The following is a 52761-nucleotide window of genomic DNA, read 5'->3' as shown; positions in this document are numbered from 1 at the left end:
GTGGCGGCGGATGTGGCGGGTGCGGCGGCGGCTGAACCGGGACAGTCGCCAAGCCGCGCCGGGCGGTTTATGGATGGGCAATCAACAACATCTCGCCCGGATCTCCCCCATGTCCAACTATGCCGACCGCCTTTCCGCCCTTCGCGAACAGCTGAAGCGCGACCGTCTCGACGGCTTCGTCGTACCGCTGACCGACGAGCATATGAGCGAATATGTCGGCGCCTATGCGCAGCGGCTCGCCTGGCTGACCGGATTCCAGGGATCGGCGGGCAGCGCGGTCGTCCTGCCCGAACAGGCAGCGATCTTCACTGACGGGCGCTACACGCTGCAAGTACGGCAGCAAGTCGATGGCGATCACTGGCAATTCGTCTCGGTCCCCGCGACCAGCGTCGCGGGCTGGCTCGGCGAGCATGCCGCGCAGGGCGGGCGGATCGGTTACGATCCCTGGCTGCACACCCGCGCCTGGGTCGAAGACGCGAGGAAGGCCCTCGCCGCGCGCGGTGCCGAGCTGGTTGCGGTCGACACCAACCCGATCGACGCTGTGTGGCCCGATCGCCCCGCACCGTCCGACGCACGCCTCGTGGTGCAGAATGACGCGCAAGCGGGAGCCTCATCCGCCGCGAAGCGCGCGGAGATCGCCGACTGGCTGGCCGAGCGCAAGGCCGACGCCGTCGTGTTGACCGCGCTCGATTCGATCGCCTGGACACTCAACATCCGCGGACAGGATGTCGCGCATACACCGGTCGCGCTGGCCTATGCGATCGTCGATAGCGACGGCACCGCTGACCTGTTCGTTGCCCCGGACAAGATCGACGACGCGGTCCTCCAGCATCTCGGCAACGCGATCCGCGTCAAGGATCGCTCGGCGTTCGCGGCGGCGCTCGGCAGCTATGCCGGCAAGCGCATCGCCGCCGACCCCGAGCGCGCGGTCGCGGCGATCTTCGACCGGCTCGAACAGGGCGGCGGTAAGGTGCTGGCGCTGCGCGATCCGGTGGTGCTGGCCAAGGCGACCAAGAACCCGGTCGAGATCGCCGGCCACCGTGCTGCCTCCGCCCGCGACGGCGCGGCGCTGGCGCGTTTCCTGCGCTGGGTGGAAACGGAAGCGCCCAAGGGCGGGCAGACCGAACTAAGCTGCGTCGCCAAGCTGCAGGAATTCCGCGAAGCGACAGGGGTGCTCAAGGACACCTCGTTCGACACCATCTCGGCCACCGGCGGGCACGGCGCGAGCCCGCATTATCATTCGACCCCCGAATCGAACGCGGCGCTTGAGCCCGGCCAGCTCTATCTGGTCGATTCGGGCGGGCAATATGCCGACGGCACCACCGATGTGACACGCGTGCTGCCGATCGGCCAATTGAACCCGGAATCGGGCGAGGAAATGCGCGACCGCTTCACCCGCGTGTTGAAAGGCCATATCGGCCTCGCCACCGCGATCTTCCCGCGTGGCACCAATGGCGGGCAGCTCGACGGCTTTGCGCGGCGCCCGCTTTGGGAAGCGGGGCTCGATTACGCTCACGGCACCGGCCACGGCGTCGGCGCCTATCTCTCGGTACATGAAGGCCCGCAGCGCATCGCCCAGCCCAATTATCCCGGCGGCGGCCCGAGCGAGCCGCTGCGTGCCGGCATGATCATTTCGAACGAGCCCGGCTATTACAAGGCGGGCGAGTACGGCATCCGCATCGAGAATCTGATCCTGGTCGAGGAACGCGAGATTGCCGGCGGCGATGCGGCCATGCTCGGGTTCGAGACATTGACCTTCTGCCCGATCGAACGGTCGCTGATCGTGCCCGAGATGCTCACCTCGGCCGAGCGCGGCTGGCTCAACGCCTATCATGCCAGGGTGCTGGAAATCCTAGGGCCGCAGATGAGCGGTGACGAACTGGAATGGCTCGAGGAGAAATGCGCGCCGATCGGCTAGGTGGGCCGTCTCGGCTACCCCGTGTCGCAACGATACCGACCGCGCCTTGCCCGAAGAAAAACCAACGCTGTTAGGTTGGATTTTCGATGGGAATCCTTCTCTTTTTCTCAATGACCTGCCTCCCATGACCGCTGTTATGCATAACAGCGGTCGGAGCGCCGCAACCCTTTCAACATGAGAAAGAGCGCGGGGAAAAAACCGCAAGGCATTCCGTCCGGCGCCATCCTGTCATGAACCGCCAGCGCCTTGAATCGGCGCCCGGTCCCGGTCAGGCGTCGGGCTCGCGCTTTTCCTCGCGCGGCGGCGGCGTGTCCGCACGCCGCGCCTGTGCCTTGCGCCGCTTCAGATTCTCGCGCAGCGCCGCCGCCAACCGCGCGGCCTTTTCGTCCTTATCGCTCATAGCGACACCTTCGCCTTGACAATCCAGCCGCCCTCGTCTCTTAGGCGCGCTCCGATCGCAAGACCGGAATGCTGCCGTAGCTCAGTGGTAGAGCGCATCCTTGGTAAGGCTGAGGTCGTGAGTTCAATCCTCACCGGCAGCACCATTTTTTGAATAACTTAGCCAAATTGGCCTTCGGGCACTTCACCGGCGAGGTACCGGCACGGGACGCCGCGCGCCTTTGGCTGCGCTGATCGACACGATTTAGTCATGGGCCGGCCAAGGCAAAGCCGTGACCATCAGTCTGTGGACTGTCAGTCACTCCCACGCGATTCGTGACCGATGAATGAAGCAGACGCCGCAATCCTGATTGCTTTTGGCAAGCGCCTGCGCATGGTTCGCGTTCGACTCCAAATATCGCAGGAGGCCCTGGCCGAACTCGCCGATTTGGATCGCACGTACATTAGCCTCTTGGAACGCGGGAAACGCAACCCAAGCTTGGTTTGCGTTGCAAGCCTTGCCGGTGCGTTGAGTGTAACAGTTTCCGAACTGTGTGATTTTGCCGGGAGCGAAATTGCATGAATGCGCTGACAATCGACGGATTCCGCCGAAACTTCTTCAACCTAACCGAAAACTGGTCGTGGGAGGTTCAGGGTTTTCTCGACTCGAATTCGTTCGTTCATCCAATAGATTCCGATACGAAGGTTATTTCGACTATTTTCGAACGGATGGCTGCCCCGGCGTTGCGAAGCATAGCCAGGGAATTTGGCTATCACGTGGAGTTGGCGAACCAAACAACGTATCCAGATTTTACGATGACCAATATCATCACCGGACATCGTATCGCTCTCGACATTAAAACCACCTACACGCGAGCGCGGATGATTTTTACTTTGGGAGGTTATAACTCGTTTCTTCGAAATGATACGAAGAACATTCTCCATGCCTATAGTAGCTATACCGATCATTGGGTTCTGGGGTTTGTATATAAACAACTCGGCCACCACACCGAATATGACCTTGAAAACTTGCCGAAGGCCGGCGAAATTACCTGCCCTTATAAAGTTGAGGCTGTATTTATAAGAGAAAAGCACGAACTCTGTGGGTTGAAAGCTGGAAGCGGGAATACGAAAAATATTGGAAGCTTCGTGGGGTCTAAACCAAGCGACTTCCAACATGGCATGGGGCCATTCGCTGGCTTCGCCAAGCCAAAAGAAGCATGCGATTTCTATTGGGCAAATTACGAAGCGTTTTCCCTAGCCATAGGCACTGCCGAGCGACTGGTCGCCCATCCCGACTTTCAACGCTTTATGTAAGCCGCGAAGGTGTGCCGATTATTAAATCTTCGGTAGCATCGAAATTCTTCGACAGAGCGTATTTGTAATCGACCGCAGTGTGTTCGTTTATTATATACCCTGCCTGGCCCAGAACTGCTTTCAGATCGGCAATCGAGGGACGCCCATCGCCACGGTAGCTAATTGCAATTCGAGCCGTCGGCCATCGACGAAGAATGTCGCTAATCTCGGCAAGACCACCGTCAGGTGTCCGCCAGCGCGACGGCTTCAACGCAATGGGCTTATGTGGATACTTGTCATTCCCTTGCGAAAATAGCGCATAGTCAACCAAACCGTCCAGAAAGTGGTAAAACGTCGAGTAATCTACCGGTACATTGGCCTTATTCAAATAGGGAGGATCAAGATATATCAAATCTGGTTCTACCGGCAACTCACCAATATCGTTCGAATTTATGCAATAGGCTACTCCGGCCGGACCTCTGAACTGGCATTTCTGAAGTCTTTTAGCGAGCTTTAGCATATGCGTAGCGAAAGGAGTCTCCCATGTCTTGGCATTTCCGAAACTCCGAGGAACATCTTTCGTACGCATTTCAAGGTTAGCGCGATGAAACAAGTTATATGGACGCTTCATCAGCATCGACTGACCCATCAGATATATTAATAGATCAGCTTGTTCGGGCGGAAATTTCGAAAGATTGGCACAGAACAGATCTACTTGTTCATTTTCTTCGTCAGGAAAATATATACCGGCAAATCTATTGCCAACTACATTCTGTACATCATTATTTGACTCGAAGCACCCTTCGATAAGCGAATTCATATCAAGGCCACCCAACCAATCATTGGTGGCATTAAGGAGAATCTTAGCAGTTGTCCAATTATAGAGCATGTAATCGTTAGCAGTTACACGCTTCCCCATGTACCTAAACATCAGAGAAACGCTGCTGGTTCCACTATAAAGATCAAGGACACTGTGAAAATCGTAGGATTTACATGCTTCATATAAGAACGGCAGCAATTTACGCTTGGAGCCTTGGTAGCGCGTCGAAGGAAATTCGGCGAACGCTTCTTCAGGTGATTGCGAGAAATTGGGAAGATCGAATGCGCGTTGAACCATTTCACATTTCTAACGGAGACGTGACTGGTGGTCAACATCACCCCCTCCCGACGATGCGTCTGCGCAGAGGCATCTTGCCGACCTGACGAGCAAGGCTGTGGCGCCGAAATAGCCATGGCCGCGGGGACAAGCGCGCGCGTTCCTTCCCCTGATCGTCCGACGTCAAAGGATGTCCGGCCCGGCTTTCATTGCCCCGGCGCGTTCCAGATGCCACCCTGACCCGCGACGACCGAAGAGGCAGGGGGCGAGCATGAACGACGCGCGAGAGGCGAGCGACATTCGGGCGGTACAGGACCCACTCGATCGTTTCGTACTGTATCGCTGGTGGCGCCGCGCGGTTGTCGGCAGCGTCGACCATGCGCAGGTGATGGAACGAATCATCGCGGAGAGTGGCTGGTCGCCGCGCTATGGCTTCATGACGATCATGTCCGCCGGCATCGCGGTCCTGGGTTTGCTGCTATCGTCACCGGCGGTGGTGATTGGCGCCATGCTGATCTCGCCGCTGATGAGCCCGATCCTTGGCCTGGGGTTCAGCCTCGCATTGTTCGATTTCGGCGAGATGCGCCGCGCCGTCATCGCGCTGGCCATCGGATCCTGTGCCGCGGTCGCCTTTACCGCGCTAATCGTCGCCTTGTCGCCGCTCCAGGCACCGACCAGCGAGATCATCGCGCGCACCCGCCCGAACCTGTTCGATCTCGCCGTCGCCTTGTTCGCGGCACTGGCCGGGACCTTTGCGATCATCCGCGGGCGCGGCGAGACGATCGTCGGCGTGGCGATCGCGACGGCGCTGATGCCGCCGCTCGCGGTGGTCGGCTATGGGCTCGCGACCGGGAATCTGCCCGTGCTTGGCGGCGCTTTCGCACTGTTCGTCACCAATTTCGTGACCATCGCTTTGTCCGCAACCGTGATGGCGCGCTATTATGGCTTCGGCCACCACCTCTCCAGCCAACAAAGCTGGACCCAGACGATCCTTCTCGCGCTGGTCTTCATCGTCATGGCGATCCCGCTCGGCTTTTCGCTCAGGCAGATCGCAACCGAAGCCGTCACCGTAACGCAAGTGCGCTCCCACCTCTCCGACCGCTTCGGCGCGGACGCGCGCGTGACTCAACTCGATGTCAGTTTCGATACGGCTCCGATCACCGTGCGATCGGTCATCATCACGCCGCGAGCGAACATGCAGCAATCGGCGGCGCTGCAGAAGGAACTCGAACAGCGGCTCGGCCAGCCGATCCGTCTGCGACTCGATCAGGTGTTGCTCGAACCCGGTGCCGGCCCGCTCGATGCACAGCGCGAGGAATTGCGTCAGGCAGGCGAAGCGGCGGCGGCGGAGACCGCGCAGGCCTCCGCGATGACGCGGATGCTGGGGCTCGCGGCGGGCATTGCGCCCGAGACCGTGACGGTCGATCGCGATCATCGTCGAGCGCGCGCGATCGCCGCACCATTGCCCGGCGCGACGATCGCAACCTATCGCGCGCTCGAACAGCGATCGGCGCTGCAGGCCGAAGGATGGGACATCGCCATCACACCGCCGCAAGCGCCGCTGCCGCTGATCGGCTTTTCTGGCGACGCCGATACGCTCGATGCTGCCGCGCGCGAAGCGGTGCTGACCTCGGCCTGGGCGGCGCGGCGCTGGAACATCCGCGCGTTGCGCGTGCCCGGCCTGGCCAAGGAGGAACCGGAGACGCCAGGCCTGTCGCAGCGGCGCGGCCAAGCGGTCGCGGCAATGCTGCGCAGTCAGGGCATCGAGCCGGTTCCCGCACCTGCCGACGGCCCCTCGTTTCGTTTGTCGGCCGCGCCGATTGAACCCGCGCCATGATCGCGCTTCCACCACATCTCGCTGTGGGATAACCGGCGCCCATCATGTCTCGCTCGCTCCACTTCCCGATCGCACGCGCTGTCTTCCCCCGACGCGCAATCCCGGCAACCGCAATAAGGCAGCGATGACGGTGGCACGTCATATCGTCATAACCCTCGACGTGATGATGGCCCGGCGCAAGGTTACCGGGAAGGATCTCGCCGCCCATATCGGCATCACCGAAGCCAATCTGTCATTGCTCAAGCAGGGCAGGGTGAAGGGGGTTCGTTTCGAAACCCTGGTTCGGATTTGCGACTATCTCGACTGCGCACCAGGCGACATCCTATCGATCGAAGAGGCGACTTGTCCGCCAGATATTATTGTTTGACAGAAATAATCCATTATCTTAATTGATCACCATCCTGAAGAAAGGGTGGTTTCCGATGTTTCCGGCATTGACGCTTGCCCGTTCCGCACAGTTGCTCGACCGGCTGACCATCTTGCTTTGTGCGCTGCTGATCGGCGGTGGTGTGGCGGTCTATTTCCACCCGCTGCTCTCGCCCTTGGCGAGCGCACCGGGCATCGACCCCGTACCGAGCGAATTGCTGACCGGCTGGGCGCGTTGGGCCAATTGCGGCCTGTACGCGATGACCGCCTCATTGCTCATCTTCGCCTTGCTGCGGCTGCGACGGACCTTTCGCGCGGCGATGGCCGGCGACTGCTTCTCCGAAGCGGCGGTGCGCGGCTTTCGCGGTTTCGCCTGGGCAATGCTATGGCTGGTCCCGGTTCGTATCGTCCAGCAGGCGCTGCACGGCCTGTTGCTGACCTCGATCGCCGGCGATCGCCCGAGCTCGCTGCATGTCACGATCGGCGCCGAACAGGTGACGATGGCCGTTTCGGCTCTCCTCGTGTTGTTCGTCGCGCAGATATTCGTCGCCGGCCGGGCACTGGACGACGATGCGCGGAGCATCCTCTGATGGCGATCGTGCTGACGCTCGATGTGATGCTGGCGCGGCGCAAGATGACGCTGAAGGGGCTGTCGATGGCAATCGGCCTTAGCGAGCAGAACCTGTCGATGATCAAGACCGGCAAGGTGAAGGGCGTGCGGTTCGACACACTCGACCGGCTGTGTGTCGCGCTCGGCTGCCGGCCTGGCGACCTGATCGACCATGTACCGGACGATCCCTCAGGCTGATCGCCGGTCTTCGTTCTTCTCTCCTAAAAGGCTGACTGAGATGACCAGCTCCTGGACGAGGCGCGTATGCGCCCTCGCAGCGATCCCGCTTGCCTGCGCGTTTCCTGCCACAGCGCAGGAGAACATTCTGGCTCGGTCCGCCGAAGGCGGTTTCGACGACATTCTCGTCACGGCGAAGCAGGGCGATGGCGATACGACCCGCATGGCAGCGGATTCCGCGGCGCTGCTGCATGTCGCGGGTACGGTGAGCGATCCGGTCCAGGCCCTTTTGACGCTGCCGGGCATCAGTTTCGGGGGCAGCGATCTGGATCGGCCGGTGGTGCGCGGCGCCGGACCGGGCGACAATCTGTTCCTGGTCGACGGAATCCCGCTGCCCGACCTGTTTCACGATCTGGGCGATTCGATCGTCATGCCCGCCGCGCTGCGAAGCTTCGACCTGTCGAGTGCCGCCTTCCCCCTGCGCTTCGGTGGTGCGACCGGGGGCGTGATCGACATCGCATTGCGCGATCCCGCACTGGATGGCGCGCATGCCCAGATCGAGGCAAGCCAGATCAAGGTGGCGGGATTCATCGAAGCGCCGCTGACCGACCGCCTCTCGGTTTACGCCGGCGGCCGCTACAATCTGGCGCATCTGTTCGTCGGGTCGTTTGGGCCAGGCACGCGGCTGGTCGAATATCGTATGCCACGCAGCGCCGACTATGTCGGCCGTGCTCGCTGGAGCGGCAGCGGCTTCGACCTGACCGCCTCGACACTCGGCAGCCGCGACGAGCGACGCGAGACCCAACGCCCGGAGCTCGGCATCGCGCCACGCTATGGCCAGATCGAACGCCGGCGGTTCGACGCGCAAGCGCTTCGCCTGAACGTGCCGCTCGGGCCGAGCGGGACATGGACAACGGTTGCCTCACATGTCGCTGCGTCCGATCGCACGACCTATGCCGCGGGCGACCGGATCGCATTCGCGACAGACACGCTGTCGCTGCGCAGCGACCTCACCTTGCCCCTGGGCGCGGTGACGCTCGATACCGGAATCAACCTGCGACGCGATCGATTGACGGTATCCGTAACGGGTGCGGTACCGCTGTGCGATTATCTCGACACACGCTGCATCGTCGCGGTCTCGGGCAGCAATGCACCACATCGCCGCAGATTCGATTCGATCGAGGGATTCGCCGGCATCACCTTGCCGCTATCACGCTCCCTTACCGCGGAGATCGGCGGTCGGCTCGTACACGACGCAGCGCTGGATGCGACAATGGTCGAACCCCGTGCCTCACTGGAATGGCGGCCGGCCGAAAGCATCGCGCTGTTCGTCCGTGGGCGACGGGTGCACGGCCGGCCCGATCCCGCACGGCTTGCCTTCGACCTCGCCGCTGTTCGGGACATGCGGCTGCCCGCGTCGTGGCAGGCAGCGGGCGGAATCCGCGCACGGGTTGGCGGGTGGAACGCGCAAGTAGAGGCATGGTGGAAGGATTTCCGGCTCGACGACCTGATCGGTACCCCGATCGAAAGCAGGGTCGCCGGCACGGCACGCGGGATCGACTTGCTGATCAGCGCGCCCAACGGCGGCCAGTTCGACGGCTGGCTGTCGTTAAGCCATGCCATCAACCGCCGCCGTCTGCTGCCAACGGACACGCCGATCAATTATCGCTATGCGATCCCGTGGAGCGGCACGCTGGCCGCGACATGGCGACCGTTGCCGACCTGGTCGATCGGCGGCAAGGTCCGCGTACAAAGCGGTGTTCCCTATACCCCTTTGCTCTCGATCGGACGCGACGCCAGCGGCGTGCCGGTCGCGGTCTACGGACCGCCTTTTTCCGCCGAAGCGCCAGTATATGCCCGAATCGACGTGCGGATCGAAAAGACGATCCGGCTGGGCAGCGCGCAGGGTCGGCTGTTCGTCGATGCACTCAACATTTTCGACCGCACCAATGTCGGGTCGCGCAGCTTTCCGTTACGCAACGCTTATCTCGACGAGAGCGGAGCACTGGCGGTGGCCGCGAATGAGGATAGCGGCGTACCGCGCTTTGTGGCGCTCGGCTTTTCGATCGATTGGTGACCCAGATGGGAAAGGGATATGCCTCCATGTACCGTAGTGCCATTGCCTTGCTCTCACTGTTGGCGACCGCTGCGGGCGCCGCCGACTACAAGCCGGTGCGTTGCATGGTGCGCCAGGCTTATGCCGGTCGCCCCCTTCACGCCGCCATTGACGTCGCGCGACCGGCGGCGGTGCCCGAAACCGCGCTGGACCCGGCAATAACCGCACGCCTCGACACCGTGCTCGCGATGATCCGGGACAAGACCCAGCCGGGTGCGATGACCGCTGCGGTCGGCATCACGGGCAAGGGGCTATGGACCAGCGACGGCACCGCCGCCGGTCCGAAGCTGTTCTGGGCCAGTGCCGGCAAATCCTTCACTGCGGTCGTCGTCCTGCAGCTGGTGCAGGAACACAAGCTGTCGCTCGATGATCCCATATCGCGCTGGATCGAGAATGTGCCCAATGGCGACGTCGTGACGGTACGCGACCTGCTGGCGCATACGGCCGGCCTGTTCAGCGCGAACGAGGATCTGACGGCACGCGCCGACCCGCGTTATCGGGGTCCTGCCGAGACGCTGGCGATCGCGCGACGGCATGGCGCGATGTTCTGCCCGGGCGCGAACTGGCGCTATTCCAACACCGGCTATGATTTGCTGGGCGAGATCGTGCGGATCGTCGATGGCCGCTCGATCGACCAGGCAATCGCTGCCAGGATTATCGTGCCGCTGGGGTTGAAGACGCTGCGGGCGCTACCGCCGGGCGGTGGTGCGAGCGGCGTGGCGCCGCTTGTTTCCGCCCAGGAAAAGCCGATTGATCCGAGCTGGGCCGGCGCCGCGGGTCCGATCGTGGGCAGCGCTGGCGACATGGTGCGCTTCTGGGCCGCGCTGCTTGACGGGCGCCTGATCGCACGATCGCAAGTGACGGCGATGACCAAAACACTCTATCCCATGTTCGATCCCGGCACATATTACGGCCTGGGCGCGATGGTGTTCGACCTGCCCGACGGGGCCAGACGGATCCTGTGGATCGGCCATGCCGGCGGCACGCCCGGGGCCAGTGCCCTGATCGTCTATGCTCCGGCCGATCATGCGTTCGCAGCGGTAGCGCTGACCGGCGACGGGTCGGCCGTCCCGGCGGTCAACGCATTGTTGAAGGCTCTTTGAGCCCGTTCGGGCAGCGACCGGTCGCGAGCGCTTGCCGAAAACTCGAAAATAAAACCTAATTGTAATACAATTGAAGACTAATCGTCACGGCACTGAACAATAAGGTGCCTAACAGCCGCCTCGACCTGGCCACGCAAAGCGGCCGGGCTGGAGGGTTTTCATGAAATTCACGACCGGGAGCGCGATCATCGCGCTGCAATTCGCCTGTGCGCCTGCTTTTGCCCAGACCCATGCCGAAACCGCATCCTTGCCCGCGGCCGATACGGCGAGCGACGCGTCGACTCCAGGCAGCGAACCCGAGAACGAGATCATCGTAACAGGCACGCGCGACCGCTCGCGGACGCAGTTCGACACGCTGGCCCCGGTCGATGTGCTGTCGGCCGACGCGGTGCGGTCGAGCATTTCGGGCGACCTGTCCGACACGATGGCGCAGCTGCTGCCTTCCTTCAATGTACAGCGCTTGCCCGCCGCCGATGGCCAGGCGTTCGTGCGTCCCGCGTCGCTGCGCGGCCTTTCGGCGGATCAGACGCTCGTGCTGATCAACGGCAAGCGCTACCATCGATCCGCCCTGCTGGGCACGCGCGGCGCGCAGGCGCCCGATCTGGCCGGCATCCCGTCGCTCGCGATCAAGCGGATCGAAGTGCTGCGCGACGGTGCGTCGGCGCAATATGGATCGGATGCGATCGCCGGGGTGGTCAACATCATCCTCGACGACACCGCCGGCATGGAGGCCTTTGGCCAGTTCTCGCAATATGATCGCGGCGACGGGAAGGAATATCAGGTTGGCGCACGCGGCGGTATCGCTCTGGGCGACCGCGGCATGCTCGTCGTCACCGGCGAATATGACCATAGCGAAGCGACCTCGCGCACGCGGCAACGACCCGACGCCATCCTGTTCCAGAACGCCAACCCAACGCTCGCGGTGCCCAACCCCGTGCAGCGTTGGGGCCAACCCGACGAAGAGCGTATCCGCGGTGCGCTCGACGCTCATTACGACTTGTCGGATGCGGCGACACTTTATGCCTTCGGCACCGTACAGCAGGGCGAAGGCGTGACCGATTTCAACTGGCGTAACCCGGCCGGCACGGGCAGCGTGTTCAATTCCAGCACCGCTTTTCCCGGTTTTTCCTTCCTTAAACTCTATCCGGTCGGCTTCACGCCGCGCTTCGGCACGACATTCAGCGATTATCAGGCGAATGGCGGGGTGCGCGGGGCGATCGGTGATCGCTTCACTTATGACATCAGCGCGGCAGCCGGCCGCAGCCGGATCGAATACACGCTGAACGAAAGCCTGAATGCATCGCTCGGCCCACTCAGCCCGACCAGCTTCTATCTTGGCCGGCTGGAGCAGCGCGAGTTCAACCTGAACGCCGATTTCGTCTATCGCCTGCCGGTCGGCACGACCGATCCGGTCAATATCGCGTTCGGCGCGGAACGCCGGGTCGAAACTTACCAAGTCTCTGCCGGCGATCCCGCTTCCTATGCGGTCGGCCCGGGAGCCGCGACCGGCCTTGCCCCCAATTCGAACGGCTTTCCGGGTTTCAGCCCGGCAGTGGCCGGTACCTTCGGCCAGACCAGCTATGCCGGCTATCTCGACCTGGAGTGGAAACCAGTCGAAATGCTGACACTCGGCGCGGCGGGGCGTTACGAGGATTTCTCCGAGTTCGGCAACACGTTCAACTACAAGTTCGCGGCACGGATCGAACCGATCAAGGGGATCGCGGCGCGTGCGACCTATTCGACCGGCTTTCGCGCACCGACGCCAGCGCAGCTCAACACATCGCAGACCACCCAGGGTCTCAACACAAGCACCCTGGAGATCTTCACCCAGGGCCGGCTGTCGCCAAGCGATCCACTGGCCGTCGCACTCGGCGCCAAGGCGCTGACGCCTGAAAAATCCCGCACCGCGACGGCGGGCCTGACATTCCAGAGTGGCTTCGGCCTCAGCGGCAGCGTCGATTTTTACCAGATCGACGTCAATGATCGCTTCAGCCAATCGCAGGCATCTCCGCCACCGAAAGACGTCCCCAATCCACAGCGCTTCACCGCGATCAGCTTCTTCACCAATGATTTCGACACACGCACGCGCGGGATCGACGCTGTACTCTCCTATGCACACCCGGTGGGCCCGGGTCGTGCGAGCCTGAGTCTGGCGTACAACTACAACCAGACCAAAGTGAGGAGCGGTGCTTCCGCGGCGATTCCCGACAACACCCAGCGCCGCGTCTTCGAAGAGCGCCTGCCGCAACATAACGGCACCGCGACGGTCGGCTATGAAATCGGCCCGGTCTCGCTGCTGGCCCGCGGGCGCTATTACGGGGCATGGACCGACATCGCCGCCAACGGCACCACCCAGCTGTTCCAGCGCTTCGGGTCGATCGCCTTGTTCGACGTGTCGGCGCGCTATGCCCTGACCGAGCATTTCTCGGTCCGGGTCGGGGCGGAGAATGTCTTCAACACCTATCCCGACGAAGCGACCAACCAGGCGGTGCGCGGTCTGATCTATTCGCGCAACGCGCCATACGATACCGATGGCGGGCAATATTATGTCCGGCTGGGAATGACCTTTTGATGGCAACCGGTTTTCCGATCGACCGGCGTGCGTTGCTGGCGGGTGCGATGGCGTTGCCCGTCACCGCGCACGCTGCGGCGCTGCCCGGGTCGGGCGGTGACGACGCCGCCTTTTGGCACGACGTGGCGGCACAATATGACGTCACGCGCGAGGTCATCCAGCTCGAGAACGGCAATTGGGGCATGATGGCCCGGCCCGTGCTGCGCAGCTATGAACAAGCGGTCGAGCGGGTCAATCGCGACACCAGCTACTACGCCCGGCGCGGCATGGTGCGCGAGGTGATCGCCGCGCGCGATGCCCTTGCCGCCGCGCTTGGCGTGCCTGCCGAAGAAGTCGCTTTCACCCGCAATGCGACCGAGGCGCTGAAGACGCTGATCCTCGGCTATAACCGGCTCAAGACCGGCGATGCGGTGCTTTATGCCGATCTCGACTATGACAGCATGCAGGCGTGCATGGAGAGCCTGGCCACGCGGCGCGGCGCCGCGGTGGTGCGGATCGCGCTGCCCGAACCGGCTACGCGGCAATCGATCATCGATGTCTATGCCGCAGCGATGGACGCCAATCCCCGGCTCAGGCTGATTCTGCTGACGCATCTCAGCCACCGCACCGGCCTGGTCGTGCCGGTACGCGAGATCGCAGCAATGGCACGGGCGCGCGGGATCGATACGATCGTCGATGCCGCGCACAGCTGGGGTCAGCTCGACTTCGCGCTGGCCGATCTCGATTGCGACTTTGTCGGGCTGAATTGCCACAAATGGCTTGGCGCGCCGCTCGGCGTCGGCGCGCTGCATGTCCGCAGGCGCGCGCTGGCGGCGATCGATCGCGATCCGGCCAATGACGCCACCGATCGCGACACGCTGCAGGCGCGCATCCATACCGGCACGCTGGATTTCGCCGCGCAGCTGACCGTGCCGGCAGCACTCACCTTTCAACAAGCCATCGGCGCCAAACGCCGCGCCGATCGGCTGAGTGCACTACGCAACCAATGGGTCATCCGCGCACGACAAATCCCGGGGATCGAAATACTGACGCCAGACGATCCCTCGCTGCACGGTGGCATCACCGCGTTCCGCATCGCGGGTAAGACCAGCGTCGCCGACAATATCGCCATCGCGGCAAAACTGCTCGAACGTCATCGAATCTTCACTGTGCATCGGGTCGGGCCGGCCAAGGGCGCCTGTGTTCGCGTGACGCCAGCCCTGTTCAACAGCATGACCGATATGGATGCGCTCGCCGCAGCCTTGCCCGACCTGATCGCGTGACGATGCCTTGACCATGCAAGAAGGCGGCGAGGCCGGTCAGTCGCGTTCGAAGTGCATGATCTCGTCGAGCTGGCCCTGTGCGCGTTTCAGATGCTCCCCGGCAAAGGCGTTTTCAAACCCGCGCACGACGCGTTGCCGGCCGCTGGCCCGTGCCCAGAGATAGACCAGCCAGATTCCTGCCATGACCACCACGCCAGCGATCGCCAGAATCCACAGAAAGATGGGGGCGAAGAGTGGCACATCGATGCCGGTCAACACGCGAAGAAGGGCAATCATCAATGGTGCCCACAATATCCACCAGGGCATGCCGACAATGATACCGGCCCAGAGATGGAAGCGCCGCAGCTGTACGAGCCGTTTCTGGATCGCAACCACGGGCTCGGCATAGTCGATTCGGGCAACCAGCGCCTTGATGACGACCCCGGCCCAGATCGACAGCACGCCATAGATATGGAGGATGATTCCACTAACGAAAGCGCCGCCCGGTTGGCGCAACTCGCTTTGCCATGCGGCAATGCCGAGCAGACAAATCAGCGCGCCGGCGATGATCAGCCAGGTCTGGCTCCGCGCCAGTGGCTTCAGCGTATCGCGCAGGTCGTTGCGGACCAGGCGCCGACCCTGTTGCAGCTGCACCGCCGCCTGGCGCTCGAGCCGCTCGTCGAGCTGGTTCAGCACCTGTTTGAGATCGTCCAGTTCCATCATCTTGTCCTTTGCGTCCGGGTCAGGCGAGCTGGTCGCGCAGGCGTTGCTTCAACCGCCCGATCCTGGTGCCGACATTGCTTTCGCTGATGCCGAGAATGTCCGCGATTTCACGGTGGCTGCGCTCGTCGAGATAGAGCAGCAGCAAAGCCCGATTGAGGCCGTCCAGGCCGGCGATCAGCTGATCCAGCATGGCGAGCCGCTCGTTCGATTCATGATCGACCGTCTCGTCGGCGACTTGTCCGTGCCCGTCATCGAGCGGGATGAAATGTCGCGCGCCGCGATAGACGCCGCGCACATGGGAGATCGCGACATTGAGCGCGACACGGTACATCCAGGTCGAGAACGGCCGCGTCGCATCATAACGCGGCCAGGCCTGCCACAGCTGCGCCATGATCTCCTGCGCCAGATCGGCGCGGTCCTCCGCATCGCGGCAATAGGTCGTCGCGACCTTGCGGAGAATTCCCGCGTGTATATCGACCAGCTCGGTAAAGCCGGCGCCGTCATCATGATGATCGATCGTCGCCATTCCGTTTCGTCACATCGCATCCTGTTGTCGGGACTGTGGTTCGTCCGGGCGTGGAAAACATCACATTATTGTTTTCCGGATGCTCACGCCCAGACCTCCCACCGCATCAAGCATCTCGTCACGACGAAAGCTGAAGCAATTGCTAAACTATCTTGACGCCACACATCCAACGGAATAGTGAAGCATATGCTTCAGCAAAACGAACAACTCGACCTGCTTTACGGCGCGCTTGCCGATGGTGGCCGGCGCATGATGGTGGACCGCCTCAGTCGCGGATCGGCGTCAGTCAGCGAACTGGCGCAACCACTCGCCATGTCGCTCTCCGCCGTCGTCCAGCATCTGCGTATCCTGGAGGCCAGCGGCCTGGTCCGGTCCGAAAAGGTCGGGCGGGTGCGCACGTGCCGCATCGATCCGGAAGCGATGAGCGCCGCGGAACACTGGATCAACGAGCGCCGGCAATTGTGGGGACGGCGCTTCGACCGGCTCGGCGATTATCTGGTCGCTGAGCCCGACACCATCGACGAAATCAAAAAAGGAGAATGACTCATGACCGAACGATCGATCACTCATGCGACCTTCACGGTCGAACGCATCTATGCCGCGTCACCTGAGCGCGTGTTCCAGGCGCATGCCGATCCGGCGATCAAGCGCAAATGGTATGCCGAGGGCGAAGGCTGGATCATCGACAGCTACGCATCCGACTTCCGCGTCGGCGGCATGGAAATCACCGAGTTCCGCTTTGGCGACGGCCCGCCGATGCGCAACGACACCCTCTATCTCGATATCGTGCCGAATCAGCGGATGATCACCAGCTATGCGATGATGATCGGCGGAGACCGCATATCCGCATCGTTGGCGTCGATCGAGCTGACGCCGGTCGATGGCGGCACGCGCCTCGTCTTCACCGAACAGGGCGCCTATCTCGACGGCTTCGACAATCCCGCCCAGCGCGAAGCCGGATCGCGCGAACTGCTCGAAGCGCTTGCCAAGGCAGTGGAAGGCGAGACGGTGTCTGCCTGACGCCGCACCGACGGCCGCGACACACCCTAGTGAGTGTCGCGGCCATTCGTCGCAATTATTGCTCGTAGCAACAATTGGTCAAGTTGTTGCGCCGTTTCTTACAAAAATTCGTGAAGCCGTCATAACACCGATACGGCTCAGCCTTGTTCTGCATTGACCCGCGCCAAGGTCAAAGCCGCGTTAACAGTCATATCTGTCACCACAATGGAGATGATCGCGCGGGCAATAGCCAAAATGGTCCCAATTTTCTTGTCCAGCTACTCGACATCATCACCCCTAGGGAGGACAAGTTCGGCATCGCACCAAAACGCGTGAAGACCTGAGGGGGGATCATGCCGCATTTCGACGCCAAACTTGCCCGTACCAGCCTGGCGATCGGATCCGCCAGCGCCGCCGCCGCGCAGGAGGCCGAGCGGACGGTGGAGAATCCGCGCACTCTGAACGATTCGAACCAGCCGGCATCGAAGATGCTGCTCAGCGTCGCCCCGGACGCGACCCGCCCGGCGCCAAGCCCGACGGTCCGGGAGCGGGTGCTCAACCTGAACGTGGTGATGACCGACGGCCAGCTTTACAATCCCGCCACCGGACTGAACGACAAGGTGCGGCTGCGCAGTTATAACGGTACCGACGTCGATCCGACCAAGCCCTATGTCTCGCCAACGATCGAGATTCGGCCGGGCGAGACAATCCGCGTCAATCTCGACAATCAGTTGCCCGCTGATCCCGGCTGCATGATGTCCGACCACATGCCGGACAAGCCGCATTGCTTCAACGGCACCAACCTCCACACTCACGGCCTGTGGGTGAACCCGGCGGGCAATGGCGACAATGTCCTGTTGTCGATCAATCCCGGCGTGAAGTTCCAGTATGAATATAATGTCCCGGGCGAACATCCGTCAGGTACCTTCTGGTACCATACCCACCGCCATGGATCGACAGCGCTGCAAGTATCGAGCGGCATGGCCGGCGCACTGATCATCCGTGGCGACCGCTTGCCGACGCTGAAGAGCAATGGCGATCTCGATACGATCATCGCAGGCATGCCCGAGCGCATCCTGGTGATGCAGCAGATCCAGTACGCCTGTCGCACCGCCCCGTCGCCGGGTCATCCGCACGGGACGATCAAGCAGACCATCAAGGGCCGCTATCTGTGCGATCCGGGCGATGTCGGCGTGATCGAGGATTATGATCAGTTCGGCCCAGGCACCTGGCCGGCATCGGGCCGTTACACCTCGCTCAACGGTGAAGTTCTGCCCAGTTTCAACGCGGTGCAGGGTCAGGTCGAGCGCTGGCGCATGATCCATGCCGGGGTGCGTGATACGATCAGCCTGCAATTCTTCAGAGCGAAGCCTGGCAAGCTGGCGAAGAAGCTGCAGCTGATCAAATCGCCCGAGGATGAGGAAAAGGCGATCCGCGACAATTGCGGCACCGAAGCGTTGCCCTATTCGGTCGTCGCGGCCGACGGCCTGACCATGGCGGCGGGGCAGCAGACCAAGCTGACCACATTCCAGCCGGGCTATCGCTACGATGCGCTGGTCGTATTCCCCGACACCGCCGGCTATTGCGTGATCGATTCAGCGGCGCCGAAATCGGGCACGGTCAACGCGCTCGCGGTCAGCCGCCAGCTGCTTGGCTTCGTCAAGGTCGCGCCGGGGACCAAGGTGACGGGCAATCTCGCCGATTATGTCACCAACGCACTGGTCCAGACCGCGACCAAGGTGATGCCGGCTGATGTCCAGCCCTCGGTCGTCGCCGATCTCAAGGCCGGGATGAAGCTCACTCGCTTCGTGCCGCATCCAACGATCGAAGCGAGCGAAGTGACCGGCACGCAGGAGCTGACCTTCTTCATCGACACCAAGACCGCCGATACCAAGTTCGAGGTCGGCAACACTTTGGTGACGGCGGATGCGAAATCCTATGACCCCAATCGGCTCGACCGCGCGCTGAAGCTCGGCGGGGTCGACGAATGGACCATGCAGTCGCACTTCGTCAGCCATCCGTTCCATATCCACGTCAATCCGTTCCAGATCGTCTCGATCATCGATCCCAATGGCAAGGATGTCAGCGCGATCGGATCGGTCGATGACGCCGGCGGCGATATCGACCCGCAATATGCCGGGCTGAAAGGCGTGTGGAAGGACACGCTGTGGATCAAGAGCCTGATCGGCGGCGGCAATCCCAGTCTGCCCGAGGGCTTTTCGGGGCTCTACACGATCAAGGTCCGCACCCGGTACGAACGCTATATCGGGGAGTTCGTGCTCCATTGCCACATCCTCGACCATGAGGATCAGGGCATGATGCAGAATGTCGCGGTCGTGCTGCCCGACGGCAATGTCGGCGCTCCGGCCAATGCGCCGCTGCAGCTGCAGGGCAATGCCCATGGCAACCACTAAAGCGCCCAAGGCCCCGAAGCCGTCCAAAGCACCGGACTCGCCGGTGTTCGGCTATGCCGATGTGCAAGCGATCCTGCGCGGCGCGGGCGGGACCGACACCGGGGCGCCGGGCGCCTTTTGGGAATTGCCCTTGCCGCAGTTCCTTGCTCTCAGCGTGATGGGTGTAACGCTGATCGAGCCCGAGGCCGGCGGCAGTTGCTGCGGCAACGGCGGCATGGGGGGCAGCGTATCGGATCGCGGCGCGCGGTCGGGGCTGGTCCGTGGCCTGCGTGGCCAGTCGCCGTTCGACGGCACGCAATTCCCGCGCCTGCCCTGGGGCGGCAGCGCGGTGACCACCGCAGATATCGACCGGATCGAAAGCTGGATCGACGAAGGTTGCCCTGGTGCGCTGCTCGATACGCTGGCCATCGCCGGCGACGTCAGCGTGCCCGGCGAAACCCGGGTCGAGGTCACTGGCCTCGCCGGGCCGGTGTTCGCGCCGACCAGCGATCCTGGCGCCTACGCCTATGCCAAGGGCGAATTGCGCCAACGCATGGACGTCGATGCGATGAGCGAGCCACAGAAAGAGCGGCTGCGCTGCGCCTTTCGCGAACTGTACAATCTCAACAAATGGGTCGGCGACAAGCGGAGCTACAATAACCTCGCGCTGATCCACCAGAATCACTGCCAGCATGGCTGGGAACGCTTCCTGCCCTGGCACCGCGTCTATCTCTATGAATTCGAGCAGGCGCTGCAGGATCATTGCCCCGATGTGACGATGCCGTGGTGGGACTTTCCCGCGCCGCGCTATAATCCCGAGGATCCATCGAAGGGCGCGATTCTGCCCGAGGCATTCAAGGCATTCCTGACCGAGGCCTCGCTGCGCACGCTTGCCGGCCAGGGTTTCCCGATCAAGAAGCTGCAGCCGCTGGTCCAGGTGCACTATGCGACGCTGAGCAAGTTCCTCGCCGCGGTCAACGCGGCGATCGGCGACAAATATACCAAAGGCACTTATCGGGAACGCCTGATCGATGCGCTGCTCGAGGCGAATTCGCTCTGGTATCCGCTACGCTATTCCGGCGAATTCGGCAGCGGCACGATCAACAGCGTGATCCATTACCATTACCCGCGCCAGGAAGACATTGACGAGATCATGTCGCTGCGCACCTTCCGCGATTTCGGCGGCGGCAGCCTCTATGTCGACAGCTTTGGTTTCCTCGACCAGAATCCGCACAATACGATGCACATCTGGACCGGCGGCATCAATCCGGCGTTCGAGACCAAGGCGCCGCTCGACCGCAACCGCGCGGTGCAGGTCGCCGGGCGCAAATTCCACCAGCGCGAGGATCTGTATAGCGAGCCGCAATATGGCGACATGTTCAGCAACCTGACCGCGTCATACGACCCGATCTTCTGGCCGGTGCACGCCAATATCGACCGGCTGTGGCACAATTGGCAGCAGGAGCATCCCGACGCCCTGCCCGCCGATCTCGATTCGCCCCTGACGCCGTGGAGCTATGCCACGCGCGACACGCTCGACATGCATCGCTTCGGTTATGAATATGTCCGCGGCGGCAGCATGATCCCGGTCGGGCTGACCAATCCGGTGGGCCGGTTCGTGTCCGCACCGCTGCCGGTGTCCAATGCGGTGCACAAGGGCTTCCGTTCGGCCGAGGTGCGATTGCACCGCGTGCCGCAACTGCCGCGATCCTGCTTCATCCGCGTATTCCTCAACACGCCCGATGCCGATGCGTCGACCCCGCTGACCAGCGAAGGCTATGCGGGCTATGCGGCGGTGTTCGGGCATGGCGAATGCTATGGCGGACCCGGTCATTGCGAGCTGCCCCCGGCGGAGAACCGCAAGTTCGACCGGCGCGAGCGCAGCATGAACACGCCGCGCAACCACCGCATCGACGTGACGCGCTGCGTAAAGAAGCTGCTCGCTACCGGCGCCAAGACGCTGACCGTCAGCCTGGTCGTGATCGGCGCCTCGTATGAAGAAGATCGCGAATTGCTGCGGCTCGACGGGGTGTCGCTCAACTTTCTCGATTGAAGCAGGAGGGGGCGCCGATCGGGCGCCGGCCAAAGGGGAATTCTATGGCGTCGCCACCGGTATATCGCATCCATCCCGCGATCGGCATCGCCCGGCTGGGCGACAGTCCCGACGGTTTCTGCATCACGCCCGAGGGCCCGGCGCAACTGCCGATCGAGTGCGATTCGATGGGCAATCCGGCCAAGGGCAATGCCCCGGTCAAGAAGTTCAAGGATGGCAAGGGCCGCATCAAGCGCCAGGCGGCGCGCTTCCAGATCTATGTCTATGACGAGCAGAGCCCGGAGGGACGTCCGCTCAAGCTAAAGGACGGGATCGAAGGCGGCGGTAATCAGGGCACTCTGGTCGATATCCAGTGGCGCGTGCAGCTCGCCAACAAAAAGGCCGCCTGGTACACCTTCGACGGCTTGCGCGGCGAAGTCGGCTATCCGAGCGACGCACCGCTGCGCAACCCGACGATCACCGATGCGCAAGCGCGGCAGAAGCTGATCATCGATCCCGGCCCACAGACGGTCGATCACAAGACGCGGCGCAAGGCGAGCTTCGCACGCGATACCAACCCGGCCTATGCGGTCAATTTTCCGCCGACGGGCATGCAACCGCGCGACATCGATACGCTGGGCGACCTGATCACCGACGATGACGGCCGATTGCTGGTACTGGCCGGGCATGGTCGCAGCGGATCCTTCGCGTCGGGTTTCGGTCATCCGCGCATCGACACCTACGCCAATAGCGACAGCTGGTTCGACGATATCTCCGACGGGCCAGTGATGGCGCGCCTCGTGATGCAAGCCGAGAATGTCGGGCAGCTGCGTTACATCGATGTCGAATATCCCGCCTGGGTGCTGGCCGGTTATCCGCGCTACGCCCCCGAAGTGCTTGACATGATCACGCTGGAAGATGTGGTCGAGGACCTGTCGATCCGCGAATTTGCCTATCGCCCCGACATGTACGGCACCGCCAGCACCTTCGAAAATCCGCAGCCGGTCGATCCGCTCGACACGCCCGCCTTGCTTCACTGGAAGGCCGGGCCGGTGCAGTGGAACCCGGATTACCGCCCCTGGTTCTGGCGCGACATCTGGCCGATCATCTTCCGCGCCGATGAATTCTCCTATTTCGCGGCGATCCTGCAATTGTCGAATTTCCCGCACAACCAGTCGAGCCGCGGCACGTTCGACCCATACCGGCTGTGCATCCCGCCCAAGCTCGCGCCACGCACTCTCGCCAAGAAACTGGTCATCGCGGCGGACGACCACCGGTCGGGCAAATTGCTCGAGGCGGCGCTCGAACCGAGCCTGATGCTGCTCGATGCGACTCAGGCACCGGGCGCGGCCTCGGCGACCGATCTCGCCTCTGGTCCACTAAAGGCCGCCGCCGCCGTGTTCGCTGCCACCGTCTGCCCGCCGGTCAAAGGTGAGACGCCCGAGGCCTATGCCGCGCGCTGGCGGTTGATCCAGGCTGAGAATGAAGCCGAACCATCGGCTGTCTATGCCGAAGCACATGCCGCCTGGGGCGTGGCGGTGGACGCGGCGATCGCCGCTGTCGCGGCAGCAGTCGAGCCGACCGACAAGCCGTTGCTCAAGCTTGCACGCGCCTCGACCCGGCAGGAGCCGGGTGAACCCGACCGCACGCAGAATCCCGACGAGCCGATCGATTCTGTGCTACGCCGCCTCGCCTTCGAATATCGCGCCGGCATCCTGCTGACCCGCGCGCTCGACCAGGCGCGGCTCGACGCCACCACTGATCCGGGCCGGGCGGCGCGGCAATATCTGTTCGACCTGCTGCGCAAGCCGGGCGAGGAGAACAGCTTCCGCCTCGGCAGCAACCCGGCGACGCGCACTTATCATTTGCCGCTGATGCCGCTGCTTGCCGGCGACAATCCAATCACCAACAAGACGGTGAGCAAATTCCTGCGCCTGACCGACACACAGCTCTTCATGCTGCGGCAATGGGCCAGGGGACTGTTCATCGACGAAGTCGCGGCTGGGTTCGTGCCCGACACGATCGACCCGTGGCAGCCCTACAAGGGTTGGACCGCGAAGACCGGGCGCGAACTCGATCGCGGGGTATTGTCCAATGCGCTGGGCGGTGCCTTCTGCCCCGGCGGCGAAGTGACCTGGGTCATCCGCAATCCGGCGATCTGGCATGCGCCCTATCGCATCAAGGCCGATCCGGAATGGTATCAGTTCCAGCTCACCGCCGCGCAGCAAAACGCCAATCGCTGGGGCTCGGGCGTCAGTGAGGAAGGCTATGTCGCCTATATCAGCGATCCGTTGTCGCAAGGCAGCGATTTCGATGTCGGGCTGCAGCCGGGCGACATGACCAAGCTGTCCGGCCTGCCCTGGCAAGCCGATTTCAACGAATGCACCACGCAAATGATCGACGTCACCTATGAGGCGTGGAATCAGCTCAGCCCCGACAGCATCGGCGATAGCCTGATGACGCAGGAACAGCGCGTGTGGGAGACTTTGTGGTGGCCGGCACACCGGCCGATGCAGGTCTTTTACCCGACCATGGTCGACGGCAAGGCGACCTTGCAGTTCCGCAACTGGGCGCGCGGCATTCCGCAGACGCTGGCAGGTGACCTGAAAATGGTCACTGAATGGTCGAAGCTCGGCTTCGTCGTGCGCAATCCCAAGGTTGCGCCCGGCCCCTCGCCGGATTCCAAATATATCTGCGTCGAAGATTCGGGAGACTGATCATGACCAATCCCTTTATCGGCAGTTGGACCTATCGCAGCCTGCTCAACGACCCCGATGTCGATACCGCGTTCAACGACCTGGAGTTCGGGCGCGGCACCCTGGTCATTACCGAGGCCGGCCGGGCAGAACTGGGCGGCACGATTGGCGGGCCGGGCTGGTCGCTCGATCTGCATGGCAGTTTCGGCTTCGGATCGCCGATGCAGGTGCGCTTCCAGGGCAAGGGTGTGGTCGGCGGCGAGCAGTGGATCTATGACTATATTGGCTGGCTGGTGCCGGTGTGGCCCAACAGCAGCGCCGGATTGCAGACCACCGCATTCGTGGGATCGGTGACACGCACCATCCCGCATTCGAGCGGTGGCGGCGGTACATCGCCGGCCGGCGTGGTTGCGTCCTTCTATGCCACGCGCCAGGGCTGACATCGCGGTAATCGGTGGTGGCCCCGCCGGGGCGGCTGCCGCGCTGACCTTGCGTCGCCACGCGCCGAGACTGAGCGTCCGGCTGATCGAGGCGGGCGATTACAGCATCGCCCGGCCGGGCGAAATACTGCCGGCAGTGGCGCGCAGTCTGCTCGAGCAGCTCGGCGTCATGGCGGCATTCGAGCGCCAGGGTTTCATCACCGGACGTGCGGTCGCCTCGGCCTGGAGCGATGATGCACTGGACGAACGGCACAGCATCTTTTCCGCGCAAGGACCGGGCTGGCATCTCGATCGCGCACGCTTCGACCGGTTGCTGGCCGATGCAGCCAAGGCCGCCGGCGCGGCGGTCACCACCGAATGCGCGGTGCGGTCGGCGGCGGCAAAGGGCGAAGGCTGGCGGCTGACACTCGCCGACGACAGCGAGATCGACGCACGAGGGGTGGTGTGGGCGACAGGGCGAAGCTGGCGGCTGGCGCGGCCCTTTGGTGCGCAAGTGAGGGTGCACAGTGATCTCGTCGCCCATACGCGCTTCTTCGCTGGGGTCGCGGGCGATTGCCGGACAGTGATCGAGGCGCGGCCCGAGGGCTGGTGGTACAGCGCCGATCTCCCCGGCGATCGCCGCATCATCGCCTGCATGACCGAGCCGCAGATCGCGGAAACGCTCGGCCTGCGCACGCGCGATGGATGGCGGCAGGCGCTTGACGCCACCCGGCATATGCGCGCGCTGCTGCCGCCTAATGCGCGCGAAGGCGAGGTGCTGGTGCGCTCGGCCGGCACCGCGACGATCGATCCCGTCGCCGGGCTGCGCTGGATCGCCGCAGGCGACACGCTGTTCGCCGCCGACCCCCTCTCGTCGCGCGGCATCGTCCATGCGCTGCGATCCGGTATCATCGCGGCTTATGCCACCGTCGACCTGCTCGGCGGCAAGACCGACGCGATTCGGGAAAGCGAGATCAGACGGCGCTATGCGATGATCAGCGCGCACGGCTTCCAGAGCTACACGCAAGCGCTGGCTGCACATTATGCCGAAGCCGCGCGCTGGCCGGAGGCGCCATTCTGGCGAAACTGGGCGCAGGGGAAAACCGCGAACCGGATGGGAGTCACGTCATGATTATCGGCATACCGGTCTATGACGATGTCGACATGCTTGACGTCACCGGCCCGTACGAGATGTTCCGCTGGGCCGGGATCGAAGTCGACCTGCTCGCCGCGCGGCGCGGTATGGTACAGTTCCGCGATGCCTTCCCGTTCAAGGTCGAACGCAGCTTTGCACAAGCGCGCCCATATGACGCGCTGTGGGTGCCCGGCGGCGACCCTAATGCGCTGTCGCAGCTGATCCATGATCCGAAGCGCGTCTATCTCGACTTTCTGGTGAAGCAAGCAGCCATGACGCCATTGGTCGCATCCGTGTGCGAGGGTGTCTTGCTGCTTGCGGCGGCCGGCTTGCTCGACGGCTACAAGGCGACGACGCATTGGGCATTCATCCCGTGCCTCAAGGCGTACAAGCACATCAAGGTCGCCCGCGGGCATCCGCGTTTCCATCTCGACCGCGACCGGCTGACCGGAGGCGGCATCTCCTCCGGGCTCGACGAAGCCTTGATGCTGATCAAATTGCTCAAGGGCGGCAAGGTCGCGCGCGACGTTCAGCGGACGACGCAATATTATCCCGATCCCCCAGTCAGCAGCAAACTCCCGGCCGCCAAGACTTGTCCGATGCCACCCTGGCCACCGACCACGGCGCAGATATCATCGTGATCGGGCAAGCCGCCCGGCGCTGGCGTCACTGGCCGCTGGTCGCGCCGAGCCTGTGTGCCTGGGCCTTGCTGCTGTCGTGGAGCATCATCCCGACTCTCCCCGATTTATGTGGTCCGGGCGGGCATTTCTGGACCAGTGTCCCGGCCAGCTTCGCCACCGCACTGCGTATCAACCCGCTGTCGCCGCTGTTCCTGTCCTGGCTGGTGATGCTGTGCGCGATGATGCTGCCCTTGCTTCACGTACCGCTGATGCAGGTTCGCGCCAACAACGACGCGCGTCGTGACGCCGCCGCCGTCGCCTTTTTCCTGATCGCTTATGTCACCGTCTGGATGGCGGCGATCGTCATCCTCGTCACACTGACGTCATTGCTGCGGCTGGCGACCGCATCGTCGGCGCTGGCCGGCCCGCTGATCGCGCTCGGCGTGGCGGCGGCGTGGCAAACGACGCCGGTCAAGCGGCGCTGCCTGCACCGCTGCGGCGTTGCACCGATGCCCCGATCCAGCTTAGCACATGAACTGACCGCAGCACGTCATGGCGTCATGATCGCCGGTGCGTGCGTGGGGTCCTGTTGGGCGCTGATGGCGCTGCCCTTCTGCTTTGAGGGCACGCCCCATCTTCTGGTCATGGCAGCGATCGCGCTGATCATGCTGTATGAGCGTTATGGTCGGCCGGAGCGCATGGCGGGGCTCAGACAGGAATAATCCCCATCCGTTCGTTTCGAGCGAAGTCGAGAAACGGGCCATAAGCGCTGCGTACGGTTTCTCGACTGCGCTCGAAACGAACGGCAGAGTGATGAGCCACTAATCATTCCCGCATCAGCCACCTCAATCGATGGGACGCCTTCGATGCCAGGAGGTCGAACCCTGATAGGCAATCCCGGCACGGATCAGCGGCGCTTCGCGCAAATGGCCTGCCACGAGCTGGAAGCCAATCGGCATTCCGATAGCGTCCTGCCCCCCTGGCAAAGTAAGCGTCGGCAAGCCGGTCATGTTGAACGGGCAGGTATAGCGCTGAAGCGCGGCGATCAGGTGCGGCTGCTCGCCCAGCGTGCTGATGCGCGCCAAGGTCAGCGGTGCGAACGGGTGAACGGGGGTCAGCAGCAGATCGATCCGCCCGAACAGCGCGTCGAACGCGCCGCGCAGGGCCATGCGGCGCAACAGGATCCGCTGATACTCCATGCCCGACAAGGCATGGCCCTGATCAAGAACCGCAGCGAGCACGGGGCCATAATCCGACGTTCGCGACGGGTAGGTCGCCTGATGCGCAACGGCGGCCTCCACGGCGCAGTTCGCCGGCCAATCGGCGACGGCATCACCGACATCGGGCACCGTCACTTCGACGATCTCGGCCCCCAGCGCGGCCAGAACCTCCTGCGCTCTAGTGAGAACAGGCAGAACGACGTCATCCACGCCATCGCCGTTCCACGCCGGATCGACCCCGATCCGCACTCCGCGCAAATCGAGCATCGCGTCGCCGAAGCGATCGGGCACCGACGCCTGCACAGCGGTCGGATCGAGCGGGTCGGCGCCGGCAACGGCATCGAGCAGCAATCCCGCGTCCGCGGCACTGCGCGTCAACATGCCAACATGATCGAGTGAGGCAGCCAGTTCCAACACGCCGTAACGGCTGACCCGGCCCCAACTCGGCTTGAGACCAGTGATGCCGGTGGCCGCAGCCGGCCAGCGGATCGATCCGCCCGTATCCGAAGCAAGCGCACCGTAACTAAGCCCCGCCGCAACCGCGACGGCCGGCCCGCTTGACGAGATACCCGGCCAATAGTCCGCGTGCCATGGATTAACCGGCGGGGTGACTGACGGATGATAGTCCGAATAGGCGCCTTCCGTCATCTCGAGCTTGCCGAGCGGGATTGCGCCGACCTCACGCAGCCGACGGACGGCGGTTGCATCCTGCGTTGACCAGAAATCGCGATGGATCGCGCTTCCGGCCGCCGTCGGCGCATCCCTGGTCCAGAACAGGTCCTTGATGCCCAACGGTACTCCGTGAAGCGGGCCACGTGTCATTCCTGCCGCAATGTCAGCTTCGGCCCGCCGCGCTGCAGCCAGCGCTTCGTCCGCCATCACACAGGCATAGCTGTGAAGCATGCCGTCATGCGCTGCGATCCGGTCGAGCTGTGCCTGGACCACCTCGACCGGCGATACGTCGCGGCGCGCCAGCGCCACCGACAGCTCACCGATCGTCAGATACTGCAGGTCGGTCATGCCGCGGCGAACTTTCCGGCAAGGACGGCGGCGATGAACCGGGCCATGGCCTCGCCCACCTCGCGCGGCGAATCCTCCTGCAGGAAATGCGCGCCCTTGACCGTAACTTCCTGCTGGTTGGGAAAGCCGCGGCAAAAGTCGCGCTGGGCGCCGATCAGGAAACCGGCTGGATCGCCATTGATGAACAGCTTCGGGACTGGGCTGGTCGCAAGCCAGGCCGAATAGGCCTCGACCACCGCGACGACGTCAGCGGGTTCGCCGGCGATCGGCAAGTCGCGAGTCCAAGCCAGCATCGGCCGCCGTGCTTCGCCCGGTACGCGGAAATGGCTGCGATAGACCTCCATCGCCTCGCCGGAGAGGCCACGCAGCGGCAACAGATATTCGATGAACAGATTCTGCTCGAGGATCATCTTTTCCCCGGCCACCGTGCGCTGACCTTGGAAAAAATCCCGAGTCACTTCCGGCCATTCGTCCCATGACAGGAAAGGGCGCACGATTCCCTCCATATGGACGATCGCCTTGATCCGGTCGGGATGACGTCGCGCCCAGTCGAAGCCGAGCGCCGAGCCCCAGTCATGCACCACGAGGACGATGTCATGATCGAGGCCGAGCGCATCGAACCACCCATCGACATAGCGCTGCTGGTCGGCCAGCCGATACGCACCGTTCGGGTCGACGCCCGAATTCCCCATCCCGGGATAGTCCGGCGCGAGACAGCGGCCGAAGGGCAGCGCGTGCGGGATGATGTTGCGCCATAGATAGGAGGGCGTGGGATTGCCGTGGAGAAAGACGATCGGATCACCTTCGCCAACATCGACATAAGCCATCGGCACGCCGTGGACAGTGACATAGTTACGGAAGACTGCGTTTTCGGTCGAGATTTCGGGTGCGGGATTCATAGCGGAACTCCTGATGCCATATGTCAATAAAGTAGTTCAACTTCACTGAATCGTGCCACTGATCGATACTTCGTCGTTGTTTCTTAGGCCTTTGTTGCGATATGTGCTGCAAACGACAAACGATTATCGCTAACTTTAATAGATAAGATTTTCTAATGCGGATTCCTGCCCTGAACGGACTGCGCGCCTTCGATGTCGTGGCGCGGCATTTGTCGATGAAACACGCCGCTGAGGAACTGTGCGTCACCCCCAGCGCGGTCAGCCAGCAACTTCGCGGCCTTGAGGACGACCTTGGCGTGGCGCTATTCCGGCGTGCGAACCGTGCCATCTACCTCACCGACGCAGGGCAATCGCTGCTGCCGGGGGTGCGCCAGGCTTTCCGTCTGATGGTCGAAGCGGCGGACCGGGTGCGCAGCGGCGCCGAGAGCGGCATCCTGACGATCAGCGTCACACCATTTTTTGCGGAAACCTGGCTGGTTCCGAGGCTCGCCGACTTCCAGGAGCGGCATCCGGCGATCGACCTGCGCGTGATGGCGACGACGGGTCTCGCCAATCTCGCGGCGGGCGAGGCAGAGATCGCGATCCGCCACGGCCTCGGCAAGTATCGCGACATGGTCAGCGACTTGCTGGTCGCGCCGGCAGTGGTGCCGGTGGCCAGTCCCAATCTCGTCGCCCGGCTCGGATCGCCCGCCGGCGCTGTCGATTTGCTCGACTGGCCGAAAGTGCACGGCACCGATCGCGGGGGCTGGGCCTTATGGTTCGAGCATCACGAACTATCATGTCCGGGCGCAGCGCGTGGCGCGTCCTTCGATGATGTCGGGCTGTTGCGGACCGCAATCCTGTCGGGCCATGGTGCTGGATTGCTACCCGCGGCACTGGCCGAGCCGGACATTCGCGACGGACGGCTGGTCGGCCTGGCGGATGCGGTGTTGCTCGACGGGCTCGCTTATCATCTCGTCACTCCCATCGCCACTACACTCCGGCCCGCCATCATGGCATTTCGCCATTGGGCGCTCGGGCAAATTGTCGCGTCCAGCGCCGGTGACGACGTCACGGGATAGGGCTACAGCATCGGGCGGCCACGAAAACGCTCTCTTGGGAAACAGACTTGGACCTCGACGCACTGCTTTATCATTATTTCGGCGCCGAAAGCCTCGAGACGCTCGACGACGCGGCGATCCAGTCGGGTCTCGAACGACTGCGGATCGATTTCGGCACCGAGCGCGACTCGAGCCGCCGCTTCGCCTTGTGGGTCCTCCTGCACGGCCTTGGTGAGGCGCCCGACCCGGTGATCGCCTTCAAGGATGTACGGGAAAGGCAGGCAGCGGAGAATTATGCCCGGGCCGCCGAGCGCGCGGAGCGCGACTCCTGATCGAGACGCTCAGCATTTCACAGGCGCGGCGTATTGCGTTGGGTGCGCAGGGCTTCGGCGCGGCGCTGCCGGAAACTGTCGGCCAGCATCATCTGCGCCGGACGGTCGATACGCTGTCGCTGCACCAGATCGACAGCGTCAATGTCGCGGTGCGGGCGCATTATCTGCCGGCCTTTTCGCGGCTTGGCGACTATGACCGGACGCTAATCGACCGCGCTGCCTGGGGCCCGAAACGCGAGCGGCGGCTGTTCGAATATTGGGCGCATGAGGCATCGCTGCTGCCGATCGCGCTGCAACCGCTGCTACGCTGGCGCATGGCGCAAGCCGATCGCGGCGAGGGCGGCTGGACCAGCCTCAGGCGCTTCGCGACCGAGCGGCGCGGCGAAGCCGAACTGATTCTGGACCGTATCCGCAGCGATGGGCCGATGGCCGCATCCGATTTCGAGGAAGGCAAAAGTCGCAGCGGCTGGTGGGAGTGGGGCGATACCAAACAAGCTTTGGAATGGCTGTTCCGTGCCGGTCACATCACCACCGCGACCCGGCGGGGCAGTTTCGAGCGCGTCTATGATCTGACCGAGCGCGTCATCCCGGCGGCGATCCGCGACGTGCCGACGCCAAGCGATGCCGACGCGTTCCGCGCGCTGACCGAGCGCGCCGCACGAACGCTGGGCGTGGCGACCGAGACCGATCTGCGCGACTATTTCCGCCTTAAGCCGGAAGCGGGACGGGCCAGCGTCGAAACGCTTGTTGAAGAGGGCGTGCTGATCCCGGTCACGGTGACAGGTTGGGGCAAGCCCGCCTTTCTCCATCGCGACGCGCGTCGGCCCCGCCGCATCGCCGGCGCGGCATTGCTCGCCCCGTTCGACCCGCTGATCTGGGAACGCGCGCGAACCGAGCGGCTGTTCGATTTCCATTACCGCATCGAAATCTATGTCCCGGCCGAGAAGCGCCGGCACGGCTATTATGTCCTGCCCTTCCTGCTCGACGATCGCATCGTCGCGCGCGTCGATGTGAAGGCCGACCGGCAAGCGGGCCTGCTGCTCGCGCACCGCGTGACAGTCGAACCCGGGGCTCCGGCCGAGACAATCGAGCGGCTTCGTGTGGAACTGCGGCGCATGACCGGCTGGCTCGGGCTGAAAGATGTGGCGGTCGGTACAGTGGTCCACGCGGAATAAAGATGCTTACCGCATTGACCTGAGGCGCATAAAAAGCCGCCGTGACCCGCAAGATCATCCATGTCGATATGGACGCCTTCTACGCGTCGGTGGAGCAACGCGATGATCCGTCGCTGCGCGGACGTCCGCTGGCGGTTGGCGGGTCGAGCGGGCGCGGCGTGGTCGCCGCGGCGAGCTATGAAGCGCGCTCGTTCGGCGTGCGGTCGGCCATGCCCTCGGTCACCGCGCTGCGCCGCTGTCCCGACCTGGTCTTCGTGCCGCCGCGTTTCGACGTCTATCGCGCCGTATCGGCGCAAATCCGCGCGATCTTCCATGACTATACCCCCTTGGTCGAACCGCTTTCGCTCGATGAAGCCTATCTCGACGTGACGGAAAATCTGCGCGGGCTGAACTCGGCGACCGAGACGGCGAAGGAAATCAGGGCGCGCATCCTGGAGATCACCGGGCTGACCGCCTCGGCGGGCATTTCGTACAATAAATTCCTCGCCAAGCTCGCCTCGGACCAGAACAAGCCCAATGGCCAATGCGTCATTCCGCCGGGTGCGGGCCTGGACTTCGTCGCGACCTTGCCGGTGGGACGCTTCCACGGCATCGGCCCCAAGACCGCCGAGAAAATGAACCGGCTCGGCATCCTCACCGGCGCCGACCTGCGCGCGCACGATCTGCATTTCCTGCAGGGCCATTTCGGCAAGGCCGGCGCCTGGTATCACACCATCGCGCGCGGCGAGGACGACCGGCAGGTCACCCCGGACCGGCCGCGCAAGTCGTCGGGATCGGAAACCACCTATGAGACCGACCTGATCACGCCCGAGGAGGTCGAGGCGGGCGTGCGCGCAATGGCCGATGATGTGTGGGCGTGGTGCGAGAAATCGGGCGGGCGTGGCCGTACCGTGACGGTCAAGGCGCGCTACGCCGATTTCCGCCAGGTCACCCGTAGTCGGACCCGGGCTTCGCCGGTGGCGGACAAGGCGGCGCTATACGACGTTTCGCTGTCGCTGGTGAGGACGCTGTTCCCGTTGCGCGCCGGCATCCGGCTGATCGGCGTCACGCTATCGACCTTCGATGCGGAGGAGGATGCAACGCCGCAGTTCGACCTTTAGGCCAGCCGGCTCCTCCACGAACGGGATGTTGCGCGGGGTTCTCTAGAGCCTGGTGACGGCGTAATGTTCCTCAAGCGCCGCAACCACGGCCTCGCTATGCGCCGCGTCCCGCGCCTCGAACATGATCTCGAGCCGCGCGGCCTGTACGCTTGGCGACGTGAACAGACGATGGTGCGACACCTCGATGATGTTGGCACCGGCCTGGCCAATACGCGTCGAGATCTCGCCCAGAACACCCGGCCGATCCGGGATGTCGAGCACCAGGCGCATCATTCGTCCGTCCCGGATCATGACCCGCTGAAGCACATTGGCGAGCGCGCGATTGTCGATGTTCGCGCCACAGATCGGTACCCCGATCCGGCGTCCCCTGAACAGGTCGGGATACGCCAGCAGCGCGGCCACGCCGGTGGCGCCCGCACCTTCCGCGACGATCTTTGCCTCTTCCGCCAGCAGTGCGATGGCATTCTCGATCAGATGTTCCGGGACAGTGATCACCTGGCTGACAAACTTCCGCACGATCTCAAGCGGCCGGCGACCGATATCACGGACGGCGATCCCTTCGGCGATGGTCGTTCCACCGACGCTGACCGGCTGCCCGGCCAATTCCTGCGCCATCGCGGCATAGCTTTCGACTTCTACCCCGAAAACGTCGATCCGGCGCCCAGCACCCAGCGCGGCAAGCGCGGCCCCCGCGATCAGCCCGCCGCCGCCGATCGGCACGGCAAGCGTATCGAGCTCGGGCACATCCTCGATCAGTTCGAGGGCAAGCGTACCCTGGCCCGCGATGACGGCATCGTCATCATAAGGATGGATGAAGGTCAGGCCCTGATTGTCCGCCAGGGAGCGCGCATGCGCAGCCGCCTCGGCGAGTGTCGTGCCATGCAGCACGACCTCCGCGCCCCATTGCGCCGTTCGTGTCACCTTGGTCGATGGCGTGAAGGCCGGCATGACGATCACCGCCCGGATGCCGAGAAGCGCAGAATGCCGTGCGACCGCCTGGGCATGATTGCCGGCGGACATGGCGACAACGCCGGCCGCTCGCTCCGGTGCGGTCAGAAGGGCAAGGCGATTGGCGGCGCCGCGCTCTTTGAAGGCACCGGTGACCTGCAATGAATCGAGCTTCAACCAGACTTCGGCGCCGGTGAGCCGGCTGATGGCATCGCTGCGAATGGCCGGGGTACGGATCACCTTGCCGGCGATCCGGTCAGCGGCCGCCCGTACGTCTTCAAAACCAATCACGTGCTGTTCTGCTCCGAATTCGAGTTCGATTGCCGGCGATAACGAGGTAATCAGGCGATCGATACGGGCCAGAACAGGCCGTCCGACGCGTCACCGCTTTTGACTATACGACCTGTCAGGAGATGAGCAGCCCCGCCAGCGCCGCCGACATCAGATTCGCAAGACTGCCGGCACACAAGGCGCGCAGGCCGAGTTTGGCGATCATCGGGCGCTGATTGGGCGCAAGACTGCCGGTGACCGCCATCTGAATCGCGATCGATGAGAAATTGGCAAAGCCGCACAAGGCGAAGGTGACCACCGCGACGGTGTGATGAGAAAGTGCCGTCTGCTTACCCAGGGCGATATAGGCGACGAATTCGTTGAGCACGATCTTCTGCCCAAACAGACCGCCAGCAGCGCCCGCCTCGTGCCACGGCACGTTGAGCAGGAACATGACCGGCGCGAAGACATAGCCGAGCAGGGCCTGAAAGCTCAGGCCCTCCAGCCCGAACCATTTGCCGACGCCACCCAGAATGCCGTTCGCAAGTGCGACCAGCGCGACGAACGCCAGCACCATCGCCCCTACCGCGACCGCCAACTTGACGCCGGTCTGCGCACCCTGCGCCGCCGCCATGATGATATTGGCGGGCTTTTCCTCGTCATGGCTCGCCTCGGGCATCGGCTCGCCCGGTGTCCCCTCGGGCAGGAGCGCGGCAGGGCCTTGTCCGCTGACGCGCGCCTCGGACAACTTTATCTGCTGGTCCCCGGGATGGTCACCGAGCGGCAACTCGCCCTGACCAGTCACCGGTACGTCGGGCATGATGATCTTGGCCATCAGAATGCCGCCCGGTGCGGCCATGAAGCTCGCGGCAAGCAGATATTCGATCGAAATGCCCATCGAAGCATAAGCGGCGAGGATCGTCCCCGCAACGCCGGCCATGCCGCTGGTCATCACCGTGAATAGCTGTGGCGGGGTCAGGCTCGCCAAATAAGGACGGATGACGAGCGGTGATTCGCTCTGCCCGACGAAGATGTTGGCGGCCGCGCATAGCGATTCGACCTTCGACACGCCGATCACCCATTCAATCGCGCCGCCAAGCCAGCGTACGACCAGTTGCATGATGCCAAGATAATAAAGGATCGAAACAAGGCTGGCGAAGAAGATGATGACGGGAAGAGCCCCGATCGCAAAAACGCTGTCACCATATGGCGCATCGACCAGCCCGCCGAGCAGGAACCGCGTCCCCTCCTTGGCATAGCTGAGCAAGTTGGCGACGCCGCCCGACAGGAATTCCAGCACATTCTTGCCCGCCGGTACATAGAGCACCAGCACGGCAATCCCGGCCTGGAGCGCAAAGGCCGCTCCGACGATACGCGGACGGATCGCGCGGCGATTGTTCGACAGCAGGACAGCGATGCCGAGGATGACGGCAATCCCCGCCAGACCGATCAAAAACTTGCTCAACTGCATCAATCACGCCCCCAATTTGTCCCAGCTTCGCAGCATTCGTCGAAATTGTGCAAGAAAATTGCGTTGGCTCGCCTGCACCAGCCGCCACCTGCCGGATTGACGCGCGGGCGCAAGCCATTAGCGTCGCGGTGATGAACCAGCCTTCGTCCGCGATCCCACGCTCGCTCTTCGCCTTTTCGATCTTCTATGGCGGCATGGTCTGCATCGCCGGTGTGCTCGGATCCAAACAAGTTGCGCTCGGCCCACTATCGGCGATCGGGCCGCTGTTCGGACAAGGCCCGCTGGCCGTCGAAGCGGGAATCTTCGCCTTTCTGATGCTGGTCGTCGTATCGAGCGCTGTCGCCGAACTCCATGGGCCGGCCACCGCCAACACGCTCGTCCGGTTCGGCTTCGTGCCGTTGCTCGGGTCGATCGCGCTGCTTGAGATCGTACTTCATCTGCCCGCTTCGCCCGGCATGAACCCGGCGATCCGCGACGGATTCCAGCTCGTGCTGGGCGGCACGGTACGGATCTGGATCGCCGGCATCGTCGCTTATGGCGCTTCGCAAACCTTGAACGTGACCTTGTTCAGTTGGCTCCGGGGCGAAGGGGGCAAATTGCTCTGGCTGCGCGGCGCGATCGCCGGCGTCCTGTCGCAGATCGTCGATACGCTGCTGTTCATCTCGATCGCATTTCTCGGCGTCTTTCCGATCGGCGAACTGCTGATCGGTCAGATGCTCGCCAAGGTCACGCTGTCTGCCGTGCTGGTCCCGCCGCTAATCTATCTCGTGGTGGCGATCGGCCGGTGGCTGGACGGCACGACCGCGCGGCCCTAGTGGCGCGCGCATGACTGATCATTCGCCCGCCCCCGCCTTGCTCGCCAAGGCCGAGACGCTTACCGAAGCGCTGCCCTATATGCAGCGCTATGCCGGCGCGACCTTCGTGGTGAAATATGGTGGCCATGCGATGGGCGACCCGGAGCTGGCACGCGATTTCGCCGAGGATGTCGTGCTGATGAAGGCGGTCGGGATCAATCCGGTCGTGGTGCATGGCGGCGGGCCGCAGATCGGCGCGATGCTGAAAAAGCTTGGCGTCGAATCGAGCTTTGTCGACGGGCTGCGGGTAACCGACGCACAAACGGCGCAAGTCGCCGAAATGGTCCTGTCGGGCGCAATCAACAAGGAACTCGTCGCCTGGATCGGCCAGGCCGGCGGCCGCGCGGTCGGCATTTCAGGCAAAGATGCGAGCTTTGTGCGCGCGAAGAAGGTCGAGCGCACCAGGCGCGACCCTGACAGCAATATCGAACGCGCTGTCGATCTCGGCTTTGTCGGCGAACCTGTATCGGTCGATCGCTCGATCATCGATACGCTCAGTGCCGCCGGCGTGATCCCGGTGGTCGCGCCGATCGCAATCGGCGATGACGGCCATACCTATAATATCAATGCCGACACCATGGCCGGCGCGATCGCCGCCGCGATGGGCGCGTCGCGGCTGTTCCTGCTGACTGACGTCGCAGGCGTGCTCGACAAGCAGGGCGAACTGCTCACCGATCTCGATCCCGAACGGATCGCCCAGCTTCGTGCGGATGGCACGATCAGCGGCGGGATGATCCCCAAGCTCGAAACCTGCGTCACTGCGGTCGAGGGCGGCGTGGATGCCGCCGTCATCCTCGACGGCCGCGTGCCGCACGCGATGCTGCTCGAAATCTTCACGCGCCAGGGCGCCGGCACGCTCGTTCACCGCTGAGGGCGTTCATCGCTGAGAGTCTTTTTCCGGCGGTGCGGGTAGGGCCGGCACCGCCGACCAAAACGGTCTGTGTCACTCCTGTGACGCTTTCGTGTCACCGCCGTCACGCCAATGTCGCGTCCGCTTAACATCGCCGCGCTATGCGTTTCTTCCGGCAAGCGAAGGAAACGGCGATGACCCACACCCACAGCTTCGACGAGGCCCGCTGGATTGCGGCACTCGGCACCGCGATCGACCGCGCCACCGCGGCCGACCCCATCACCCCCGGTATCGGCTATCGCAGTGGTACCGCCACCCTGGCCTTTTGCGTCGATACAAGCGGCGCGATCTCCGACATCCGCGTCATTCAGGGGTCGGGCGACGATAGCCTGGATCGCCGCGCGATCGCCAAGCTGCGCCGCGCCGAGCCGCTGCCCCACGGTCCCGCCGGCGCAGCACGACGCACGCACCTGGCCGTGGTACAAGTGGCAGAACCGATCCGGTTGCCGCAGCAAAACGATGAAAAGCGTCGCATCCTTACGATAGCGTAACAACTGGCCACGGGTGCCCTTGTTCAGGGCACCCGCTTTCCGCTATCGGTGTGCGTCCACGCCCAGCGGAGAGCGCAATTGATCGTCATCATCAGTATCATCCAGGTACTGCTCAACGTCGTCTCGCTGATCATCATCGTCCAGGCGATCCTGTCTTGGCTGATCGCATTCAACGTCATCAGCACTTATAACGACACGGTGCGCACGGTTTGGGAAGCGTTACGGCGCATGACCGAACCAATGTACCGACCGATCCGTCGCATCCTGCCCGATTTCGGTGCACTGGACCTTTCGCCGCTGGTCGTGTTGCTGATCCTTTACATCATCCGCACGATCCTGCTTCCTGCGTTGGCGGTGCAGCTCTACGCGCCACCGGCGATCTGATTGCCCGCCTGGGCCGAACGCAGCGACGGCATCGCCATCGCGGTTCGGGTCACGCCGCGATCGTCGCGCGAGAGCTTCGGCGCGGGCACAGATGAGCATTTCATCGCCAGGCTCGCCGCCCCGCCAATCGAAGGAGCGGCGAACGCAGCTCTGGTGCCGTTGGTAGCAAAAGCCTTTGACGTGCCGAAACGCGCGGTCAGCCTGATTGCTGGCGATACGGCGCGGTTGAAGCGGCTGCACGTCAACGGAGACGTCGCCACGCTGGCGGGAATTGCCGCCGCATTCTATGGGGCCGGGTCATGAGTGCAGACATCATCGACGGCAAGGCATTTGCCGAAGCCTTTCGCGGGCGGCTTGCCGTCCAGGTCGCCGCTTTCACCGCTGCCGCCGGACGTGCGCCGGGGCTGGCGGTGGTGCTGGTCGGCGAGGATCCCGCCTCCGCCGTCTATGTCCGGTCGAAGGGCAAGGCGACGCGTGCCGCAGGGATGGAAAGCTTCGAGCACCGGCTGCCCGCCACCGTATCGCAGGACGAACTGCTCGCCCTGGTCGATGCGCTTAATGCCGATCCGGCGATCGACGGGATCCTCGTGCAGCTGCCATTGCCCGGCCATATCGACGAGCGCGCGGTGACGACGCGGATCGATCCGGACAAGGATGTCGATGGCTTTCACCCGGTCAATGCCGGACGGCTGGCAACCGGACTCGAGGGTTTCGTTCCCTGTACACCGCTTGGCTGCCTGATGCTGCTCAAGGACCGCCTCGGCGATCTCGCCGGGCTCGATGCGGTAGTGATCGGGCGGTCGAACATCGTCGGCAAGCCGATGGCGCAATTGCTGCTTGGCGAAAGCTGCACCGTGACGATCGCGCATTCGAAGACCCGCGACCTGTCGAGCGTGGTACACCGTGCCGATATCGTCGTCGCGGCGGTCGGGCGGCCGCGCATGATCAAGGGCGAATGGATCAAGCCCGGCGCGACGGTGATCGATGTCGGCATCAACCGCACCGCGGACGGGCTGGTCGGCGATGTCGATTTCGCCGGCGCGGCGAGCGTAGCGGGGGCGATCACGCCGGTGCCGGGCGGCGTCGGGCCAATGACCATCGCATGCCTGTTGCGCAATACCCTGGTGTCCGCGCACCGGCGCGAGCGAGTGCCCTATGAGAAGGGGTCTTTGTGATGCTGCTCGCGCTACTGATCGCCGCCGCGCCCGCAACGACCGCCGTCGATGCCGAACGCGCCTTTGCCGCCGCCGCATTGAAGGACGGGCAATGGACCGCGTTCAGGCGTTATGCGGCCGAGGATGCGGTGATGTTCGTGCCGCAGGTGGTGAAAGCACAGCAATTCCTGAAGGATCGCAAGGACCCGCCCAAGGCGATCTCCTGGTGGCCAACCGAAAGCTATATCTCGTGCGACGGATCGCTCGCGGTCAATACCGGCGGCTGGCAGCGGCCGGACGGCGCGGTCGGCTATTTCTCGACCATGTGGCAGCGTCAGGCCGATGGCGGCTGGAAATGGATCGTCGACAGTGGCGATGAACTGAAAATCGCACGCGATCGGCCGATCAAACCGAAAGTCGTGCGGCCCAAATGCACTGGGCGGGTCGTTCCGATGATCGTTGGCCCCGATGACAACAGTGATGCCGGCCATTCGAAGGACGAAACATTGTTGTGGAACTGGGTCGTCAAGCCGGATCTGTCGCGTCGATTCACTGCGGAGATCTGGGACGGCCGTGAATATCGGCCCGTGATCGACGACGCGATCGCCGCCCCGAAATGATCGAGCTCTTCGTCTCCTCATTGATCACGTTCTTCGTGGTGATCGATCCGCCGGGCTGTGCGCCGATCTATGCCGGGCTGTCGGCCGGCGCCACGCCCGAGCACCGCCGCGCGATGGCGATCCGCGCGGTGCTGGTCGCGGCAGCCATCCTGCTGGTCTTCGCATTGTTCGGCGAGGATCTGCTCCGCGGTCTCGGCATCAGCCTGGCCAGTTTCCGCATCGCGGGCGGCATCATGCTGTTCCTGATCGCACTGGAAATGGTGTTCGAGAAGCGCACCGAACGCCGCGAGGACCGCGCCGCCAAGGTCGCCGCGACACCAGAGGTGGAGGATGTGTCGATCTTCCCGATGGCCATGCCGATGATCGCCGGCCCGGGATCGATCGCCTCGGTCATGCTGCTGATGAGCAAGAACGAAGGCGTGGAGCGCACACTCGTCGTGCTCGGCGCACTGGCGACGATCCTGTTGCTGACATTGCTCGCCCTGCTTGCCGCCGGTCCGATCATGCGCGTGCTCGGTGCGAAGATCGAGGCGGTGATCACCCGGCTGCTCGGCGTGCTGCTCGCCGCGCTCGCGGTTCAGTTCGTGATCGACGGCATCCGCATCAGCCTGACGTAAAGCATCGCGCAAAGCCTTTGCGCTCCCGGCGCTGTGGCAATTCTGTTTCCGACACCGAGAAAGAGCGCGCCGCTATCAGTCCGGCAAGGGATGACATGCCCGTTCCTGTGTCATGGTTGAATCGCCACCGGCGCCAGACCGCGGGGGGGAGATATGTTACACCGGTATGTAACGTTTCTTTTTCCACAGCCGCCTCGACGACTATCTATATAATTCATCATATATCAGATACTTAATGCGAAATAATCGCCCTTGAGCCGCGCCGGGTGAGAGCCTTGCGGAAATCTCGAAGCATCGGCGTGACGGATCGCGCTCCAGCCGTCTAGTGGATCCGAAACAGTCGGAAGGGCGATTTGGCGGGCAGCGGCAGCGGCTCGAGCCATGCCGGCACCTTGCGATTGGCCAGCTGATCATAAAAGCCGCCCGGGTTGCGCGCACGGTACACCGTCGATTCCGCCATGTTCGGGCAGACCAGCAGCAGCGTCGCGCCGTGCCGCTTCGCGGTGGCGCGGAAATTCTCCGCCGAGCGCGAAAAGGCGTGCTGCACGTCGAGGATCGCATCGCCATTGCGATGATAGGGCCCGGCCACCGCATTGTGATGCGTGGTCACGATCAGGCGCGGCCCGAGATCGACAAAGGTGAAGATGGTCTGCGCCGGATAATGGTCGAGCGACTTCATCGCCGGAGCGGTCAGGCACAGGCCGGTCGAGCGGTTGACGATATTGGTCCGCGCGCTGGGCCGGTCGATCGGCAGATATTTGATCGCGAACCCCGCGAACATGCCCGAGATCGCCATGAAGCCGATCACCGTTCCGAACACGCGCACCAGCATCCGGTCATGGCCCATGGTCCAGCCAAGGATGATCCAGGCCAGCGCGACCGCTCCGGGCACGGCAAGCAGCTGTGCGGCCGGGCCGGCGCGCGTCTGCCACAACAGCATCAACCCGGCAAAGATCGAGAACATCAGCACCGGCACCCAGCCGTTGATGCTGATATCGTTGCGCGCCCGCCAGGTCGCGATCGCCGCGCCGATGATGCCGATCACCGGCAAGGTGACGATCGGGAAGGCCATGCGGAACGGATGCTTGTAGATCGGTCGCGCCTCACGGACATTGTCGAGCCAGGCATGCGCCAGCTCGGGCGAAACCTGTTCGGGGCGCCCGAGGCATTGCGGGAAGAGCAGCGCGAATCCGACCGCGATCGCCACGCCCGCCACGACGGCAAGCGCAAACCGCGTCCAGCGCTGCTCCGGGCTCAGCCGAGCGAGCAGGAACAGCAAGCCGCCGCCAACCACCATCACGCTCAGCCATACCGGGGTCAGCGCATCGCAGCGCAGCACCTGATTGGCGTTCGATGCGAACAGTACGAACCCGATCCCGCAGCCACCGGCGAGCGTCAGGCCATAGACGCTGAGCCGTGCCGCCTCGGTCCGATCCCACACCCAGCGCAAGGCGATGATCGCACCCGCCATCGCCGCATAGGGCAGCAGTTCGAGGCCGATATTGAGCGACACCGCGCTCGCCACGCCGACGATCGCCCCGCCGCGCCCCTTTTTGGGGTCGGCAAGGCCGGCCACGGTCAAGCTGAGCATGGCAAGCTGCCAGCCATGATGGTCGATGCGGTCGGGCATGAACATCAGCATCGTCGCGGTGCAGCCAAGCAGGAAGACGATCGCCAACGGCCAGGCGACCGGGCTGACCAGCCGCCGCGCGGTCGCGGCAAGCCCGATCATCGCCAGGCTCAATGGCAGGAGCGGCGCGATACCACATGCCAGCTTCTCGGCCTCCGCCACGCCGACGAACGGGCGCAGGATCAGAATCAGCGCGGCAATCGGCAGATCGACGATACGGCTCCAGTGAATATCGAAGCCGCCCGGCGGATTGAGCCGGTACTGCCGCAGATCATACCAGCCCTGCCCGTCAAGCAGCGCGCGCACCTGCATCAGCCGCATATTGTCGTCGGTGTCGCCAAGCGACAGCCAGTGGATCGAATTCCAGCGGTCGAAGACGAAATAAGCGAGGATCACGATCCAGGCGATCAGGGTCAGCCGCATCCAGTTGCGGTCGATTTCGTCTCGCAACTCAATGGAGGATTTGGATGTGTCGCTCAAAATGCTTCCCTCACCTTGACTCGCGCTCTACTGCGGCGCGCGTAAAGGGCAAGGTGGCGTGACGGCAATTATCAGACGTTTCGAGATGTGGCGTTCGAGTGGCATGCTCGGTCAGCTGATCCGCTTCGGCATCGCCGGGGGGATTTCGACCGTCATCTATTCGGCAGTCTATCTGCCGCTCGCGACCTGGGTGTTCCCGCACAACCAGGCGGTGTTCGCCGTGCCGTTCGCCTTTGCCGTCGCAGTGACGGCGGGTTTCTTCCTGCACAGCGCCTGGAGCTTCAAGGGCCATGGCACGCGTGACACGAGCGGACGCCAGCATCTGAAGTTCCTCGTCGTGCAGGGCTTCGGCCTCGCGCTCAACGCGCTGTTCACCTGGGTGCTGACCGGGCCGCTGCACCAGCCCGCCTGGGTGCCGCTGATCCCGGTCGTGCTGATCACGCCCTTCGCGACTTTCGCCCTCAATCGCCAATGGGTATTCGGCTGATATGGATCGCATCGTTTACGACCGCATGGCGGCGCATGACTCCACCCATTGGTGGTACCGTGCGCGCCGCGACATCCTGGCCGATTATCTGACTCGAGAGGGCAATCTACCCGACGATGCGCGCATCCTGGAGATCGGCTGCGGCACCGGACATAATCTGCCGATGCTGGCGCGTTTCGGCAGCGTCGACGCGATCGAGATCGACCCTGCCGCGCGCGACATCGCCAGCCTCCGGCTCGGCCGTGACGTGAGCGCGGCGCCCTTGCCGATCCTGCCCGGGGTCGAACGCGGCGCATACGACCTGATCGCGGTGCTCGATGTGGTCGAGCATATCGAGGACGATGTCGCGGCGCTGCAGGCGATGGCGACATGCCTGAAACCCGGCGGCAAGATCCTGATCACCGTGCCCGCGCATCAATGGCTGTGGAGCGCGCATGACGTGGTGAACCATCATCACCGGCGCTATTCCAAGGGGACGCTGATCGCGGCGATCCGCATGGCGGGGCTGGAGCCGCGCAAGCTTGGCTATTTCAACTCGTTGCTTTTCCCGCTCGCCGCCGCCGCGCGGCTGGCCGGGCGGATGACGGGGCGCGACGACAGCGACGATTCGCCGCCGCCCAAGCCGGTCAATTCATTGTTCGAGGCAATCTTCCGACTGGAACGTCATCTGGTCGGGCGCGTACCGATGACGCCCGGCGTGTCGATCATCACTCTCGCGTCGCCACGGACTTGACCCGCGGCTTGCGCACGCGCGGCTTGGCCGGCGTCGCGCGGCTGGCGGCACCCGGCGAGACCAAAGCCTCGACTGGCCCCGGCGGCAGCGCGGCGGCACGCGGCTCGGCACGATAGCCTAGCGTGGCGGTGCCCTGCACCGGTCCGGCGATATCGGACACGAGATAGAGCGGGCGACGTTTCGATTCGACATAGAGCCTGCCGAGATATTCGCCGATCATGCCAAGCACGAACATCTGCACCGCGCCAAGCAGCACCACCACCAGCATGGTCGAGGTCCAGCCCTGCACCGCGCTGCCCGAGATGAAACCGATCGCGATATACACGAACAGCAGCAGCGACAGGCCGGTCAGCGCGAGGCCGACATGGCTGGCGAAGCGCAGCGGTGCGGTCGAGAAGCCCGTCACCGCGTCGAAGGCGAGCCGGACCATCTTGCCGAACGGGTAATTGGTTTCGCCGGCATGGCGCTCGGCCCGGTCGTAGAGGAAGGGCACCTGGCGAAAGCCGATCCAGGCGACCATGCCGCGAATGAAGCGCGCCTGTTCGGGCAGCGAGAGAAACGCGTCGAGCGCACGCCGGCTCATCAGCCGGAAATCGCCGGTGTCGAGCGGGATCGGCGTGTCGGTCAGCCGGTCGAGCATGCGATAGAATAACGCGGCGGTCAGTTTCTTGAAGATCGTCTCGCCTTCACGTTTGCGGCGCACGGCATAGACCACGTCAGCATCCTGGGCGATCATCGTCGCGCGCATCTCGACCAGCAATTCGGGCGGGTCCTGCAGATCGGCATCGATGATCAGGATCTGCGCACCGGCGCACAAATCGAGTCCCGCGGTCAGCGCGAGTTGATGGCCATGATTGCGCGACAGGTTGATCGCAACGAGGTGCGGATCGGCGGCAGCCAGCCGTTGCATCGTCGGCCAGCTCGCATCCTTCGAACCGTCATTGATGAAGACGAGTTCGTAATCGTCACCCACCGCCGCCCGCGCCGCGGCCGACACGCGCGCATGAAGCAAGTCGAGGCAGGCCTCTTCATTGTAGCAGGGAATGACGACGGACAAAGCAGGACGGTTCATGCCGCCCGCTGTAACGGCTTCGCACGCATCCGTCATCGGGCTTTGCGCCGAACGGCGCGGGGGGCTTTGCGCCGAACGGCGCGAGGGGGCTTTGCGCCGAACGGCGCGAGGGGGCTTTGCGCCAAGCGGCGCGGGGAGGCTTTGCGCCAGGCACAAAAAAGCCCGGGATTCGCATCCCGGGCTCTTTGGTCGTGGAGCCGGATCGCGAAGGCTCAGCCCTCGTAATCGGCGCCCAGATTCTGGTTGCGCGGCGGCGCGGCGGCGGTGAGGCGAAGCGCCTCGGCCGATGCCGCGATGCTGCCGACGGCATCCGCCTCGTCCTCGTCATCGACCTGGACGCGCTGCAGACCCGAAATCACCGCCTCTTCGAGATGCGGTGGCTTGACGGTTTCCTCGGCGATCTCGCGCAGCGCGACGACCGGGTTCTTGTCGCGATCGCGATCGATCGTGAGGTCGGCACCACCCGAGATCTGGCGCGCACGTTGTGCGGCGAACAGAACCAGATCGAACCGGTTGGAAATCTTGTCGACGCAATCTTCGACAGTGACGCGCGCCATGAACGGCTTTCCTTCGTTTTACGACGATAAGGTGAAGCGCCGCGATCTAGGGTGCCATCAGCGCAGAGTCAAGGAATCAGGCTTGCTCCCGACGCAAGGGACCGTCATCACCCGATATGATGATCGACCCGCCCGAACAACCGAGCTTCACCGTCGATGGCAACAGGCTGACGATGCTCGATACGGGGCCGCGACGGATCGAAGCGCTGATCGCGCTGATCGACGGCGCGCGGCACACGCTCAGGGTACTCTATTACATCTATGTCGATGATGCGGCAGGCGCGCGGGTGCGCGACGCGCTGATCGCCGCGGCGGCGCGCGGCGTCGCTGTATCGCTGATCGTCGATGGCCTTGGCAGCGAACATGCCGCGCAACGCCATTTCTTCGCGCCGCTCGATGCAGCCGGCGTCATGGTATGCCGTTTCGTGCCGCGCTGGGGTCGACGCTATCTGCTGCGCAATCACCAGAAGCTTGCACTCGCCGATGCCGAGAGCCCGCGGGCGCGGGTGATCATCGGCGGGTTCAATATTCAGGACAGCTATTTCGGTACGCCCGCCGAACAGGCCTGGCGTGACCTGGGGCTGCTGGTCGAGGGGCCGGCGGCGACTCGCCTCGCGGGCTATTTCGATGCGCTGTCGGCCTGGGCGAAGCAGCCCAAGGCCTCGATGCGCCGCCTGCGCCGCATGCTCACTGTGTGGAGCGAGCCGCACGGCACGGCGCGCTGGCTGCTCGGCGGACCCACTCGCCAGCTTTCGCCCTGGGCACGCACGGTACGGCACGACATGCGCGAGGCGTCGCGTTTCGACCTGATCGCAGGCTATTTCGCACCCAATCCGGCGATGCTCTCCCGGCTCGATCGGATCGGCAAGCGCGGGCAGGTACGCATCGTGCTGCCGTCGAAGAATGACCATGGCGCCTCGATCTGGGCGTCGCGCTTCACTTATGCCGGACTGTTGCGCAAGCGCGTGCGAATCTACGAATATCTGACCACCAAGCTGCACACCAAGCTCTTCGTGATCGATAATGTGACCTATGTCGGATCAGCGAATTTCGACATTCGCAGCATGTTCCTGAACCTGGAGATCATGCTACGCATCGACGATGCCGCCTTTGCCGCGCATGCCCGCGCCTATGTCGATGGAGAGATCGCCGAATCCGAAGCGATCACGACCGCGCTCTACAAGGCGCGCACCAGCCCCTGGATGCGGGTCAAGCAGGCGGCGGCGTATTTCGTGATGGCGGTGCTCGACTATAATGTGACGCGGCGACTGAATTTCGGCCCCGATGGACGTTAGGCGTCGGCGCGCGGCTTGAAGTCCAGGCTCAGTGAATTGATGCAATAGCGCAGGCCCGTCGGCGGCGGACCGTCGGGGAAGACATGGCCGAGATGTCCGTCGCATTTCGAACAGCGTGCCTCGACGCGAGTCATGCCGTGGCTGACATCGCCATGTTCGGTGACGCGTCCGGCGGCGGCCGGCCGGGTGAAGCTCGGCCAGCCCGAGCCCGAATCATATTTGTCCGCGCTGTCGAACAGCGGCATGGCGCATCCGGCGCAGCGATACACCCCGTCCGCCTTGTTGTGATCATAACGTCCCGAAAAGGCTGGCTCGGTCCCGGCTTCGCGCAGCACATGATATTGTTCGGCTGACAGCTTCTTGCGCCACTCGCCTTCGGACAGGGTCAGATGATCCATCGGGTCAACCTTTGGCTGTGGTGAAACGCGGTTCGGCGCGAGCATGACCGATCCGGGTGAGTCGGGCGACGATCTCGATCATAATTGGGGCGATGCGCGCGATCGGCAAGACCGCCCGGGCGATACGTGGTGATTCAGCTCCATCGCGAATCAATCCGGCCAGCCCGATCGGCCGGGCGAGATCGCGCGCGAGCCGCGTTTGAAACGCCGTCGCGGCGGATGCGCCGCCCGCTGCATAGCCGGTCGCGGCGCGGATGCCGCTGGCGATGGCAATGCCCATGCCTTCGCCGGCGAGTGACGGAATGACGCCAGCCTGATCGCCAAGCCGGAACAGGCCGGCCTCGCCTTGCCGTGCGCGCCAGCCATAGGGAATATTGGCGACGGCGTCGGCCGGGCCCTTTACGCGCCAGGCAAGCCGCTCGCCCAGTCCCGGCACCTCGCGCCCGAGTGCGTCAAGCAGGAGATCCGGGCCGCCCGCCTCGGTCAGGCGCGAGCGATGCACCGCCATGCACAAATTCGCAGTACCGTCTTCCTGCAGCACCACCCCGGCATAGCCGCGGTCGAACAGGTGCAGCTCGATCGCATCGCCGATCATCCGGTCGAGCGCCGACGAGGGGCCGAGCCGGACGCGCAGCCCAAGCGTCGGATCGGCCCCACGCGCCGATTCGGGGCGGGCAAGACCGCGAATGTCATGCTTGCCGCTGGCCAGGAACAGTGCATCGGCGGCGATTTGCGTCCCATCGGCAAGTCGCGCGGCGCGACTTTCGATCGCCTTCACCGTCACGCCGCGCTCGATCGCCGCGCCAGCCGCAGCAGCGCGGGCGAGCAGCAGCGTGTCGAGGTGATGCCGCGACACGGCATGAGCGGGCCGGGGAAGCGGTGCCTCAACCACCTTGTCGCCCGCCAATAGCCGCACACGCGTCACCCGCGCCGGGCCAAGCGCTTGCGGATCGATACCGAGGCTTGCCAGCGAGTCGAGCGTCCGCCAGCTCAGGAACCCACCGCACAAGGCGTCGCCCGTCTCGCGGCTGCGCTCGATCAGCAGGTGCGGCAGTCCGGCGCGCGCCAGCACGATCGCGGCGCTGGCCCCGGCAGGCCCGCCGCCAACGATCAGCGCAGGCGTTCGACGCATAGCCGGAAGGGGAAGACGCGCATCACCCGCGCGTCCGCAATGCCGGCTTCGGCAAGAATCGGCAGCCATTCGCCGGGCCGATAAGACCGCGCGATCGACAATTGCCCGTCATGACGCACGATCGGATGCCAGCGCGCGATGGTGGCGAGGATCGGGAAGCCCCAATGCGCGAAACCATGGCGGTGAAGGTCGTTGACGTGCCAGCCCTGCGCCGCCTTCGCTTCCATGAAGCGGAGAAAGGCGACCAGCTGGCCATGCGTCATGTGATGCGCGACCAGGCTGCTGATCACGAAATCCCAGCCTTCAGCATGATCGGCATAATCGCCGGTGATATAGCGGATGCCCAGATCGGCCGATGTATGGGCGCGTGCAGCCAGCTCGCTGCGCGGGTTGAGGTCGACGCCGACCAGCTCGGCCGCAATGCCACGCCGCTTCGCCCAGCGCGCGATCCGGCGAAGCATGTCGCCATCGCCGAAGCCGACATCGAGCAAGCGGAAGCGCGTCATGCCCCTCGTGCCGCGCCGGAGGAAATCAAGCGTCGGTCGCGCCGCCATCGTCACGACATTGACCCGGGCAAGGTCGCCGACGACATCGGCATAGGTGGCGGCGTCAAGATCCTCGGCGTCCATCAGCTCCTCGGCCTGGGCACGGACTGCGAGGCTCATGTCGCGCTCCTGAACCCGAAGCCCTCGGCGGCAAGGCCGGGCCCGAAGGCCAGCGCGACACCGTCCGCGACCGGCGGCCCGGCAAGCAATCGCGCAAGCACGAACATCAGGGTGGCCGAGGACATATTGCCGCTGTCGGCCAGCACGCCGCGCGATACCGCCAGTGCTTCTTCCGGCAAATGCAGGGCGCCTTCAACCGCATCGAGGATCGAGCGGCCCCCGGCATGAACCGCCCAGCCGTCGATCTCGGCGGGGTCGCGACCGCCGGTAGCGGCTTGGGCAAAAGCCGGATCGGCAAGGCCGGCGGCGATTCGCGCCGGGACTTCGCCCGACAAATGCATCGCGAAGCCGCGATCGGTGATGTCCCAGCGAATCAGCGCGTCCGAATCGGGCAAGGTGGTGGCGAACGGATCGCCCAGCACGAACCCGCCAGCCTCCGCCGTCACCAGTCCCGCCGCCGCGCCATCGCCGAACTGGAGCATCGCCAGCAACGGTTCGATCTCGGCCACGTCCTGCAAATGCAGCGTGGAAAGCTCCACGCACAACACCAGCACGCGCGCTGCGGGATCGGAGCGGACGATATGCCGTGCAGTACGTAACGCGGCCACCGCAGCGTAGCAGCCCATGAAACCGATCAGCAGCCGCTCGACCGATGGCGCCAGGCCAATCCGTCGCGCGATGATCTGGTCGATGCCCGGCGCTACGAAGCCGGTGCAGCTGGCGACGACGAAATGGGTGATCTCGCCAGGTGCGACCTGATCGCGCAACGCCTCGATCGCCGCGATCCCAAGCGTCGGGGCCGCCTCGGCATAGATCGCCATCCGTGCGGCGGTGCCGGGCAGGATCGAATCGGCATAGAAACCATCGGCGGCGACCGGTGAGCCACCGCCAGCGGTCGGCGGCAGGATCGACCAGCGATGCCCGATCGCCGAGCGAGCTGCCATCCGGTCGAACAGCTTCGCGCTGCGCGGATCCGTCAGCCGGTCGCGCGCCCAGGCGATGAACGCATGATGGATGTCGTGCCCCGGAACCGTGGTGCCGATCGCATTGAGATACACGGGAACAGCTAAGGACAAGGGCGGGGGCGGCTTTCAGCAGCGCGGCCAGACGCCGTGCATGAGTTGCATAACGCTACTGTACGCTGCGGGTTCACCGGCCGCAATGAATCACGGATGGTGGATTTGCAGGCGAGGATCGGGTGCGGCCCGGGTGGATGTTCGGGTTGGTCATATCCAGGCTGTTCGGATCAAGCCGGGCAAGAACTTCGCCCCCGCCATGCGAATAGGATGTCGCGGTGTCGACGCGATCAATCATGTCGCGACTCCGCGACCGGGCAACGATCGGGAGATGTCGCCAAGGCGGCGAAAGCGACCATTGACGGCCGGCTGCGCCCGCACTGAGGGGGAGAATTCCGGCCTATTCCGAAATTTCCCCATTTATCACAGCTTTATGGTGAATGGTGCGGCCGAGAAGACTCGAACTTCCACGGGCTTTCGCCCACAACGACCTCAACGTTGCGCGTCTACCAGTTCCGCCACGGCCGCACGTGAAACACCACCGGACAAGCCCGGCAGCTGGTAGGGGAGCGCCCCTAGCAAGCACTTCGACAGATAGCAACCGGGGAACGCATCATGGATGCTCGCCCTTCCCCCGGCACCGCGCACGCTATAGCAGGGCCGCCATGCCGACACCTGCGCCTTTCACCATTTCGGCCGAGACGCGGCGAATCCTGGCGCTGGCCTGGCCGGTCGCGCTGACCAGCCTGAACTGGACGATCCTGCACCTGACCGATGTCGTGGTGGTCGGCCTGGTCAGCACTGACGAAGTCGCCGCACTCGGCGCGAGCCGGTCGCTGACTTTCGTCACGATCGTCACCGGCCTTGCCTGGCTGTCGGGCATCCTGGTGTTCGTCTCGCGTGCCGATGGCGCCGGCGACCTGAAGCGCACCGGCCAGGTGCTCCGCGAGGGCCTGGTGCTGGCGCTGCTGCTCGGATCGGTCAGCGCGCTGCTGCTTGGTCTGTTCGCCGCGCCGATGCTCGCCGGCATGGGGGTGGCCGATATGCTGGTCGGCCCCGCGGCACGCGTCGTGCAAGTCATGGCGCTGTCCTATCCGTTCCAGATGGTGATCGTCGCGGCAAGCTTCTTCCTCGAAGGCGTCAGCCGCCCGCGCCGGGTGATGACGATCAACCTGATCATGCTGCCATTCAATGCCTTGTTCGCCTGGGCGATGTCGGGCGGACATCTCGGCTTTCCGGTGATGGGCGCAGTCGGCGCAGCCGCTGCGACAGCCATGGCGTCGGCCTTTGGTGCGTTCGGGATGATCGGCGCGGTGTGGACATTGCCGCGCGCCGCCGCACGCGGCGTGCATGACCTCTCGCGTGCGGCATGGCGCGGCATACCGGCAGGCGCGGCGCGACTGGCGCTGTTCGGCATCGTGCCGGCAATCGCTTCGGGATTGGAGCTGATCGGCTTTTCGATCCTGATCGCCCTATCGACGCAACTCGGCGAAGTGACGACGCATGCCTTTCAGATCGTCTTCTCGATTCACAACGTCACCTTCGGCGTCGCCCTCGGACTGGGATCGGCCGCCGGCGTGCGAGCCGGCAATGCGGTCGGCGAAGGCGATGCGGCGCAAGCGATCCCACGCACGCTGATCGCCGTGGCGGTAGCGGCAATCGCCACCGGATTGATGGCGCTGATGCTGGTCGTCGCCCGCGCCCCGCTGGTCGCGCTGTTCCCGGCGGTCGCCGACGTGCATCTGCTGGCGCTGGCAATGCTGCCGGTCTGGGCGCCGTTCATCCTGTTCGACGGCGTGCAAGTGGTGCTCGTCTATGCGCTGCGCTCGCTCGGCGATCAGGTGGTGGCCGGGGTCAACAGCATTATCGCCTTCTTCCTGGTGACCGGCGGCACGGGCTGGTGGCTGGTCCATCACGGCTTTGGGCCGATGGCGCTGGTCTATGCCTCAGGCCTGGGGATGGTCGCGGCGGCTTTATTGCACGGCGCGCGTTTCTGGATGATCAGCGCGGCGCTTCGTCGGCAAAGCTGAGCGCCAGATTCTTCGAATTGACCGGTACGTCGAGCTTGGCGCTATTGAATTCGACCGATCCGCGCGGTGGCAGCACCGTCACTTCGGGCCGGATGGTCCAGCCATAGACCACTCGCTCCTGCGCGTCGCGCAGCTCGGCGCGGATATCGGGGACCGACTGGCGCTGATCGGTCGGGTTGACCACCTTGCCGCTGACCGCGAACAATTGGCTGCCGCTGACCAGGTCACGGCGATCGGGTTTGTTGGCGACCAGCTTCAACGGGCTTTCCGCCGGCGTCAGCGGAATGCCGAGCCATGATGCGATACCCGATACGTCAGAATAGAACAGCGCGCCGACCCCGATCAGCATCGCGACCCCGGCGGCGATCGCGATCATCGTCCATTGCCGCGCCGGATTGCGGCGCGGACGGAACGGCGCGCGGTGCGCAAAGGCGTCATAGTCGTCGTCTTCGGACGCATAGGCCGGCTCGACCATCGGCGGCGGTGATGGAGGTGATGGCGGTGGCGG

General features: G+C 64.0%; 52 protein-coding genes and 2 tRNA genes. 37 read left to right on the top strand and 17 right to left on the bottom strand.

Going from position 1 to position 52761, the window contains the following annotated elements; genetic code table 11:
- Positions 1-109: 109 nt before the first annotated feature.
- A complete protein-coding gene (locus tag OO12_RS02230) occupies positions 110-1918 on the top strand; it encodes an aminopeptidase P family protein (RefSeq protein ID WP_034157002.1) in 1809 nt (602 codons plus the stop codon).
- A gap of 268 nt (positions 1919-2186) precedes the next feature.
- Here the strand turns inward: OO12_RS02230 and OO12_RS29255 are convergent, their stop codons facing one another.
- Entirely contained in the window at positions 2187-2318 is a 132-nt protein-coding gene (locus OO12_RS29255; RefSeq protein ID WP_268747908.1) for a hypothetical protein, read from the bottom strand.
- Between the two features lie 70 nt (positions 2319-2388).
- Here OO12_RS29255 and OO12_RS02225 point away from each other — a divergent pair.
- The 3 genes from OO12_RS02225 (at position 2389) to OO12_RS02215 (ending at position 3613) form a co-directional block, all read left to right on the top strand.
- A tRNA-Thr gene (locus tag OO12_RS02225) sits at positions 2389-2463 on the top strand.
- 176 nt (positions 2464-2639) lie between these two features.
- Entirely contained in the window at positions 2640-2879 is a 240-nt protein-coding gene (locus tag OO12_RS02220; protein WP_034157001.1) for a helix-turn-helix domain-containing protein, read from the top strand.
- A complete protein-coding gene (locus tag OO12_RS02215) occupies positions 2876-3613 on the top strand; it encodes a type II restriction endonuclease (RefSeq protein ID WP_052215442.1) in 738 nt (245 codons plus the stop codon). Before OO12_RS02220 ends, OO12_RS02215 begins: the two co-directional genes overlap by 4 nt.
- Here the strand turns inward: OO12_RS02215 and OO12_RS27355 are convergent.
- Entirely contained in the window at positions 3606-4709 is a 1104-nt protein-coding gene (locus tag OO12_RS27355; RefSeq protein WP_082006288.1) for a DNA adenine methylase, read from the bottom strand. The two genes, OO12_RS02215 and OO12_RS27355, sit on opposite strands and share 8 nt — an antisense overlap.
- Positions 4710-4959: 250 nt before the next feature.
- Between OO12_RS27355 and OO12_RS02210 the strand changes: the two genes are divergently transcribed.
- The 8 genes from OO12_RS02210 (at position 4960) to OO12_RS02175 (ending at position 14731) form a co-directional block, all read left to right on the top strand.
- On the top strand, positions 4960-6525 hold the full coding sequence (locus OO12_RS02210) for a DUF389 domain-containing protein (protein WP_034157000.1): 1566 nt from the start codon (positions 4960-4962) through the stop codon (positions 6523-6525).
- A gap of 124 nt (positions 6526-6649) precedes the next feature.
- A complete protein-coding gene (locus OO12_RS02205) occupies positions 6650-6892 on the top strand; it encodes a helix-turn-helix domain-containing protein (protein ID WP_034156999.1) in 243 nt (80 codons plus the stop codon).
- Positions 6893-6947: 55 nt separating this feature from the next.
- A complete protein-coding gene (locus tag OO12_RS02200; RefSeq protein ID WP_152616220.1) occupies positions 6948-7481 on the top strand; it encodes a DUF2975 domain-containing protein in 534 nt (177 codons plus the stop codon).
- Positions 7481-7699 (top strand): helix-turn-helix domain-containing protein, encoded by a 219-nt coding sequence (locus OO12_RS02195; RefSeq protein WP_034156997.1) that lies wholly within the window; start codon positions 7481-7483, stop codon positions 7697-7699. The genes OO12_RS02200 and OO12_RS02195 overlap by 1 nt, the downstream gene beginning before the upstream one ends.
- A gap of 40 nt (positions 7700-7739) precedes the next feature.
- The gene (locus tag OO12_RS02190) at positions 7740-9755 is read left to right on the top strand and encodes a TonB-dependent receptor plug domain-containing protein (protein ID WP_034156996.1); all 2016 of its coding nucleotides are present in this window, start codon (positions 7740-7742) and stop codon (positions 9753-9755) included.
- A 26-nt stretch (positions 9756-9781) separates the two neighbouring features.
- Entirely contained in the window at positions 9782-10897 is a 1116-nt protein-coding gene (locus tag OO12_RS26640; RefSeq protein ID WP_052215441.1) for a serine hydrolase domain-containing protein, read from the top strand.
- A gap of 160 nt (positions 10898-11057) precedes the next feature.
- A complete protein-coding gene (locus tag OO12_RS02180) occupies positions 11058-13469 on the top strand; it encodes a TonB-dependent receptor plug domain-containing protein (protein WP_034156995.1) in 2412 nt (803 codons plus the stop codon).
- The gene (locus OO12_RS02175; protein WP_034156994.1) at positions 13469-14731 is read left to right on the top strand and encodes an aminotransferase class V-fold PLP-dependent enzyme; all 1263 of its coding nucleotides are present in this window, start codon (positions 13469-13471) and stop codon (positions 14729-14731) included. The genes OO12_RS02180 and OO12_RS02175 overlap by 1 nt, the downstream gene beginning before the upstream one ends.
- Before the next feature lie 36 nt (positions 14732-14767).
- On the opposite strand, the gene OO12_RS02170 is transcribed toward OO12_RS02175, so the two are convergent.
- Positions 14768-15430, bottom strand: a complete 663-nt coding sequence (locus OO12_RS02170; protein WP_034156993.1) for a hypothetical protein — start codon at positions 15428-15430, stop codon at positions 14768-14770.
- 22 nt (positions 15431-15452) lie between these two features.
- Entirely contained in the window at positions 15453-15959 is a 507-nt protein-coding gene (locus tag OO12_RS02165; protein ID WP_052215439.1) for an RNA polymerase sigma factor, read from the bottom strand.
- Positions 15960-16145: 186 nt separating this feature from the next.
- Here OO12_RS02165 and OO12_RS02160 point away from each other — a divergent pair, with 186 nt between their 5' ends.
- From OO12_RS02160 to OO12_RS26635, 9 genes are all read left to right on the top strand, one after another.
- Positions 16146-16502 (top strand): ArsR/SmtB family transcription factor, encoded by a 357-nt coding sequence (locus OO12_RS02160; protein ID WP_034156992.1) that lies wholly within the window; start codon positions 16146-16148, stop codon positions 16500-16502.
- Between the two features lie 3 nt (positions 16503-16505).
- Positions 16506-16979: an SRPBCC family protein gene (locus OO12_RS02155; RefSeq protein ID WP_034156991.1), complete on the top strand. Its 474-nt coding sequence runs from the start codon at positions 16506-16508 to the stop codon at positions 16977-16979.
- Between the two features lie 332 nt (positions 16980-17311).
- Positions 17312-19372: a multicopper oxidase family protein gene (locus OO12_RS02150; RefSeq protein WP_052215437.1), complete on the top strand. Its 2061-nt coding sequence runs from the start codon at positions 17312-17314 to the stop codon at positions 19370-19372.
- Positions 19359-21404, top strand: a complete 2046-nt coding sequence (locus OO12_RS02145; protein ID WP_034156990.1) for a tyrosinase family protein — start codon at positions 19359-19361, stop codon at positions 21402-21404. The genes OO12_RS02150 and OO12_RS02145 overlap by 14 nt, the downstream gene beginning before the upstream one ends.
- 44 nt (positions 21405-21448) lie before the next feature.
- Positions 21449-24100, top strand: a complete 2652-nt coding sequence (locus OO12_RS02140; RefSeq protein ID WP_034156989.1) for a LodA/GoxA family CTQ-dependent oxidase — start codon at positions 21449-21451, stop codon at positions 24098-24100.
- Positions 24101-24102: 2 nt separating this feature from the next.
- Positions 24103-24519: a hypothetical protein gene (locus OO12_RS02135; RefSeq protein ID WP_034156988.1), complete on the top strand. Its 417-nt coding sequence runs from the start codon at positions 24103-24105 to the stop codon at positions 24517-24519.
- Positions 24500-25630: an FAD-dependent oxidoreductase gene (locus OO12_RS02130; protein WP_052215435.1), complete on the top strand. Its 1131-nt coding sequence runs from the start codon at positions 24500-24502 to the stop codon at positions 25628-25630. Before OO12_RS02135 ends, OO12_RS02130 begins: the two co-directional genes overlap by 20 nt.
- Complete coding sequence (locus OO12_RS02125) at positions 25627-26274, top strand: DJ-1/PfpI family protein (RefSeq protein WP_034156987.1); 648 nt, start codon at positions 25627-25629, stop codon at positions 26272-26274. Before OO12_RS02130 ends, OO12_RS02125 begins: the two co-directional genes overlap by 4 nt.
- Positions 26226-26975 carry a copper chaperone gene (locus OO12_RS26635; RefSeq protein ID WP_052215433.1) on the top strand — a complete coding sequence of 250 codons (750 nt, stop codon included), beginning with the start codon at positions 26226-26228 and terminating at the stop codon, positions 26973-26975. Before OO12_RS02125 ends, OO12_RS26635 begins: the two co-directional genes overlap by 49 nt.
- 123 nt (positions 26976-27098) lie before the next feature.
- On the opposite strand, the gene OO12_RS02115 is transcribed toward OO12_RS26635, so the two are convergent.
- Both OO12_RS02115 and OO12_RS02110 read right to left on the bottom strand, forming a co-directional pair.
- Positions 27099-28493 carry an amidase gene (locus OO12_RS02115; RefSeq protein ID WP_034156986.1) on the bottom strand — a complete coding sequence of 465 codons (1395 nt, stop codon included), beginning with the start codon at positions 28491-28493 and terminating at the stop codon, positions 27099-27101.
- The gene (locus tag OO12_RS02110) at positions 28490-29392 is read right to left on the bottom strand and encodes a haloalkane dehalogenase (RefSeq protein ID WP_052215432.1); all 903 of its coding nucleotides are present in this window, start codon (positions 29390-29392) and stop codon (positions 28490-28492) included. Before OO12_RS02110 ends, OO12_RS02115 begins: the two co-directional genes overlap by 4 nt.
- Positions 29393-29547: 155 nt before the next feature.
- Between OO12_RS02110 and OO12_RS02105 the strand changes: the two genes are divergently transcribed.
- The 4 genes from OO12_RS02105 to dinB are packed head-to-tail and all read left to right on the top strand — an operon-like array spanning position 29548 to position 33039.
- The gene (locus OO12_RS02105) at positions 29548-30453 is read left to right on the top strand and encodes a LysR substrate-binding domain-containing protein (RefSeq protein ID WP_034156985.1); all 906 of its coding nucleotides are present in this window, start codon (positions 29548-29550) and stop codon (positions 30451-30453) included.
- A gap of 47 nt (positions 30454-30500) precedes the next feature.
- Positions 30501-30764: a hypothetical protein gene (locus OO12_RS28865; protein ID WP_034156984.1), complete on the top strand. Its 264-nt coding sequence runs from the start codon at positions 30501-30503 to the stop codon at positions 30762-30764.
- Positions 30765-30802: 38 nt separating this feature from the next.
- The gene (locus tag OO12_RS02095; protein WP_235364654.1) at positions 30803-31939 is read left to right on the top strand and encodes a winged helix-turn-helix domain-containing protein; all 1137 of its coding nucleotides are present in this window, start codon (positions 30803-30805) and stop codon (positions 31937-31939) included.
- Positions 31940-31980: 41 nt separating this feature from the next.
- Positions 31981-33039 (top strand): DNA polymerase IV, encoded by a 1059-nt coding sequence (gene dinB, locus OO12_RS02090; protein ID WP_034156982.1) that lies wholly within the window; start codon positions 31981-31983, stop codon positions 33037-33039.
- Positions 33040-33081: 42 nt separating this feature from the next.
- Here dinB and OO12_RS02085 read toward each other — a convergent pair whose 3' ends face one another.
- Both OO12_RS02085 and OO12_RS02080 read right to left on the bottom strand, forming a co-directional pair.
- Complete coding sequence (locus OO12_RS02085; protein WP_034156981.1) at positions 33082-34278, bottom strand: threonine ammonia-lyase; 1197 nt, start codon at positions 34276-34278, stop codon at positions 33082-33084.
- Positions 34279-34393: 115 nt separating this feature from the next.
- A complete protein-coding gene (locus tag OO12_RS02080; protein WP_034156980.1) occupies positions 34394-35728 on the bottom strand; it encodes a NupC/NupG family nucleoside CNT transporter in 1335 nt (444 codons plus the stop codon).
- Positions 35729-35859: 131 nt separating this feature from the next.
- Between OO12_RS02080 and OO12_RS02075 the strand changes: the two genes are divergently transcribed.
- The 8 genes from OO12_RS02075 (at position 35860) to OO12_RS02040 (ending at position 40758) form a co-directional block, all read left to right on the top strand.
- Complete coding sequence (locus OO12_RS02075) at positions 35860-36543, top strand: queuosine precursor transporter (RefSeq protein ID WP_034156979.1); 684 nt, start codon at positions 35860-35862, stop codon at positions 36541-36543.
- Positions 36544-36553: 10 nt separating this feature from the next.
- Complete coding sequence (gene argB, locus OO12_RS02070; protein ID WP_034156978.1) at positions 36554-37453, top strand: acetylglutamate kinase; 900 nt, start codon at positions 36554-36556, stop codon at positions 37451-37453.
- 173 nt (positions 37454-37626) lie between these two features.
- Complete coding sequence (locus tag OO12_RS02065) at positions 37627-37983, top strand: energy transducer TonB (protein WP_160296714.1); 357 nt, start codon at positions 37627-37629, stop codon at positions 37981-37983.
- Positions 37984-38061: 78 nt separating this feature from the next.
- Complete coding sequence (locus OO12_RS02060; RefSeq protein ID WP_034156976.1) at positions 38062-38367, top strand: YggT family protein; 306 nt, start codon at positions 38062-38064, stop codon at positions 38365-38367.
- On the top strand, positions 38368-38670 hold the full coding sequence (locus tag OO12_RS02055) for a DUF167 domain-containing protein (protein ID WP_034156975.1): 303 nt from the start codon (positions 38368-38370) through the stop codon (positions 38668-38670).
- Positions 38667-39542, top strand: a complete 876-nt coding sequence (gene folD, locus OO12_RS02050) for a bifunctional methylenetetrahydrofolate dehydrogenase/methenyltetrahydrofolate cyclohydrolase FolD (RefSeq protein ID WP_034156974.1) — start codon at positions 38667-38669, stop codon at positions 39540-39542. The genes OO12_RS02055 and folD overlap by 4 nt, the downstream gene beginning before the upstream one ends.
- Positions 39542-40141, top strand: coding sequence for a hypothetical protein (locus OO12_RS02045; protein WP_034156973.1), 600 nt, complete (start codon positions 39542-39544; stop codon positions 40139-40141). The genes folD and OO12_RS02045 overlap by 1 nt, the downstream gene beginning before the upstream one ends.
- Positions 40138-40758, top strand: coding sequence for a MarC family protein (locus tag OO12_RS02040; protein WP_034156972.1), 621 nt, complete (start codon positions 40138-40140; stop codon positions 40756-40758). Before OO12_RS02045 ends, OO12_RS02040 begins: the two co-directional genes overlap by 4 nt.
- 322 nt (positions 40759-41080) lie before the next feature.
- On the opposite strand, the gene OO12_RS02035 is transcribed toward OO12_RS02040, so the two are convergent.
- A complete protein-coding gene (locus OO12_RS02035; protein ID WP_052215444.1) occupies positions 41081-42811 on the bottom strand; it encodes a hypothetical protein in 1731 nt (576 codons plus the stop codon).
- 160 nt (positions 42812-42971) lie between these two features.
- On the opposite strand from OO12_RS02035, the gene OO12_RS02030 reads away from it, so the two are divergent.
- The gene (locus OO12_RS02030) at positions 42972-43355 is read left to right on the top strand and encodes a GtrA family protein (RefSeq protein ID WP_034156971.1); all 384 of its coding nucleotides are present in this window, start codon (positions 42972-42974) and stop codon (positions 43353-43355) included.
- Between the two features lies 1 nt (position 43356).
- Positions 43357-44088, top strand: a complete 732-nt coding sequence (locus OO12_RS02025; protein WP_034156970.1) for a class I SAM-dependent methyltransferase — start codon at positions 43357-43359, stop codon at positions 44086-44088.
- Here OO12_RS02025 and OO12_RS02020 read toward each other — a convergent pair.
- Together OO12_RS02020 and rpoZ are read right to left on the bottom strand one after the other, a co-directional pair.
- Positions 44063-45160 (bottom strand): glycosyltransferase family 2 protein, encoded by a 1098-nt coding sequence (locus OO12_RS02020; RefSeq protein WP_052215430.1) that lies wholly within the window; start codon positions 45158-45160, stop codon positions 44063-44065. The two genes, OO12_RS02025 and OO12_RS02020, sit on opposite strands and share 26 nt — an antisense overlap.
- A gap of 212 nt (positions 45161-45372) precedes the next feature.
- Positions 45373-45717 (bottom strand): DNA-directed RNA polymerase subunit omega, encoded by a 345-nt coding sequence (gene rpoZ, locus OO12_RS02015; RefSeq protein ID WP_034156969.1) that lies wholly within the window; start codon positions 45715-45717, stop codon positions 45373-45375.
- A gap of 119 nt (positions 45718-45836) precedes the next feature.
- Here rpoZ and OO12_RS02010 point away from each other — a divergent pair, with 119 nt between their 5' ends.
- Entirely contained in the window at positions 45837-47012 is a 1176-nt protein-coding gene (locus tag OO12_RS02010; protein ID WP_034157004.1) for a phospholipase D-like domain-containing protein, read from the top strand.
- Here the strand turns inward: OO12_RS02010 and msrB are convergent.
- The 5 genes from msrB to OO12_RS01985 form a co-directional block, all read right to left on the bottom strand.
- Positions 47009-47410 (bottom strand): peptide-methionine (R)-S-oxide reductase MsrB, encoded by a 402-nt coding sequence (gene msrB, locus OO12_RS02005; RefSeq protein WP_034156968.1) that lies wholly within the window; start codon positions 47408-47410, stop codon positions 47009-47011. The two genes, OO12_RS02010 and msrB, sit on opposite strands and share 4 nt — an antisense overlap.
- Positions 47411-47414: 4 nt before the next feature.
- Positions 47415-48542: an NAD(P)/FAD-dependent oxidoreductase gene (locus tag OO12_RS02000; protein ID WP_034156967.1), complete on the bottom strand. Its 1128-nt coding sequence runs from the start codon at positions 48540-48542 to the stop codon at positions 47415-47417.
- Positions 48521-49207, bottom strand: coding sequence for a methyltransferase domain-containing protein (locus OO12_RS01995; protein WP_034156966.1), 687 nt, complete (start codon positions 49205-49207; stop codon positions 48521-48523). Before OO12_RS01995 ends, OO12_RS02000 begins: the two co-directional genes overlap by 22 nt.
- Positions 49204-50265, bottom strand: coding sequence for a type III polyketide synthase (locus tag OO12_RS01990; RefSeq protein WP_235364653.1), 1062 nt, complete (start codon positions 50263-50265; stop codon positions 49204-49206). The genes OO12_RS01995 and OO12_RS01990 overlap by 4 nt, the downstream gene beginning before the upstream one ends.
- Positions 50266-50664: 399 nt before the next feature.
- A tRNA-Leu gene (locus OO12_RS01985) sits at positions 50665-50751 on the bottom strand.
- 137 nt (positions 50752-50888) lie between these two features.
- Here OO12_RS01985 and OO12_RS01980 point away from each other — a divergent pair.
- Positions 50889-52253 (top strand): MATE family efflux transporter, encoded by a 1365-nt coding sequence (locus OO12_RS01980; protein ID WP_034156964.1) that lies wholly within the window; start codon positions 50889-50891, stop codon positions 52251-52253.
- On the opposite strand, the gene OO12_RS28405 is transcribed toward OO12_RS01980, so the two are convergent.
- Positions 52225-52761, bottom strand: a 537-nt coding sequence (locus tag OO12_RS28405; protein WP_235364652.1) for a DUF3426 domain-containing protein, incomplete at its 5' end; no start/stop codon positions are given. The two genes, OO12_RS01980 and OO12_RS28405, sit on opposite strands and share 29 nt — an antisense overlap.

Source organism: Sphingomonas sp. ERG5 (genome assembly GCF_000803065.1).
Taxonomy (GTDB): domain Bacteria; phylum Pseudomonadota; class Alphaproteobacteria; order Sphingomonadales; family Sphingomonadaceae; genus Sphingomonas.
The sequence above is the reverse complement of the archived record's forward strand: the minus strand, read 5'-3'. Positions and strand labels throughout refer to the sequence as shown.

Excerpts from the sequence above, each read along its gene's own strand:
- OO12_RS26640 (WP_052215441.1), top strand. The coding sequence starts at position 9,782 with ATGTACCGTAGTGCCATTGCCTTGCTCTCACTGTTGGCGACCGCTGCG.
- OO12_RS02030 (WP_034156971.1), top strand. The coding sequence starts at position 42,972 with ATGCTCGGTCAGCTGATCCGCTTCGGCATCGCCGGGGGGATTTCGACC.
- OO12_RS02165 (WP_052215439.1), bottom strand. The coding sequence starts at position 15,959 with ATGGCGACGATCGATCATCATGATGACGGCGCCGGCTTTACCGAGCTG.
- OO12_RS02110 (WP_052215432.1), bottom strand. The coding sequence starts at position 29,392 with ATGAATCCCGCACCCGAAATCTCGACCGAAAACGCAGTCTTCCGTAAC.
- OO12_RS01980 (WP_034156964.1), top strand. The coding sequence starts at position 50,889 with ATGCCGACACCTGCGCCTTTCACCATTTCGGCCGAGACGCGGCGAATC.
- OO12_RS02025 (WP_034156970.1), top strand. The coding sequence starts at position 43,357 with ATGGATCGCATCGTTTACGACCGCATGGCGGCGCATGACTCCACCCAT.
- OO12_RS02130 (WP_052215435.1), top strand. The coding sequence starts at position 24,500 with ATGCCACGCGCCAGGGCTGACATCGCGGTAATCGGTGGTGGCCCCGCC.
- OO12_RS02105 (WP_034156985.1), top strand. The coding sequence starts at position 29,548 with ATGCGGATTCCTGCCCTGAACGGACTGCGCGCCTTCGATGTCGTGGCG.
- OO12_RS02180 (WP_034156995.1), top strand. The coding sequence starts at position 11,058 with ATGAAATTCACGACCGGGAGCGCGATCATCGCGCTGCAATTCGCCTGT.
- OO12_RS02210 (WP_034157000.1), top strand. The coding sequence starts at position 4,960 with ATGAACGACGCGCGAGAGGCGAGCGACATTCGGGCGGTACAGGACCCA.
- OO12_RS29255 (WP_268747908.1), bottom strand. The coding sequence starts at position 2,318 with ATGAGCGATAAGGACGAAAAGGCCGCGCGGTTGGCGGCGGCGCTGCGC.
- OO12_RS02115 (WP_034156986.1), bottom strand. The coding sequence starts at position 28,493 with ATGACCGACCTGCAGTATCTGACGATCGGTGAGCTGTCGGTGGCGCTG.
- OO12_RS02175 (WP_034156994.1), top strand. The coding sequence starts at position 13,469 with ATGGCAACCGGTTTTCCGATCGACCGGCGTGCGTTGCTGGCGGGTGCG.
- OO12_RS02200 (WP_152616220.1), top strand. The coding sequence starts at position 6,948 with ATGTTTCCGGCATTGACGCTTGCCCGTTCCGCACAGTTGCTCGACCGG.
- OO12_RS02150 (WP_052215437.1), top strand. The coding sequence starts at position 17,312 with ATGCCGCATTTCGACGCCAAACTTGCCCGTACCAGCCTGGCGATCGGA.
- OO12_RS02205 (WP_034156999.1), top strand. The coding sequence starts at position 6,650 with ATGACGGTGGCACGTCATATCGTCATAACCCTCGACGTGATGATGGCC.
- OO12_RS02155 (WP_034156991.1), top strand. The coding sequence starts at position 16,506 with ATGACCGAACGATCGATCACTCATGCGACCTTCACGGTCGAACGCATC.
- OO12_RS02140 (WP_034156989.1), top strand. The coding sequence starts at position 21,449 with ATGGCGTCGCCACCGGTATATCGCATCCATCCCGCGATCGGCATCGCC.
- OO12_RS02040 (WP_034156972.1), top strand. The coding sequence starts at position 40,138 with ATGATCGAGCTCTTCGTCTCCTCATTGATCACGTTCTTCGTGGTGATC.
- OO12_RS27355 (WP_082006288.1), bottom strand. The coding sequence starts at position 4,709 with ATGGTTCAACGCGCATTCGATCTTCCCAATTTCTCGCAATCACCTGAA.
- OO12_RS02190 (WP_034156996.1), top strand. The coding sequence starts at position 7,740 with ATGACCAGCTCCTGGACGAGGCGCGTATGCGCCCTCGCAGCGATCCCG.
- OO12_RS02215 (WP_052215442.1), top strand. The coding sequence starts at position 2,876 with ATGAATGCGCTGACAATCGACGGATTCCGCCGAAACTTCTTCAACCTA.
- OO12_RS02000 (WP_034156967.1), bottom strand. The coding sequence starts at position 48,542 with ATGCGTCGAACGCCTGCGCTGATCGTTGGCGGCGGGCCTGCCGGGGCC.
- OO12_RS02065 (WP_160296714.1), top strand. The coding sequence starts at position 37,627 with ATGACCCACACCCACAGCTTCGACGAGGCCCGCTGGATTGCGGCACTC.
- OO12_RS01995 (WP_034156966.1), bottom strand. The coding sequence starts at position 49,207 with ATGAGCCTCGCAGTCCGTGCCCAGGCCGAGGAGCTGATGGACGCCGAG.
- OO12_RS02035 (WP_052215444.1), bottom strand. The coding sequence starts at position 42,811 with ATGCGGCTGACCCTGATCGCCTGGATCGTGATCCTCGCTTATTTCGTC.
- rpoZ (WP_034156969.1), bottom strand. The coding sequence starts at position 45,717 with ATGGCGCGCGTCACTGTCGAAGATTGCGTCGACAAGATTTCCAACCGG.
- OO12_RS02170 (WP_034156993.1), bottom strand. The coding sequence starts at position 15,430 with ATGGAACTGGACGATCTCAAACAGGTGCTGAACCAGCTCGACGAGCGG.
- argB (WP_034156978.1), top strand. The coding sequence starts at position 36,554 with ATGACTGATCATTCGCCCGCCCCCGCCTTGCTCGCCAAGGCCGAGACG.
- OO12_RS02045 (WP_034156973.1), top strand. The coding sequence starts at position 39,542 with ATGCTGCTCGCGCTACTGATCGCCGCCGCGCCCGCAACGACCGCCGTC.
- OO12_RS02020 (WP_052215430.1), bottom strand. The coding sequence starts at position 45,160 with ATGAACCGTCCTGCTTTGTCCGTCGTCATTCCCTGCTACAATGAAGAG.
- OO12_RS02145 (WP_034156990.1), top strand. The coding sequence starts at position 19,359 with ATGGCAACCACTAAAGCGCCCAAGGCCCCGAAGCCGTCCAAAGCACCG.
- OO12_RS02135 (WP_034156988.1), top strand. The coding sequence starts at position 24,103 with ATGACCAATCCCTTTATCGGCAGTTGGACCTATCGCAGCCTGCTCAAC.
- msrB (WP_034156968.1), bottom strand. The coding sequence starts at position 47,410 with ATGGATCATCTGACCCTGTCCGAAGGCGAGTGGCGCAAGAAGCTGTCA.
- OO12_RS02075 (WP_034156979.1), top strand. The coding sequence starts at position 35,860 with ATGAACCAGCCTTCGTCCGCGATCCCACGCTCGCTCTTCGCCTTTTCG.
- OO12_RS02125 (WP_034156987.1), top strand. The coding sequence starts at position 25,627 with ATGATTATCGGCATACCGGTCTATGACGATGTCGACATGCTTGACGTC.
- folD (WP_034156974.1), top strand. The coding sequence starts at position 38,667 with ATGAGTGCAGACATCATCGACGGCAAGGCATTTGCCGAAGCCTTTCGC.
- OO12_RS02010 (WP_034157004.1), top strand. The coding sequence starts at position 45,837 with ATGATCGACCCGCCCGAACAACCGAGCTTCACCGTCGATGGCAACAGG.
- OO12_RS02080 (WP_034156980.1), bottom strand. The coding sequence starts at position 35,728 with ATGCAGTTGAGCAAGTTTTTGATCGGTCTGGCGGGGATTGCCGTCATC.
- OO12_RS02195 (WP_034156997.1), top strand. The coding sequence starts at position 7,481 with ATGGCGATCGTGCTGACGCTCGATGTGATGCTGGCGCGGCGCAAGATG.
- OO12_RS02220 (WP_034157001.1), top strand. The coding sequence starts at position 2,640 with ATGAATGAAGCAGACGCCGCAATCCTGATTGCTTTTGGCAAGCGCCTG.
- OO12_RS02230 (WP_034157002.1), top strand. The coding sequence starts at position 110 with ATGTCCAACTATGCCGACCGCCTTTCCGCCCTTCGCGAACAGCTGAAG.
- OO12_RS02160 (WP_034156992.1), top strand. The coding sequence starts at position 16,146 with ATGCTTCAGCAAAACGAACAACTCGACCTGCTTTACGGCGCGCTTGCC.